Source organism: Hephaestia caeni, from assembly GCF_003550065.1.
GTDB classification, from domain to species: domain Bacteria; phylum Pseudomonadota; class Alphaproteobacteria; order Sphingomonadales; family Sphingomonadaceae; genus Sphingomonas; species Sphingomonas caeni_A.
The window spans coordinates 1-57,671 of record NZ_QXDC01000002.1 but is presented as its reverse complement, the minus strand read 5'-3'; the positions used below and the strand labels follow the sequence as shown (position 1 = coordinate 57,671).

Annotated in this window: 48 protein-coding genes (1 of these 48 running past the window's edge); 18 read left to right on the top strand and 30 right to left on the bottom strand. The window is 64.4% G+C overall.

The annotated features are described in order from the left end of the window. The 11 genes from DFR49_RS00250 to DFR49_RS00200 form a co-directional block, all read right to left on the bottom strand. Positions 1-746, bottom strand: the 5' portion of a protein-coding gene (locus tag DFR49_RS00250; protein WP_119034067.1) for an enolase C-terminal domain-like protein. 565 nt of this gene lie to the left of the window's left edge; 746 of the gene's 1,311 nt are visible here — the first part of the coding sequence; its start codon is at positions 744-746; its stop codon lies off the left edge, out of view. Beyond that, positions 743-1,435 (bottom strand): fumarylacetoacetate hydrolase family protein, encoded by a 693-nt coding sequence (locus DFR49_RS00245; protein ID WP_170150873.1) that lies wholly within the window; start codon positions 1,433-1,435, stop codon positions 743-745. Before DFR49_RS00245 ends, DFR49_RS00250 begins: the two co-directional genes overlap by 4 nt. Before the next feature lie 539 nt (positions 1,436-1,974). Then, positions 1,975-3,660, bottom strand: a complete 1,686-nt coding sequence (locus tag DFR49_RS00240; RefSeq protein ID WP_119034065.1) for a GMC oxidoreductase — start codon at positions 3,658-3,660, stop codon at positions 1,975-1,977. 24 nt (positions 3,661-3,684) lie between these two features. Continuing rightward, positions 3,685-4,521 carry a sugar phosphate isomerase/epimerase family protein gene (locus DFR49_RS00235; protein ID WP_245968171.1) on the bottom strand — a complete coding sequence of 279 codons (837 nt, stop codon included), beginning with the start codon at positions 4,519-4,521 and terminating at the stop codon, positions 3,685-3,687. A 2-nt stretch (positions 4,522-4,523) separates the two neighbouring features. Beyond that, positions 4,524-5,093 (bottom strand): gluconate 2-dehydrogenase subunit 3 family protein, encoded by a 570-nt coding sequence (locus DFR49_RS00230; RefSeq protein WP_119034063.1) that lies wholly within the window; start codon positions 5,091-5,093, stop codon positions 4,524-4,526. Between the two features lie 34 nt (positions 5,094-5,127). Beyond that, complete coding sequence (locus tag DFR49_RS00225) at positions 5,128-6,039, bottom strand: hydroxypyruvate isomerase family protein (RefSeq protein WP_119034062.1); 912 nt, start codon at positions 6,037-6,039, stop codon at positions 5,128-5,130. A 19-nt stretch (positions 6,040-6,058) separates the two neighbouring features. Beyond that, positions 6,059-6,445, bottom strand: a complete 387-nt coding sequence (locus tag DFR49_RS00220) for a c-type cytochrome (RefSeq protein ID WP_119034061.1) — start codon at positions 6,443-6,445, stop codon at positions 6,059-6,061. A 20-nt stretch (positions 6,446-6,465) separates the two neighbouring features. Further along, positions 6,466-7,536: a sugar phosphate isomerase/epimerase family protein gene (locus tag DFR49_RS00215; protein ID WP_119034060.1), complete on the bottom strand. Its 1,071-nt coding sequence runs from the start codon at positions 7,534-7,536 to the stop codon at positions 6,466-6,468. After that, positions 7,533-8,675 (bottom strand): Gfo/Idh/MocA family oxidoreductase, encoded by a 1,143-nt coding sequence (locus DFR49_RS00210; protein WP_119034059.1) that lies wholly within the window; start codon positions 8,673-8,675, stop codon positions 7,533-7,535. Before DFR49_RS00210 ends, DFR49_RS00215 begins: the two co-directional genes overlap by 4 nt. Positions 8,676-8,697: 22 nt before the next feature. Continuing rightward, positions 8,698-9,954 carry an MFS transporter gene (locus DFR49_RS00205; protein ID WP_119034058.1) on the bottom strand — a complete coding sequence of 419 codons (1,257 nt, stop codon included), beginning with the start codon at positions 9,952-9,954 and terminating at the stop codon, positions 8,698-8,700. A 175-nt stretch (positions 9,955-10,129) separates the two neighbouring features. Further along, on the bottom strand, positions 10,130-11,158 hold the full coding sequence (locus tag DFR49_RS00200) for a LacI family DNA-binding transcriptional regulator (protein WP_119034057.1): 1,029 nt from the start codon (positions 11,156-11,158) through the stop codon (positions 10,130-10,132). Positions 11,159-11,304: 146 nt separating this feature from the next. On the opposite strand from DFR49_RS00200, the gene DFR49_RS00195 reads away from it, so the two are divergent. Together DFR49_RS00195 and DFR49_RS00190 are read left to right on the top strand one after the other, a co-directional pair. Continuing rightward, positions 11,305-12,096, top strand: coding sequence for a 3-keto-disaccharide hydrolase (locus DFR49_RS00195; protein WP_119034056.1), 792 nt, complete (start codon positions 11,305-11,307; stop codon positions 12,094-12,096). Between the two features lie 227 nt (positions 12,097-12,323). Then, positions 12,324-15,107 carry a TonB-dependent receptor gene (locus tag DFR49_RS00190; RefSeq protein ID WP_119034055.1) on the top strand — a complete coding sequence of 928 codons (2,784 nt, stop codon included), beginning with the start codon at positions 12,324-12,326 and terminating at the stop codon, positions 15,105-15,107. Positions 15,108-15,136: 29 nt separating this feature from the next. Here the strand turns inward: DFR49_RS00190 and DFR49_RS00185 are convergent, their stop codons facing one another. Next, entirely contained in the window at positions 15,137-16,762 is a 1,626-nt protein-coding gene (locus tag DFR49_RS00185; RefSeq protein WP_119034054.1) for an FMN-binding glutamate synthase family protein, read from the bottom strand. Positions 16,763-16,807: 45 nt separating this feature from the next. Beyond that, entirely contained in the window at positions 16,808-17,422 is a 615-nt protein-coding gene (locus DFR49_RS00180; protein ID WP_119034053.1) for a TetR/AcrR family transcriptional regulator, read from the bottom strand. A 125-nt stretch (positions 17,423-17,547) separates the two neighbouring features. Between DFR49_RS00180 and DFR49_RS00175 the strand changes: the two genes are divergently transcribed. Genes DFR49_RS00175 through DFR49_RS00165 form a run of 3 tightly spaced genes read left to right on the top strand, consistent with a single transcriptional unit; the run spans position 17,548 to position 23,323 of the window. After that, the gene (locus DFR49_RS00175; RefSeq protein ID WP_119034052.1) at positions 17,548-18,723 is read left to right on the top strand and encodes an efflux RND transporter periplasmic adaptor subunit; all 1,176 of its coding nucleotides are present in this window, start codon (positions 17,548-17,550) and stop codon (positions 18,721-18,723) included. A 12-nt stretch (positions 18,724-18,735) separates the two neighbouring features. Next, positions 18,736-21,912: a multidrug efflux RND transporter permease subunit gene (locus DFR49_RS00170; protein ID WP_119034051.1), complete on the top strand. Its 3,177-nt coding sequence runs from the start codon at positions 18,736-18,738 to the stop codon at positions 21,910-21,912. Beyond that, positions 21,905-23,323: an efflux transporter outer membrane subunit gene (locus tag DFR49_RS00165; RefSeq protein WP_119034050.1), complete on the top strand. Its 1,419-nt coding sequence runs from the start codon at positions 21,905-21,907 to the stop codon at positions 23,321-23,323. Before DFR49_RS00170 ends, DFR49_RS00165 begins: the two co-directional genes overlap by 8 nt. Here DFR49_RS00165 and DFR49_RS00160 read toward each other — a convergent pair. Continuing rightward, a complete protein-coding gene (locus DFR49_RS00160) occupies positions 23,320-24,366 on the bottom strand; it encodes an endonuclease/exonuclease/phosphatase family protein (protein WP_245968170.1) in 1,047 nt (348 codons plus the stop codon). The genes DFR49_RS00165 and DFR49_RS00160 overlap by 4 nt on opposite strands. 124 nt (positions 24,367-24,490) lie before the next feature. Continuing rightward, a complete protein-coding gene (locus DFR49_RS21550; RefSeq protein WP_170150872.1) occupies positions 24,491-25,573 on the bottom strand; it encodes a LysR family transcriptional regulator in 1,083 nt (360 codons plus the stop codon). Here DFR49_RS21550 and DFR49_RS00150 point away from each other — a divergent pair. From DFR49_RS00150 to DFR49_RS00140, 3 genes are all read left to right on the top strand, one after another. Then, entirely contained in the window at positions 25,556-26,425 is an 870-nt protein-coding gene (locus tag DFR49_RS00150) for a hypothetical protein (protein ID WP_245968169.1), read from the top strand. The two genes, DFR49_RS21550 and DFR49_RS00150, sit on opposite strands and share 18 nt — an antisense overlap. A gap of 194 nt (positions 26,426-26,619) precedes the next feature. Continuing rightward, positions 26,620-27,903 (top strand): glycerate kinase type-2 family protein, encoded by a 1,284-nt coding sequence (locus DFR49_RS00145; protein WP_119034049.1) that lies wholly within the window; start codon positions 26,620-26,622, stop codon positions 27,901-27,903. A gap of 33 nt (positions 27,904-27,936) precedes the next feature. Beyond that, on the top strand, positions 27,937-29,610 hold the full coding sequence (locus tag DFR49_RS00140) for an L-lactate permease (protein ID WP_119034048.1): 1,674 nt from the start codon (positions 27,937-27,939) through the stop codon (positions 29,608-29,610). A 142-nt stretch (positions 29,611-29,752) separates the two neighbouring features. Here the strand turns inward: DFR49_RS00140 and DFR49_RS00135 are convergent, their stop codons facing one another. Then, positions 29,753-31,090, bottom strand: coding sequence for an MFS transporter (locus tag DFR49_RS00135; RefSeq protein ID WP_170150871.1), 1,338 nt, complete (start codon positions 31,088-31,090; stop codon positions 29,753-29,755). Between the two features lie 50 nt (positions 31,091-31,140). After that, positions 31,141-32,517: an MmgE/PrpD family protein gene (locus DFR49_RS00130; protein ID WP_119034046.1), complete on the bottom strand. Its 1,377-nt coding sequence runs from the start codon at positions 32,515-32,517 to the stop codon at positions 31,141-31,143. A 312-nt stretch (positions 32,518-32,829) separates the two neighbouring features. On the opposite strand from DFR49_RS00130, the gene DFR49_RS00125 reads away from it, so the two are divergent. After that, positions 32,830-34,446: an MFS transporter gene (locus DFR49_RS00125; protein ID WP_119034045.1), complete on the top strand. Its 1,617-nt coding sequence runs from the start codon at positions 32,830-32,832 to the stop codon at positions 34,444-34,446. A 63-nt stretch (positions 34,447-34,509) separates the two neighbouring features. Here DFR49_RS00125 and DFR49_RS00120 read toward each other — a convergent pair whose 3' ends face one another. The 3 genes from DFR49_RS00120 to DFR49_RS00110 form a co-directional block, all read right to left on the bottom strand. After that, positions 34,510-35,424 (bottom strand): acyl-CoA dehydrogenase family protein, encoded by a 915-nt coding sequence (locus DFR49_RS00120; RefSeq protein ID WP_119034044.1) that lies wholly within the window; start codon positions 35,422-35,424, stop codon positions 34,510-34,512. Between the two features lie 5 nt (positions 35,425-35,429). Beyond that, entirely contained in the window at positions 35,430-36,581 is a 1,152-nt protein-coding gene (locus tag DFR49_RS00115; protein ID WP_119035179.1) for an acyl-CoA dehydrogenase family protein, read from the bottom strand. Between the two features lie 74 nt (positions 36,582-36,655). Further along, positions 36,656-37,537, bottom strand: coding sequence for a LysR family transcriptional regulator (locus DFR49_RS00110; RefSeq protein WP_281271750.1), 882 nt, complete (start codon positions 37,535-37,537; stop codon positions 36,656-36,658). A gap of 111 nt (positions 37,538-37,648) precedes the next feature. On the opposite strand from DFR49_RS00110, the gene DFR49_RS00105 reads away from it, so the two are divergent. Continuing rightward, on the top strand, positions 37,649-38,437 hold the full coding sequence (locus DFR49_RS00105; RefSeq protein ID WP_119035178.1) for a crotonase/enoyl-CoA hydratase family protein: 789 nt from the start codon (positions 37,649-37,651) through the stop codon (positions 38,435-38,437). Positions 38,438-38,454: 17 nt separating this feature from the next. Here the strand turns inward: DFR49_RS00105 and DFR49_RS00100 are convergent, their stop codons facing one another. The 5 genes from DFR49_RS00100 to DFR49_RS00080 are packed head-to-tail and all read right to left on the bottom strand — an operon-like array spanning position 38,455 to position 42,410. After that, positions 38,455-39,141, bottom strand: coding sequence for a 3-oxoacid CoA-transferase subunit B (locus DFR49_RS00100; protein ID WP_211325774.1), 687 nt, complete (start codon positions 39,139-39,141; stop codon positions 38,455-38,457). Positions 39,142-39,143: 2 nt separating this feature from the next. After that, complete coding sequence (locus DFR49_RS00095; protein ID WP_119034041.1) at positions 39,144-39,851, bottom strand: 3-oxoacid CoA-transferase subunit A; 708 nt, start codon at positions 39,849-39,851, stop codon at positions 39,144-39,146. Beyond that, a complete protein-coding gene (locus DFR49_RS00090) occupies positions 39,848-40,873 on the bottom strand; it encodes an amidohydrolase family protein (protein WP_119034040.1) in 1,026 nt (341 codons plus the stop codon). Before DFR49_RS00090 ends, DFR49_RS00095 begins: the two co-directional genes overlap by 4 nt. Continuing rightward, positions 40,870-41,298, bottom strand: a complete 429-nt coding sequence (locus DFR49_RS00085; protein WP_119034039.1) for a Rieske (2Fe-2S) protein — start codon at positions 41,296-41,298, stop codon at positions 40,870-40,872. The genes DFR49_RS00090 and DFR49_RS00085 overlap by 4 nt, the downstream gene beginning before the upstream one ends. After that, entirely contained in the window at positions 41,289-42,410 is a 1,122-nt protein-coding gene (locus DFR49_RS00080) for an amidohydrolase family protein (protein WP_119034038.1), read from the bottom strand. Before DFR49_RS00080 ends, DFR49_RS00085 begins: the two co-directional genes overlap by 10 nt. Before the next feature lie 211 nt (positions 42,411-42,621). Between DFR49_RS00080 and DFR49_RS00075 the strand changes: the two genes are divergently transcribed. Then, positions 42,622-43,836 carry a CaiB/BaiF CoA transferase family protein gene (locus DFR49_RS00075; protein WP_170150870.1) on the top strand — a complete coding sequence of 405 codons (1,215 nt, stop codon included), beginning with the start codon at positions 42,622-42,624 and terminating at the stop codon, positions 43,834-43,836. Between the two features lie 36 nt (positions 43,837-43,872). After that, positions 43,873-45,126 carry an acetyl-CoA hydrolase/transferase family protein gene (locus DFR49_RS00070; RefSeq protein ID WP_170150869.1) on the top strand — a complete coding sequence of 418 codons (1,254 nt, stop codon included), beginning with the start codon at positions 43,873-43,875 and terminating at the stop codon, positions 45,124-45,126. A gap of 13 nt (positions 45,127-45,139) precedes the next feature. On the opposite strand, the gene DFR49_RS00065 is transcribed toward DFR49_RS00070, so the two are convergent. Both DFR49_RS00065 and DFR49_RS00060 read right to left on the bottom strand, forming a co-directional pair. Then, positions 45,140-46,012 carry an alpha/beta fold hydrolase gene (locus DFR49_RS00065; RefSeq protein WP_119034035.1) on the bottom strand — a complete coding sequence of 291 codons (873 nt, stop codon included), beginning with the start codon at positions 46,010-46,012 and terminating at the stop codon, positions 45,140-45,142. Between the two features lie 87 nt (positions 46,013-46,099). Then, positions 46,100-46,885 (bottom strand): FadR/GntR family transcriptional regulator, encoded by a 786-nt coding sequence (locus tag DFR49_RS00060; RefSeq protein WP_119034034.1) that lies wholly within the window; start codon positions 46,883-46,885, stop codon positions 46,100-46,102. Between the two features lie 172 nt (positions 46,886-47,057). Here DFR49_RS00060 and DFR49_RS00055 point away from each other — a divergent pair, with 172 nt between their 5' ends. The 6 genes from DFR49_RS00055 to DFR49_RS00030 all read left to right on the top strand — a co-directional run bounded on the left by DFR49_RS00055 (position 47,058) and on the right by DFR49_RS00030 (position 53,366). Further along, the gene (locus DFR49_RS00055) at positions 47,058-48,029 is read left to right on the top strand and encodes an alpha/beta fold hydrolase (protein ID WP_170150868.1); all 972 of its coding nucleotides are present in this window, start codon (positions 47,058-47,060) and stop codon (positions 48,027-48,029) included. A 68-nt stretch (positions 48,030-48,097) separates the two neighbouring features. Next, a complete protein-coding gene (locus tag DFR49_RS00050; RefSeq protein WP_119035177.1) occupies positions 48,098-49,273 on the top strand; it encodes an acyl-CoA dehydrogenase family protein in 1,176 nt (391 codons plus the stop codon). Beyond that, positions 49,270-50,796 (top strand): class I adenylate-forming enzyme family protein, encoded by a 1,527-nt coding sequence (locus DFR49_RS00045; RefSeq protein ID WP_119034032.1) that lies wholly within the window; start codon positions 49,270-49,272, stop codon positions 50,794-50,796. Before DFR49_RS00050 ends, DFR49_RS00045 begins: the two co-directional genes overlap by 4 nt. Before the next feature lie 48 nt (positions 50,797-50,844). Further along, a complete protein-coding gene (locus DFR49_RS00040) occupies positions 50,845-52,032 on the top strand; it encodes a CaiB/BaiF CoA transferase family protein (RefSeq protein WP_170150867.1) in 1,188 nt (395 codons plus the stop codon). 123 nt (positions 52,033-52,155) lie between these two features. Further along, positions 52,156-52,983, top strand: coding sequence for a sugar phosphate isomerase/epimerase family protein (locus tag DFR49_RS00035; protein ID WP_170150866.1), 828 nt, complete (start codon positions 52,156-52,158; stop codon positions 52,981-52,983). Then, entirely contained in the window at positions 52,980-53,366 is a 387-nt protein-coding gene (locus DFR49_RS00030; RefSeq protein ID WP_119034029.1) for a nuclear transport factor 2 family protein, read from the top strand. Before DFR49_RS00035 ends, DFR49_RS00030 begins: the two co-directional genes overlap by 4 nt. Before the next feature lie 41 nt (positions 53,367-53,407). Here DFR49_RS00030 and DFR49_RS00025 read toward each other — a convergent pair whose 3' ends face one another. From DFR49_RS00025 to DFR49_RS00015, 3 genes are all read right to left on the bottom strand, one after another. Then, on the bottom strand, positions 53,408-54,334 hold the full coding sequence (locus tag DFR49_RS00025; RefSeq protein WP_170150865.1) for an MDR family NADP-dependent oxidoreductase: 927 nt from the start codon (positions 54,332-54,334) through the stop codon (positions 53,408-53,410). Positions 54,335-54,434: 100 nt separating this feature from the next. Continuing rightward, a complete protein-coding gene (locus DFR49_RS00020; RefSeq protein WP_170150864.1) occupies positions 54,435-54,923 on the bottom strand; it encodes a nuclear transport factor 2 family protein in 489 nt (162 codons plus the stop codon). 82 nt (positions 54,924-55,005) lie between these two features. Then, complete coding sequence (locus tag DFR49_RS00015) at positions 55,006-57,249, bottom strand: TonB-dependent receptor (RefSeq protein WP_119034026.1); 2,244 nt, start codon at positions 57,247-57,249, stop codon at positions 55,006-55,008. Between the last annotated feature and the right edge of the window lie 422 nt (positions 57,250-57,671).

Here is a 57,671-nt window from a genome sequence, read left to right as displayed (position 1 = left end):
GGCGTGGGCTTGCCATGCGCCTCGACGATGATGTCGAAATCGGGCCCGACCACCTCGCGCACCTTGGCCAGATGCTCGACGCCCTTGCGGATCGATTCGCGGTGATTGATGGGATGGCCGCCGGGATAGAAGCCGCCTTTCACGCAGGTCCAGCCTTCTTCCTTGCGCTGGCGCCATTGATCGAGTTCTTCCTGCTCGGATCTGGGCTTGCGCTTCTTGCGATGGCTGATCCGCCGCAGATAGCCCTCGTGGCAATAGAGCCGCACCTTGTCGCGCGCCTTGCCGCCCAGAAGCTGCCAGATGGGGCGGCCCAGCACTTGTCCCAGAATGTCCCAGAGCGCGATGTCGATCGCCGCGATCGCCGACATCAGGATCGGCCCGCCGCGATAGCGCGGGCCGATGAACATGCCCCGCCAATGGCGTTCGATCTCGGTCGGATCCTTGCCGACGAGATAGCGCTTATGCTCCTCGATCGCCGCGGCGATGGTCGCGCCCTTCGCCGCCAGCGTCGCTTCGCCCAGGCCGGTAATACCCTGATTGGTATAGACTTTGACGAACGCGAAGTTCTCATCCCCGCCGCCATCGACCAGAAAGGTCTTCACGTCGGTGATCTTGAGGTTGAGCGGCTTTGCATCGGCATGCGTGCGCTCGATCGGGCCCGCCGCGGCATCCGCGCGGCCGCCCGTCACCAGCGGCGCGGTGCCGGCTGCGCCCAGCGCGCCGGCCAGGAAATCCCGCCTGTTCATTCCCGATTTCCTCCCGTCTGCGGACGAACGATCGCATTGCTGAGCGTCCCGAGTCCCGTGATGGAGGTCACCACCGTCTCCCCGGGGTGGACGACGAACGCCTCGGTAGTGCCGGTGAAGATCACGTCGCCCGGCTCCAGCGTCATGATCTTCGACAGGTCGGCGACGATCTGCGCCGGGGAACGGCGCAGGCCGTCGGTGCTGTTGCGATATTGCACGCGCACCTTGCCCGATGCGTCGCGAATGACGAGCGAGCGATCGCGGCGCCGCCAATCCACCCCGGCGTGGATGCACGGGCCGAACGGGGCGAACTTGTCGCCGAGCTTCAGGCCCGCCGCCAGCATCTGTTCCTCGCGCCCCGGATTGTCGCCGGTGATTTCCCGATAATCTTCCGCCGAACCAAAGATTTCGGTGCCCACGGCATAGCCGAAAATGGCGGCACCCGATTCAGCCACGTCGGCTTCCTTCACGCGTTTGCCGATCACCAGCACGAGTTCGGCTTCGACCTTGAGGCTGGAAAGGACCGAAGGAATCGCGACCTCGTCGCCGTCCGTGGCGGCGGCGGAGGCGGATTTGGCGAACCAGCGGATCGTCGGCGGCAGATCGCCGGCCGGATCGACATAGGCACCGGCCAACCCCAGAATCGTGCGGGGTTCTGCCGGCGGCAGCAGCACGGCATTGGACGCCATCAATACGCCCGTTTCCTGCCCTCCTGCCCAGGGCGCCTTGTCGAGCAGATGAAAGCCGCCGAGCGATTGCCGCGCATATCGGGCGCCGTCAGCCGTCGAAATGCGGCAAAAGACCGCCCCTTTTTCAGACGATTGAGGGGATGCCGCGGTTCCGCAGAACAGCAATGCCAGACTGCAAACGATTGCATGACTGCGCTTCATAAGATCCCCTCCCCCGTTCCGAGCTTCTGCTGCTCACGCACCTGTCGTCGGCCGGGAACTCGCGTTGTCTTCGCCATAACCCGCAACAATGGGAGCGCTTGCACGCTCAGGCGTCCTCAAATGCTTCTTCCGCGGCTGACATCGTCTTCGTACGACGGCCCACGAATCCGCAATGATAACGTTTTCTTTTCAGGTCAATCCCGGATCAGCTTTCGGGTGATCGATGCGACGGAGACAAAAGGGCAACGCCAGGCTCGAATGCGCCGGGCGTTGCCCTGTATCGCCTTAAACCCGGGACCGCGACCCTTGCGGCGCCGAACCAGCGCGATCGGCTTCGTTCAGATCGCGCCCGCTTTCTTGGCGGTGACGGCGTGATCCACCGCGCGCGCCGTCATCGCCATGAAGGTGAGCGACGGGTTCACGCACGAGATCGAATTCATCTGCGCGCCGTCGGTGACGAACAGGTTCGCCGCCTCATGCGCCTGGTTCCATTTGTTGAGCACCGACGCGCGCGGATCGGCGCCCATGCGCGCGCCGCCCATCTCGTGGATCGCATCGCCGGGCACGTGCTTCTGCTCGTAGCTCGTCACGTTGCGGAGGCCGGCCTTGCGCAGCATCGCCTCACCCTCACGGCGCGCATCCGCCATCATGCGCAATTCGTTGTCCCGGAAGGTGACGTTGAACACCAGTTGCGGGATGCCGAAGCGATCGACCTTGGTCGGGTGAAGCGACACATGGTTGTCTTCATAGGGCAGGCATTCGCCGAACGCGCCCATCGAGAAATACCACGGGCCGTATTTGCGCATGCCGTGCTTCATCGACGCACCGAAGCCTTCCGGCCAGGCGGCTGAGCGGCCAGCGCCGCCCTGAAAGCCGTAGCCGCGCTTGAAACCGACGCCGTCGTCCTTGCTGTCGATATTGCGGAAGCGCGGAACATAGACCGCGCCGGGGCGGCGGCCATATTCGATATAGTCGGTCATGCCGGGGATTTCCCCGGAAACCCCGGTGCGGAAGATATGGTCCATGACGTAATGGCCGAGCGTGCCGCTGGTGTCGAACCAGCTACGATCGGAGCCGGGCGCGCGGCTGTTCATGAGGATCTGGACCGACGCCATCGCCGACGCGCACAGAAAGACGAGATCGGCCTTCACCACCTCCGCCTGCCCGGTCTTGGCATCGACATAGCGGACGCCGGTGACACGCTTGCGGGCGGGATCGTATTCGAGGTTCGAGACCACGGCATCGGTCTTGATCGTGAGCCGGCCCGTCGCCCGCGCCGCCGGCAACGTCACCGCCTGCGTCGAGAAATAGGCGCCGAACGAGCAGCCGTTCGAACATTGGTCGCGGAACTGGCATTTGGTGCGGCCCTGTTCGGGCTTGTCCTCGGTCATGTTCGATAAGCGCGCGGGGATCAGCTTGCGCCCGGGGAAGCCCGATTCGAACCGCTCCTTAAGCCATTTCTCCGCGATGTTCATCGGCATCGGCGGCTGGAATTCGCTGTCCGGCAGATAGGAAAGATTCTCGCGTGAGCCCGAGACGCCGATATATTTCTCGACATAGGTGTACCACGGCACCACGTCTTCATAGCGGATCGGCCAATCGCCGGCGATGCCCTCACGCTTGTTGGCTTCGAAGTCGCCGGGGCTCCAGCGAAAACTCCAGCGGCCCCAGATCAGCGATTTCCCGCCGAACGCGCCCGGCCTGATCCAGCGGAACTCCTCGCCGTCCTCGAACGCATAGGGGTTGAGGCGGTCGTCATTGTAGAACTGGAGGTTGCTCGTCGAGAGATAGCCGTATTTGGCGATGAAATAGTCGCTCTCGACGATCGCCGGGGGCACCGTGCCACGCGCGGGAAGCTGGAAATCCGGCGTGCCGTCATATGGATAGCCGGAGCCGTGCTCGACCATGAAGCCGCGATCGAGCATCAGGACGCGCAGGCCCTTTTCGGTCAGTTCCTTGGCGGCCCAGCCGCCGCTGATCCCGGAACCGATGACGATCGCGTCGAAGCTGTTGGTCGATGCCATTCCTGATGCCTTTTCGAATTGCCGTCAGAAGCGCAGCGCGCTCAGATTCCTGAAGCTGGTGGTGATGTCGGGGATATAGGGCGCGGGCGCCTCGTCATTCTCGACATAGAAATGCGCGACCTGCGACGCGCCGGGGCGTTTGAACAGCGCGGCGAAGTCGATCGTCCCGGCGCCGACCGCGGTCATCGACTTGTCCTTCTTCATGTCCTTGACGTGGAAGGCGTAGAGGCGCGTCGACAGGCGGTCGATCAGTTGGGCGGCGTCCGCCCCGGCGTGGATGGCCCAATACAGGTCGAGTTCCATCTTCACCAGCGCGGGATCGGTCTCGTCGAGCAGGCGGTCATAGAGCGACCTTCCGCCCGATGTGGTGAGGAACTCGAAATCGTGGTTGTGATAGGCGAAGCCGAGCCCCGCGTCGCGCGCCTGGGCCGCGAAGCGGTTCAGCCCGGCGATGACCGTGCCGAACGCCGCGTCGGTGCGCTGTTCCTCGGCCAGCCACGGGAGCACGATCGTATCGGCGCCGAGCGTCTTCACCATCTTGACCACGGCGGCGAAATCCTTCGCCATCGCCTCGTACGCGACGTGCGTGGAGGGCGCGCGGAGCTGCAGGCGATCCATCGCCGCGCGCAGCATCGCCGCATCCATCGTGTCATAATTGCCGCCGCCGAACTCCACCTCGCGATAGCCGATGCGCGCGACCTTCTCGAGTGTGCCCACCGGATCGCTCGCGAACAACTCGCGCACCGTGTAGAGTTGCAGGCCGACCGCCTTGACGCGCGCGGCGCGGGCAATGCCTGTCACTCCTATTCCGCTCATGGCCATCACCCCACCGGTGCCGGCGAGGAAAGCGCGTCTGTTCATCGTCATGCCGAAAAGACCTTGTTGACGTTGGAATAGAGGTAATCGCCGTGATATTCGCCGGGCACGGGCAGATATTCCCGCTCCTGCGTCATGCCGATCTCGGACGTGAAATAGCCGGTGAGGACGAGCTGCCGGAATTTCTCGAAGAAGGAGGCGCCGTTGGGGATTTCCCCGTTCATGGCCGCCGTCAGCAGCGCGTCTTGCTGCTCGGGCGTCGCCTTGGCGCCCGGCACCTTGTTGTCCTCCAGGCTCTTCGCGTCGAGCAAGTCGAGGCCGGCGATGATCGGTTTGCGCTCGTCGGGCCACGCCCAGTCGGCGAGGAGCTTCTCGATATACTCGGGCACGCCCGCCGCGATCGCGCCGGGCGTATCGGTGGTGGGCATCACGCGCTCGCTGAGCGCGGTCATCAACTCGTGCTGCGCCGGCGTGAAGACCTGGACGCTGGGCGGGCCGTCGCTGATGACGGGGCGCGTGGTCTTGCCCGCGAGGCCCGCGGCGCGGGCGATCGGGGCGAACAACGGGACGGCGAATGTCGCGGCCATGCCGGCAAGCGCGCGTCGTCGATCGATCATCTTCTGTCTCCCGAAATAGCGGCGGAGGGCGCGGTCATACCGCGTCGATCGCGCGATAAGCGGCGATCAGCCGCTCCTCGCCCGCGCGCCCTTCCAGCGAATTGCCATGTTCCATGCCAATGACGCCGTCGTACCGGCGCTTGCGCAGCCACTGGACGATCGTCTTGTAGTTGATCTCGCCCGTCCCCGGCTCGAGCCGGCCCGGATTGTCCCCGACCTGGATGTAGGGGATCTCGCTCCAGCAGCTATCGAGCGTCGGGATCAGGTTCCCGGCCTGGATCTGGGCGTGATAGAGATCGGCGAGCACCTTCACGGCGGGGCTGTCGGCGCCCCTGGCAATCAGATAGCCTTGCGTGATCGTCCGCATGAAGATGTTGGGGTGATTGGTGATGGTGTTGAGCGGCTCCATCACCAGAACCTTGTTCGCGCGCGCCGCAAGGTCGCCGGCGCGGCGCATCACCTCGATGATCCGAGCGGTCTGCAAGTCGACCGGCACCTTCGGGTCCATGAACCCCGTCACCACGGTGAGCCAGGTGGCGTTCAGGCGCTTGGCGACCTCGATCGCGGCGGGAAGATCGGCCAGGAACGCTTCGCGGTCGGCCCCGTCGTCGGCGCCGAGGAGAGGCCTGAACTGCGACCATTTGGGCATGCTCGCGACCAGCACGCCCATTGTCATGCCGCGCTGCTGAAACGCCTTCGCCATCGCGTCGAGCTGGGCAACGGGCCGGCCGACCGCTTCGTTGTCCTCCCACGCCATGAAGCCCTGATCGGCGGCAAAGGCGATCTGCTCGATCAGCCCCCCACGGCTGGCGAAGCTGCCTTCGTGCGGCGCGTATTTCATCGAGAAGCGCGCCGCGTTGCCGATCGGCATGCCCGCGCGCGCGACCGTTGCGGCGCCGAGGCCGAGGGCGGAGGCGGCGATGACGGTGCGGCGCGAGGGTTTCATGTGCGGGCCTTTCCCGAGGTCACTTCGCCGTGGCGGATTTCAGATAAGCGATCAGCGCCGCACGCTTTGCCGGATCGGCGACACCGATCGGCATCTTGGTGCCCGGCACCTTCTTGGTCGGCGCGGCGAGGAATTCGCTCAGCGTCTTCTCGTCCCAGCGCAGCCCGGATTTCTTCAGGGCCTCCGAATATGTGTAATCCGGCACTGATCCGACCGCGCGGCCGAACAGGCCGGAGAGGTTCGGGCCGATGCCATTGCGGCCGCCTTTCTCGGTGGTGTGACAGGCCTTGCACATGACGAAGGCGCGCTCGCCGGCGGTGGGGCTCTGCGCGGCAGACGGAACCGCGATAGCTGCCGCCGCGATGATCAGCGAGGAGATGCCCGCCATCCCATAGATCAACTTCATTTCCGACCTCTTTTCACTCGTTACTCTGCGGCCGACATCGGGCTTAGCCCAAGGAGCCGCCGGTTTGCAGCCTGATCGACTCCGCTTGCCGCGAAATCGTCGAAGGCGTGCGGCGTCACCCGGATGATGTGATCGCGGATAAAGGGCGCGCCCTCGCGCGCGCCATCCTCGGGATGCTTGAGGGCACATTCCCATTCGAGCACGGCCCAGCCAGCATAATCATAGGCCGCCATCTTCGAGAAGATCGCGCCGAAATCGACCTGCCCGTCGCCAAGCGAGCGGAAGCGCCCCGGCCGGTCGACCCATCCCTGATAGCCGCCGTAGACCCCCGAGCGGCCGGTGGGCCTGAATTCGGCATCCTTGACGTGAAAACAACTTATCCGCTCGTGATAAATGTCGAGGAACGCCAGGTAATCGAGCTGCTGGAGCACGAAATGGCTCGGATCGAACAGCAGCCGGGCGCGCGGATGTTCGTCCACCACGTCCAGAAAACGCTCGTAGGTCGCGCCGTCGTGCAGATCCTCGCCGGGGTGGACTTCATAGGCGAGATCGATCCCGTTTTCCTCGAACACATCGAGGATCGGGCGCCAGCGCCGGCCGAGCTCGGCGAAAGCCTCCTCGATAAGCCCCGCGGGCCGCTGCGGCCAGGGATAGACATAGGGCCAGGCGAGCGCGCCGGAAAAGGTCGCGTGTGCCGACAGGCCCAGGCGCCGGCTCGCCTGCGCCGCCAGCTTGACCTGCTCGACCGCCCACGCCTGCCGCTCGGCGGGCTTGCCGCGGACATGCTCCGCCGCGAAGCCGTCGAACAGGCTGTCATACGCCGGATGCACCGCGACGAGTTGTCCTTGCAAATGCGTCGAGAGTTCGCTGACGACGATCCCGTGGCGGTCGAGACGCCCCCGTAAATCGTCGCAATAGGCCTGGCTCTCGGCCGCCGTGTCGAGATCGATCAGGCGCGGCGTGCAGGGAATCTGGAGCGCCTTGTATCCCAGCCCCGCCGCCCATTCGGCGAGATGATCGAGCGTGTCGAACGGGGGCTCGTCGCCGAGGAATTGCGCCAGGAAAATGCCTGGCCCCTTGATCGTCTTCATCGTCCATCTCCCGGAAAAGGCAGCCAGGCACGTGCCTCGTTCGAGCGTACCGCCAGATCGATGAACCGTATCGATCGCAACCCGTCGCCGATACCCGGCACCAGGCCGTCGATATCGTCGCCCTTGCCAGCCACCGCGTCCGCGAAACCGGCATAGAGCGTCGCGAACGCCTCGATGAAGCCTTCGGGATGGCCGCTCGGCAGGCGCGTCGCCCGCTGCGCGGTCGGATGCAGCGCTGGGCCGCCGCTGTGCAGAATCTCGGTGCGCGCATCGGGCCAGCGCAGGATCAGATTGCCCGGCGCGTCATGATCCCATTCGATGCCGCCGGTCTCGCCGTAGATCCTGAGCCGCAAACCGTTGCGCTCGCCGGTGGCGATCTGCGACGCGGTCAGCACGCCGGGCACCTTGCCTTCGAAGTGCAGCAGGATGTTGCAATCGTCGTCCAGCGTGCGCCCCGGAACGACGCGAGGCAGATCGGCGACCAGTTCCTCGACGCGCAACCCGCTGACATATTCGGCGAGCTGAAAGGCGTGGACGCCGATATCGCCGATCGCACCGCCCCCGCCCGCGCGCGCGGGATCGGTTCGCCAGCCGGCCTGCGTGTTGCTGTCTTCGATCGCGGCGGCAAGCCATCCTTGCGGATAATCGACCATGATCTTGCGCACGCGGCCGATCGCGCCCGCGGCGATCCGGGCGCGCGCCTCGCGGACCATCGCATAGCCCGTATAGGTATAGGTCAGCGCGAACGGGCGGCCGCTTGCCGCCACGATTCCGGCCAGCGCCTCGGCCTCGTCCAGCGTCGCCGTCATCGGCTTGTCGCAGATCACCGGGAGGCCGGCCTCGAGCGCCGCTTTGGCGATCGCGAAATGGCTGTCGTTGGGGGTCGCGATCGCGACCGCCTGGATGCCGTCGTCGCGCCCGCGCTCGCCGTCGAGCATGGCCTCGATGCCGTCATAGGCCCGCTCGGGCGCAAGGCTCCAGATCGCCGCCTGGCTGCGCGATTTGGCGATATCGCGGCTGAACGCGCCGGCCACGAGAGCGAAGCGCGCATCAAGGCATGCCGCCATCCGGTGGACCGGCCCGATGAAGCTGCCCGGGCCGCCACCGACCAGGCCGAGCCTGAGAATGGGTTGCGTCATATCGCCGACCCCCGCCGCATTGTCACGAACCCGCGGGCGCGGAAGCGTCGCCGTCCTCCGCGGGCGCCGCGGCCAGTTTCTCGCGGAACGAGAGCGCGAACAGCACCATCGTGACGAAGGCGATCACCGCGGGCACCATCCAGATCGCCCGCCAGTCATGCGCGCCGCCGGCATCGGTATGGAGGCCGTAGACATAGCCGGCAATGTTCGATCCGATCACGATCCCGATCCCCTGCGTAATCAGCGTGAGGAACGCCTGCGCCCGCGCGCGCGATTCGGGATCGAACTTGCGATCGACGTAGATCTGCCCCGACACGATCAGGAAATCGTAGCAGATGCCGTGGATGATGATGCCGAGCAGCAGCATCGGCATGATCGCGGTGTCGTCGTGATAGCCGAAGCCGAACAGCACGAACCGCACCGCCCACGCGCCCATGCCGATCACGAGCACACGCTTGATCCCCATCCGCGCCAGCAGGAACGGCAGGCTGATCAGGAAGAAGGTTTCGAAAATCTGCCCCAGCGTCTGGATGCCCGTCGCCTCCAGACGCCCGCCGAACAGGTTCATATGCAGATCCTTCTCGGCGAAGAAGGCGTTGGCATAGGTATCGTAGAAGCTCTTGGGCACCATCAGCGCCAGCGTGCAGGCGATGAAGATCCAGAACGCGGTCTCGCGGTGGCGCAGGATCACGTCGAGCCCGAAGATCGCCGCAACGCTGACAACCTTGTGGCGCGCGCGCGGCGGCGTATCGGGCAGCGTGAAGGAATAGAGCCCCAGCAGGATGTAGACGCCGGACGCCATCTGCATGGGCAGCGCGGTTTCCGCCGCGCCGCTGATGATGCCGACGAGCAGCCCGGCGACGATCCAGCCGATCGTGCCCCAGACGCGGATCGCGGGGAATTCCTTGCTGGTATCCTCGATCGCGTTGAAGGCGATCGCCGTCGCGAGCGGGATCGTCGAGGCGTAGAACAGGAAATGGAGCAGGCAGCCGAACAGGAACAGCGACGGCGAACTCTGGATGGTCGATACCCAGAACAGCGCCCCGCCCGCGCCGAGCGAGAGGATGCCGAGCAGCTTCTGCGCGGCGATGAAGCGGTCCGCGACCATGCCGATGAACAGCGTCGACAGGATCGTCGCGATCCCGATCAGGCCGAAGGTCGTGCCGATGATCGTATCGAAATGCAGCCCCTGGCTCATATAGGTGCTGAGCGGAACGAGCCACACGCCCCACGCAAAATACTGCGCGAACATCATCACCGAGAGGCGCAGTTTCACCATGCCCAGGCTACCTCATCCATGCGGCCGAAGCATGGCGCCGGCCGTTCGATCCCTGAATGGACGCCGGGCGATCTGAAATTGCCCTTACCGTGCCCCATCCCGCTGCCCGATCTTCGTCGAGTTGACGCGAACCAACCATGAGATCGATCTCATTGCAAGCCCATTTTTCGCTGCGTCAGGCGGGCGCCCCTGGGCGGCCGAACGGGCCAAGGCCGACGCTCTGCCGGATGATCAGCCGATGCGGCAGCGTCGCGGAAACCGGGCCGGCCTGGCGCCCGTGCAGGATATCGAGCAGCAGTTCGACGGTCTTGCGTCCGATATCCGCCATCGGCTGACGAACGGTGGTGAGCGGCGGATCGACATAGCGCGCCATCTGGATATCGTCGAAGCCGACGACCGAGAGCGCCTCGGGGCAGGATATCTGTGCCGATCGCGCCGCCGCCAGCGTGCCGATCGCCATTTCGTCGCTGAAGCAGAAGATCGCGGTAGGCGGGCGATCGAGCGACAGCAGGACGTTCGCGGCGCGGCGGCCCGATTCGACCGAAAAGTCACCACTTTCGGCGATCAGCCGGCCGATCAGGCCGTGATCTTCGGCCGCGCGTTGCGCGCCGATCAGGCGGTCGCGCGTCAGCGGGCTGTCCGGCGGCCCCAGCACGAGCGCGATATCGCGGTGCCCCATCGTGTAGAGCGATTCCATGACCTCGCGCGCCGCGCCGGCATTGTCGATATGCGCGCTCGACACCCCGAGCGACGGCGTGAACTCGCAGCCGTTGACGATCGGCGCGCGGCTGCCGTCGCGATCGAGGATCCGCGCCAGCGTGGTCGGCAGCCGATGGCCCAGGAAGATGATGCCGTCGGCCTCGCGCCGGTTCAGCATCTCGGCATATTGCTCTTCGCGGTCGCGGTCGTTGCGGGTATCCCCCAGCAGCACGGCATAACCTGCCTCCTGCGCCGCCTCTTCGACCCCGCGAATAACCCGCGAAAAGAACGGGTTGGAGATATCGGGAACGGTGACGACGATACGGCCCGTGCGCGTCGTACGCAGGCTGGCGGCGACCGAGTTGCGGCTGTAGCCGAGCCGTTCGACGACCTCCAGCACGCGCGCACGCGTCTTCTCGGCCACCAGTTCCGGGCTCGACAGCACCCGCGCGGCGGTGGCGCGCGATACGCCGGCGGCCGTCGCCACATCTCTGATGGTCGTCATCGTCTCACCCTATGGAGCACCCGCGGCCTAGACAAGCCGCCACACGCCACCTAGCATGAGATCGATATCATTTTTCCCGGCATCTCGCGGATCGGGGGCACCGATATGAACCACTGTCAACCGCATGTATCGACAGGGATTGAACGATGAACTCTTCTGCTTTGGGCGCGGCGTCCCTGTTGCTTCTTATCCCGGCGATCGCGGCGGCACAGGATACCAAGCCCAGGCCGGAAGATACCGAGCAATGGTCCCCGGCGGTGCAGGTGGTACTGCCCGGCAAGTTCGAAGCCTCGCCACCGCCGTCCGATGCGATCGTCCTGTTCGACGGCACGGCGCTTGATCATTGGCAATCGGTCGAGGACGACTCGCCCGCACGCTGGACGGTGGCCGACGGCGCGATGACGGTGGTCAAGCAAGCCGGCAACATCCAGACCCGCCAGTCGTTCGGCAGCTATCAGCTCCACCTTGAATATCGCATTCCCGCCGGCATCACCGGCACGGGCCAGGCGCGCGGGAACAGCGGTCTGTTCCTCGCTTCCACGGGCAAGGGGGACAAGGGATACGAGCTTCAGATCGTCGACAGCTATCAGAACAACACGTACGTCAACGGTCAGGCGGGCAGCATCTACAAGCAATATCCGCCGCTCGCCAATCCGGTGCGCAAGCCGGGCGAATGGCAAAGCATCGACGTGGTCTGGAACAAGCCGGCCTTCGCCGCCGACGGCACGGTTGAACGCCCGGCTTCGGTCACCGCGTTCATCAACGGCGTGCTCGTCCAGGATCAGGCCGTGCTGCGCGGCGAGACGGTCTATATCGGGCAACCGAGCTATACGGTCTATGACCGCGCGCCGATCAAGCTCCAGGCGCACGGCGATCCGAGCACGCCGATCAGCTTCCGCAACATCTGGGTCCGCGAAATCCCCGATCTCGACCACTGATCGTCGATTTGGGGCAGCGGCGACCGACGCCGCGCGGACACAAGCCACCGGTCCGCTAGCCGCCCGGTGGCGCGGCCGGGATGGTGAGGCGACGCACAAATACCACAGGTGAGGCAAGAAGGTTCGGCGCGGACCTTGATTCGTTGCCAGCGGAACTTGTCCGATTTATTCCTTGATGCCTAACAACTCCTGGGGTTCCGCAACCCTCGGAAAATGGGGAGGACATCATGAAGTGGAAGCCGTTGCTGTGCGCGTCGGTATCGACGGTAGTGGGGTTGGCAGGCGTGGTGCCCTCGGCGGCGGTGGCGCAATCCACCGGCACGGCGGGTAACCCGCAAGACACGCCCGCCGCCGCGACAAACAACCCCACGGACATCGGACCCACGGCGCAGGACGGCACCGATTCGAGTGGTGCCATCATCGTCACCGGCCTCCGCCGCAGCCTCGCGACGGCGCAAGAGATCAAACGCGAGTCGGACGGCATCGTCGACGCCATCGTCGCCGAGGATATCGGCAAGCTGCCCGACACCTTCGCTTCCTCCGCGCTCCAACGCGTCTCGGGCGTCACGGTCACGCGGGGTGGTGGCGAATCGGCGGGCGTCACCGTCCGCGGCCTGCCCGATCTGACCACCACGTATAACGGTCGGCAGATCTTCACTGCCGAGGGCCGCTACGTCCAGATTCAGGATTTTCCCGCGGGCACGGTCGCCGCGCTGGAGGTCTACAAGTCCGGCACCGCCAACATGATCGAGGGCGGGATTGCCGGCGAGATCAACGTGCGCGGCCGCAAGCCCTTCGATTTCAGCGGCTTCGAATTGTCGGGCTCGCTGAACGGCGTGCTGTCGCAGCAGTCGGAGAAGATCGCCCCGAACGGCAACCTCTTGATCAGCGATCGCTGGACCACCGGCATCGGCGAGATCGGCGCGCTGCTCAACGTCAGCTATGTCGGGATCAACTTCCTCGATTCGACGCGCGAACAATCGCTGGTGATCGCCACCACCGACGCGAACAACGCGCCCACCGCCGAACCCGGCCTGCGCTTCCCCGACGCGCAGGGCAACTTCCTGGGCTATGGCGAGCGCTGGCGCCCATCGGCCAATGCCGCCGTCCAGTGGAAACCCACGCCCGAGCTTGAGATTTACGCCGACGGCCTGTTCCAGGGCTTCCGGTCGAAGGATTACAATCGCTGGATGTTCATCCCGATCTTCGGGGACATCAAGCTGTCGAACGTGACGACCCTCCCCGGCACCAACCAGATCGATACGGCGACCGTCACCGGCGCCGTGCGGCCCGACGGCTATACCGGATCGTTCAACGGCAAGACCGACACGTACCAGGTGGGCGGCGGCGTCATCTGGAAACGCGATCGGCTCCAGATTTCGGCCGACCTGGCCTATACCGACAGCCAGTATACCGCGAACCTCGTCAACGTCGATTATGCGTTCGCCAGTTCGCCGGTACGCAACGTCGAGTTCGAGACCACCCCCGATGGCGGGCCGACGCAGACCTTCGTCGATTTCGACATCACCAATCCCGCCAATTTCATCAGCCGCGGCCTCTATCAGGAGTTGCTGATCGTGAACGGCAAGGATTGGCAGGCACGTACCGACCTGTCCTACGATCTCGACCTCGGCTTCCTGAAACGGCTGCAAGTCGGTGTGCGCTACGGAGATCGCGACGCCGGACGGGATTTCGGTAACTTCTATGTCAACAACGAAGGCGCGGGTATCCCGATGACCGCACTCCCGGGTGCGGATGTGAGAACCAGCCTCCCCGGCTTCACCTACAACACTGCACAGCCGAACGTCGCCTATGCCGCGATCACCCGCGACAGCATCCGCGACAATCTGGTCGCGCTGCGATCCTTCTTCGGAACGCCCGAAGGTCTGCCGGCATTCAATCCGACCGACAATTTCCGCGCCAACGAGAAATCGTACGCTGCCTACGCACAGGTAAAATACGGCTTCGATCTCGGATCCGTCGTCGTCGACGGCCTCATCGGGCTGCGCGCCGTCAAGACCAAGACCCGGATCAGCGGTTTCTCACGCATCGAGGATACCGGCGGCGTGGTCACTTTCCCGCCGATCACCGCCGAGAACGATTATACCGACTATCTGCCGAACGTCAGCGCACGGATTGGCTTCACCGACGAACTGCAACTGCGCCTCGCCTATACCCAGACGCGCACCCGGCCGAACTTCTTCGATCTCCGGCCCAATCTGTCGCTGGGCCAGCCGGTGATCCTTGCACCGGGCGATCCTTGCCTTGACGACCCGACGACCGAGGAATGCGTAGAGCGCCTGCGCCGTGGCGGCTCGGCCGGCAACCCGGATCTGAAACCGCTCACGTCGAACAATTACGACGCGAGCCTGGAATATTATTTCTCGCCGACGGGCTCCGTCACCGCCGCGATCTTCCGGCACGACGCCCAGGGCTTCCTCTCGACGGTGGACGATCGTTCCACCGGCGGGCTTCGCATCGCCCGACCCGTGAATCTCGGCAAGACGCGGTTGCAGGGGGCGGAGGTGTCGTTCACCAGCTTCCTCGACATCGACGGCCTGCCCGATTGGGCGAAGGGCTTCGGTCTCCAGGCCAACGGCACCTATATCGACGCCAAGGGCGATCTTCAGTCGAACTTCGCGGCGACGCTGAACAACGAGCCGCAGCGGTTTCCGGGCGTGTCGAAATGGGCGTACAATGTCATCGCGATGTACGAGAAGCCGATGTTCTCGGCCCGGCTCGCTTATAATTACCGGTCAAAGTTCGTGACCTATTACAGCCTCGAGGCGCTCGATCCGATCGCGCACGGCATCATCGAGAAGGGCCGCGGCCAGCTTGACTTCTCGACCTCGGTCACGCCGGTTCCGAACATCACGCTCGCGTTCGACATCGTGAACCTGCTCGGGAATCCGCTGCAACGCTATCGCCAGTATAATACGGGGGACAGCTATACCCGGCAGGTGCTGTATCTCGAGCGCGCCTATTCGCTCGGCATCCGGTTCCGCTTTTGATTCGCGATCGGATGGGCTCTCAGCAAATCTCAGCCGCTTTGGAGGCTTGGCGCTGGCGCGGCGGCGAAGCTGTCGGCGCGCGCCGTGCGCCACGCATAGCTGTAGAAATCATGATCGCTGGCCCCGGATAGAAGCTCACCCGGCTCCAACAGCACATGGAGTTGCGAAAACAGCCGAATCTCGGTCTGGTTGACGCGGCGCACCAGATGATGCGGACCAATATCACGCGGGTGTTCCAACCCCGCGGCCGCAAGCATCTCGGAAAGCGCGGCCAGCGTGTTGCGATGGAAATTGCGGACCCGCTCCGCCTTGTCGGGCACCACGAGCGCGCGCTGGCGCCAGGCATCCTGCGTCGCCACCCCCGTCGGGCAGCGGTTGGTGTTGCAGCTCAGCGACTGGATACAGCCGAGCGCGAACATGAAACCGCGCGCCGCATTGGCCCAGTCGGCGCCGATCGCGAGCAGGCTGGCGATGTCGAACGCGCTGACCACCTTGCCCGCGGCGCCGATCTTGATGTCCTGCCTGAGCCCCGCGCCAACCAGCGTATTATGTACGAACAGCAGCCCTTCGCGCATCGGGACGCCGAGATGATCGGTAAATTCCAGCGGCGCCGCACCGGTGCCGCCTTCCGCACCATCGACGACGATGAAATCGGGGCGGATGCCGGTCTCGATCATCGCCTTGGCGATCCCCATGAATTCCCACGGATGTCCGATGCACAGCTTGAAGCCAACGGGCTTGCCGCCGGACAATTGCCGCAGCCGCGCGATGAAGTGCATCATCTCGATCGGGGTCGTGAACGCGGTGTGATGCGACGGAGAGACGCAATCCACGCCCACGGGAACGTCGCGGGTCGCAGCGATCTCGGCGGTCACCTTGGCGCCGGGCAGGATGCCGCCATGCCCGGGCTTCGCGCCCTGGCTGAGCTTGATCTCGATCATTCGGACTTGCGGCACCACGGCTTGCGCGGCGAACCGTTCGGGATCGAAATCCCCCGCGGCGGTACGGCATCCGAAATATCCGCTGCCCAATTCCCAGATCAGGTCGCCGCCATGCTCGCGATGATAGGCGCTGATCCCGCCTTCACCGGTATCGTGCGCAAAGCCGCCCATTTTGGCACCCCGGTTCAGCGCCCGAATGGCGTTCGCGCTCAACGAGCCGAAGCTCATCGCGGAGATGTTCAGGATCGACGCCGAATAGGGTGCGGTGCATTGGCTCCCACCGATCTCGATCCGGAAACTTTCCGGGTCGGCCGCTGAGATCGCCCCGATCGACGGGCTGATGAACTCATACCCGTTGCCGTACACATCGAGTTGGGTGCCGAACGCGCGTTCGCTGCTTTCGTTCTTGGCGCGCGCGTAGACGAGTGATCGCTGGCTGCGCGAAAATGGGGTTCGGTCGTGATCGCTTTCGAGGAGATATTGACGAATTTCGGGGCGCATCCATTCGATCAGCCAGCGCGTGTTGCCGATGATGGGGTAATTGCGGCGAACCGAATGGCGGCGCTGGATCAGGTCGTAACCGCCCAGCAGCGATAGTGCCGCGGCGATCAGGAACAGCGGCCACAACCCCGGACGGGCGACAAGGGACAATCCCGATACGGCGGCAACGACAATGCAAAGCACAAGAACGGTAAAACGGTTGATCCGCAACATATCTCTCCCGAAGCGGGGCGGTGGGGCCGGCGTTCGCCGGGCGCTTCACTCGGCTATGCGATAATATTCGAGGAACGGCGCAAGGCGCCAGTTCAGGGCATCGCCATTGGTTTCTTCCGGCGGGAGGCCGAGCAGCGCCCGTATCGGCCCATCGCACAAGACGATCGCGAAATAGAGATCGGCCGCCTCCTGCGGGCGATCGATCCGGGCTTTCCCCGCCGCCGTCCACCGGCGAAATGCCTCGGCCAGCCGCGCCACGAACTGCAAATGCACCTCATGGTTGAACCGCTGCCCGAATTCGGGGTCGGTCAGGCTCTGGGCGATCACGAGGCGCATCAGCGCAAGCGATCGCGGCGCGGTGGTGAAGGCGTGATAGCGCAGCGCCAGTTCACGAAGGACGGCGCCGGGGCGTGCATCCTCGGCATATATATCCTCAACGTCCTTCAGCCCTTCATCACGCGCCCGATCGACCACGGCGTAAAGCAGACCGTGCTTGTTGCCGAACAAATCGTACACCGTCGCGAGCGAGCCGCCCGATCGCTGGACGATCGCATTGACGCTGACCCGCTCGTATCCCTGTTCGAGGAACAGTGATTCGGCGGCGTCCAGGATGGCCTGCCGCCTGTCTTCGCGTCGCGTCGTGTCTCGTCTGTCGTTCATGTCGGTCCCGTTCCGCTCGTCATCCTACTTGGCTGTTGACGAGTAATGTACGTTACACTACTGGCACCGCGCAAGCCAGAGCGCGGATCTCGGGGCCGCTATCGCTAACATGGGATAAGACAGATATGCGTCGTTTTGCCACATTGAGAAATGCGGCGTGCGCCCTGGCCGGTGCAGCAATGCTGGCACTGGCGGGCTGTGCAGGCGAAGCGCCGCCGCCCCCGCCCCCGCCCGAGGTTGGGATCGTGACGATTCGCGCGCAGCCGGTGACCAACGTCATCACGCTGCCCGGTCGCGTACAGGCGGTTCGCACCGCCGAGGTCCGCGCTCGCGTCGACGGCATCGTCCAGCGCCGGCTCTACGAGGAAGGCACTGACGTTCGCGCAGGCCAAGCGCTGTTTGCGATCGATCCGCGCGAATTGCGCGCGAGCTACAACGCCGTGCAGGCGTCGCTCGCACGCGCGCAGGCGAATGCCGCCAACGCCCAGCAGGATGTCGATCGCTATCGCCCGCTGCTGGTCGATAACGCGATCAGCAAGCAGGAATATGATACCGCGGTCGCGCGGCTGCGCTCGGCCCAGGCCGATGTCGCGCAGGCGCGTGCGCAGGTGGAAAGCGCGCGGCTGAGCCTCAGCTACACCACGGTTACCGCGCCGATCTCGGGCCGTGCGGGCCGTGCACAGGTTACCGAAGGCGCGTTGGTGAGCGCTGCCGGCGGCACCTCGCTGACGACGATCGAGCAGATCGACCCGATCTACGTCAATTTCTCGCAATCGAGTTCGGATCTGATGGCGATCCGGCGCGACATCGCCAGTGGTCGGCTCGACCTTCCCGGGCTGAACCGGATCGCGGTTCAACTCGAGCTGGAAAACGGCGACAGCTACGGCATCGAAGGCCATATCGATTTCCTCGATCTCGCGATCGACGAAGCCACCGGCACCGCCGCGCTGCGCGCCGAATTCCCCAATCCGGCGCGGCTGCTGCTGCCCGGTCAGTTCGTCCGTGCCCATCTTCAGGCCGGCATCAAGGCCGACGGCATCGTCGTGCCCCAGCGCGCGGTGACGATGGGGCCGCAGGGTGGTTCGGTGATGGTCGTCGGCGCGAAGGACATCGTCGAGGTCCGCCAGATCCGGCTTGGCGACCTTCAGGGCAGCAATTGGGTCGTGCTCAATGGGTTGAAGCCGGGTGACCGGGTGATCGTCTCAGGGCTACAGAAAGTGCAGCCGGGCCAGCCGGTCCGCATCGCCGCCCCCAAGGCCGAATCCAAGGCCGCGCCTAAGCAACAGCCCGCCGCGCGCTGAGGATATCCGATCATGAGCCCCCGCTTCTTCATCGACCGGCCGATCTTCGCCTGGGTCGTCGCCTTGTGCATCACGCTGGCCGGCGTGCTGACGCTGCAAGCGCTGCCGATCGAGCAATATCCGACGGTCGCGCCGCCGTCGCTCACCCTTCGCGCTACCTATCCGGGCGCGGACGCGGCGACGCTCGAACAGAATGTCACGCAGGTGATCGAGCAGGAACTGAACGGCATCGAAGGCCTGCTCTACATGTCGTCGACGAGCAATTCGAACGGCTCGGCGGAAATCACGGTCACCTTCAAGACCGGGACCGACATCGACAAGGCCCAGATGGACGTCCAGAATCGCCTGACGCTGGTCGAGCAGCGCTTGCCCGAGGAAGTCCGGCGTCAAGGTATCCCCGTGCAGGAGGCCAATGCCGGCTTCCTGATGCTGGTCGCGATCGAATCGAAATCCGGCGCAACCGGCCAGTTCGAACTCGGCAACTTCGCCAATGCGCGCATCGTCGACGAATTGCGGCGCGTCGAGGGTGTCGGCAACGTTCAGGTCTTTGCCTCGCCCTATGCGATGCGCGTGTGGCTCGATCCGCAGAAACTCGCCAATTATCGGCTGTCCGCGGCCGAGGCGCTCGCCGCCGTGCAGGAACAGAACAGCCAAAGCCCGGGTGGCCAACTCGGCGATCTGCCGATCGCGGGCGGCACCGAGCTTAACGCGACGATCCTGACGCAGAGCCGGTTCACGACCCCTGAGCAGTTCGCCAAGATCATCCTGCGCGCCAACCCCGACGGTTCCGCGGTCACGTTGGGCGATGTCGCACGCGTGGAACTGGGCGCGCAAACCTACCTGTTCGATTCCGAGCTCAACGGAAAGCCGGTCGCCGGTGTCGCCGTCCAGATGACGCCGGGCGCCAACGCGCTCGCCACCGCAGAGGGCGTCAAGGCGCGGCTGACGCAGCTCGCGACGACATTCCCGCAGGACGTGACCTGGTCGGTCCCCTACGATACGACGCTGTTCATCGACGCCTCGATCTCGGCGGTCGTCAAGACGCTGGTCGAGGCGATGGTGCTCGTCTTCCTCGTCATGTTCCTGTTCCTCCAGAACTGGCGCGCGACGCTGATCCCGTCCATCGTCGTTCCGATCGCGCTTGCCGGCGCGTGCCTGGGCCTGTGGCTGTTCGGCTTCTCGATCAACGTGCTGACACTGTTCGCGATGGTGCTCGCGATCGGCATCTTGGTCGACGACGCGATCGTCGTGATCGAGAATGTCGAGCGGATCATGGTGGAGGAACGACTCTCGCCCTATCACGCGACCGTGAAGGCGATGCGCCAGATCACCTCCGCGATCGTCGGCATCACCCTCGTCCTGATGGCGGTGTTCGTGCCGATGGCGTTCTTTCCGGGATCGACCGGGGCGATCTACAAGCAATTCTCGGTCACGCTGATCGTATCGATCGGCTTCTCGGCGCTGCTCGCGCTGACGCTGACGCCGGCGCTCTGCGCGACCTTCCTCAAGCCGCATGTGCCTGGGGATGAGCGCCAGCCGAACTGGTTCACGCGCCACACCGGGCGCTTCTTCGGCGGCTTCAACAATTGGTTCGGGCGGACAACCAACCGCTATCAGGGGCTGGTCGGCGGGATGCTTTCGGCGCCGCTGCGCTGGCTCGGCGTGTTTGCGGCGATGCTCGTGCTGACGATGGTCCTCTTCACCCGCCTCCCCGGCGGCTTCCTTCCTGTCGAAGATCAGGGCACCGTCATCACTGCGATCCAGGCGCCCCCGGGGGCGACCCGCGCGCGAACCGAAGAAGCGATCGCGCAGGTGAAGGCCTTCTACCACGAGGAGAACGTCGTCGAGAACGTGTTCGTCGTGCGCGGCTTCAGCTTCTTCGGTCAGGGGCAAGCCAACGCGATCTCGTTCACGACGCTCACCCCCTGGAAACAGCGCCCCGGCGCCGAAAACAGCTCGACCACCCTTGTCGGCAAGGCGATGGGCGCCTTCAGCCAGATCAAGGAGGCGATGGTCTTTGCGCTCAATCCTCCCGCGATCCAGGAACTCGGCACCGCCAGCGGCTTCACCTTCAAGCTCGAAGATGTCGGCGGCAACGGGACCGCGGCCCTGCTCGCTGCCCGCAATCAATTGCTCGGCGCGGCCGCACAGAGCCCGTTGCTCGCCGGGGTGCGCCCCGAGGCACAGGAGGATGCGCCGCAGCTTCGCGTCATGATCGATCGGATCAAGGCGCGCGCGCTCGGTCTCTCGATCGGCGATGTCAACGGCACGCTCGCGATCGCCTTCGGCAGTGCCTATGCCAACGACTTCACCCATGACGGCCGCGTCCTGCGCGTCATGCTCCAGGCCGACGCGCCCCATCGCATGACCCCAGAGGACGTGCTGGCGCTCAAGGTCCGCAACGCGGCCGGTGAGATGGTGCCGTTCGGCTCGTTCACGCAGGTCGAATGGACCTCGGGCCCGCAGCAGCTCCAGCGCTACAACGGCTATCCGGCCACCACGATCTCGGGCATGGCCGCCCCCGGCCGATCGACCGGAGAAGCGATGGCCGAGATGGAGCGGCTCGCCACCGATCTGCCCGCGGGCTTCGCCTATGAATGGACCGGCATCTCGTTCGAGGAGAAGCAGTCGGGCGGCCAGATCGGCATGTTGCTCGGCCTGTCGTTCCTTGTCGTGTTCCTGCTGCTGGCGGCGCTTTACGAAAGCTGGGCGATCCCGGTCTCGGTGCTGCTCGTCGTCCCGTTGGGCGTGCTCGGATCGATCCTGTTCACGATGATGCGCGGGCTCTCGGCAGACGTGTATTTCAACGTCGGGCTGATCACGATCATCGGGTTGGCGGCCAAGAACGCGATTCTGATCGTCGAATTCGCGATCGAGCAGGAAGCCGAAGGCAAGTCACCGCTCGACGCGACGCTCGAGGCGGTGAAGCTGCGGTTGCGCCCGATCATCATGACGTCGCTGGCCTTCATCGGCGGCATGGTGCCGTTGTTCGCCGCCAGCGGCGCGGGCGCGGCCAGCCGGATCGCGGTCGGCACCGGTGTCGTCGGCGGCATGCTCGCCGCGACGCTGCTCGGCATCTTCTTCATCCCCGTCTTCTACCTCTCGGTGCGGCGCTGGCTCAGCAAGAAGCGCCCGCCCGCGCCCGGCGAAGAGCCGCACCACGACGATCCGGAGCCTGTCCATGCGTAAGGCGTTCGTTCTCACCCTCGCCGGTCTGCTCGCGGGCTGCCAGATGGCGCCGCCGCATGTGCGGCCCGATCTCCCGACCGCAACGGGTTATCCCGCCGCTTTTGCCGGCGACGTGACGCTCGGCACGCGTGCGGTGGAGATCGGCTGGCGCGATTTCTTCGCCGACCCCCAGCTCCAGCAACTCGTCGCGACCGCGCTGGAGCATAACCGCGATCTCGCCATCGCGGTCGCCCGGATCGAGGAAGCGCGCGGGCTCAATCGGATTACCGACGCCGATCGCTTTCCCACGCTGGGCGCGACCGGCGACGTGACGCGTAGCCGCACCCCCGGCGCCGCCACCGGTATCCCGGGTGCAGGCGCGGTCACCGACAACCGCTATTCGATCGGCGTCGGCGTCACCGGGTTCGAACTCGATTTCTGGGGACGAGTGAAGAATTTGTCGGACGCCGCACGGGCACAATATCTGGAAACGATCCAGGCCCAGCGCGCCTTCCGCCTCGTCCTGATCCGCGATGTCGCCTCGGCCTATTTCGCAGCGCGCGAGGCCGATGAACGCATCGCGCTGGCCGAAGCGACCGTGCGCAGCCGGCAGGAAGGCTTGCGCATCGCGCAGCGGCGGCTCGACGCAGGGGTCACCTCGGCGCTCGATTTCCGCCAGTCGGAATCGCTGCTGACGCAGGCCGAAACCGAATTGGCAGGGCTCCGGCTCGCCAAGGCGCAAAGCGAAAACAGCCTTGCGGTGCTGACGGGCGGGTCGCTGCCGGCAGCGCTGCCACCCGCGCTGCCGCTCGCCAAACAGAAAAACGGCGCCGTGATCGCTGCCGGTCTGCCGTCCGAACTGATGGTCACCCGCCCCGACATCCTCGCTGCCGAGGAACGGCTGCGTGCCGCACGCGCCAATATCGGGGCGGCGCGTGCCGCCTTCTTCCCGAGCATTTCGCTGACCGGCAATCTCGGCTTCGCTTCCACTGCGCTGGATAATCTGCTCGGCAACGACGGATTGAGCTGGAGTTTCGGCCCGACCATCAACCTGCCGATCTTCGACGGGGGCCGCCGCAGCGGCAATCTCACCGTCGCCGAAGCGCGCGAAGATATCGCAATCGCCGATTATGAAGGGACGCTGCAACAGGCGTTCCGCGATGTCGCCAACGCGCTCGCCGGGCGGCGCTGGCTTGCCGATCAGGTGGCGTCGCAGATGCGCGAGACCGAGGCCCAGCGCCAGATCGCCTTCCTCGCCCGCACGCGATACCGCGAGGGGGTGGTCAATTATCTCGAAGTGCTCGATGCCGAGCGCAACCTGTTCGCCGCCGAACAGGCGCTGATCCGCGTGCGCCGAAGCGAACTCGACAATCTCGTCGCGCTCTACGTCGCTTTGGGCGGCGGGGCACTGGAGAACAGCGCGACCGGTTAGCGCCAGTTCAACCGGTAGGTAACCAGAAACCCGTCATGGTCGGACAAGCGTGGACTGTCCGGTGATCCGTCGAACAGCGATTCAACCCTTATCGGGGTGATCGACACCGCTGCGCCCGAATCGAACAATTGCAGATCCTGCGTGTCCATCCACGGCTCGTCGCCGTCCCACGACATCCGCACGTCGCACCTTGCCGGCTGCTCGACACAATATTGATGGACGAGTGCCAGCGGCTGGCTCTGGCGGAACCGCAGGAAGCGCAACTGATCGTGGCGCATGTTGAAATCACCGCCCAGAATCAGCGGCATATCGCGGTGTGCCACCCGGTCGATAAAATCGCTCAGCACAGCGGTTTGCAAATGATGGGCCGCGCGATGGCGCTGCGGCGAAACGCCCGAGGCGCCTTGCGAATTCATGTGGGTATTGAACAGATCGACCGGCTGCGGAACGCCGGGGATGTGGATCCGGGCGTGCAAAACCCCCTTGTTGCTCAGGCAATCGATCCCGGCGCAGCGGCGACTGCCGAAGGGTTCCGACCGACTGGCAACGATCGGATAGCGGCTGAGGATGGCAAGACCGCTGGGTACCAGATGAATGCCGATCTCCCCCTTGCCCCGGACAAAGGGGCCGCCCATCCGGCCGGCGACGGACAACGCCGGCTTCTGCGTTCGCGACGGCCCGAAAACGGCATTGGCATAAGGCATGGTTTCAACCGCGCGCACCGCCGCCGGGCTGAACATTTCCTGGATCAGGATGATATCGGGCGCATGGCCCTGCGCCGCCATCTCGCCAAGCACCGCACTGATCCGCTGTAGCGATGGCCCCCGGCCCTTGCGTGCCGGCCAGCCCAACCCTTCGATGTTAAAGGTCAGCACCGTCAGCGTGGTGCGGTGCTCGCCGTCCGCCGCCGTGACGATCACCGGCCCGGCCGCGCCGGCCACCGGCGCCAGCCTAGGCGGCGGCAGCGACGCACAACCGGCGAGCAACACCGCCAGCCCGACGACCATCGTCTTGAACGCCCACCGCGGGAAGCCTGCCGTCATCCCGCCGGCATTACCGGCTTGCTGTCCGTCGCGCTATGCCGTCTGTCGGCGTGAACGCTGTGGAAGGCGGAAAGCTCGCTCGGCCATCCCGCGTCGCTTCCGAACTGCTATCACCGCGCGGCGCTCAGTCGACTTCCCACGATAAGGTGGGCCGCAGCCGCTCCACCAGGAAATCGATGAAGGTGCGCACCCTCGCCGGCATCGTCTGCTGAAGCGGAAAAACCGCGAAGAAGCTGCTTCCCGGCGGGCGCCACCCGGTCAGTACCTCCACCATCCGCCCTTCGGCCAGATCGTGTTTGCAAATGAAGGCCGGCAGCGCCGCGATCCCCAATCCCGACAGCACCGATTGGCGCAGCAGCACAAGATCGTTGCACGCCAGGCGCGGCCGGAATTCGACCGTGACGTCGTAGCTTCCGTGGGTAAGTTGCCACTGCGCCTTGGCATCGACGGTGCCCCACGCCAGCAGGTCGAAGCGCGGCAGATCGACGTGGCTTTGCGGAAAGCCATGCTGCTCGAGATATTCCGGTGCCGCGTACAGGCCGTATTCTGTGGTGCCCAGCTTGGTGGTCATCAGCGATGCCTCGGCCAGCGGCAGCGTGTCCGCGACGATCGCGAGATCGAACCCGTCGCGGAAATGATCGGTGGTTTCATTCGACAGAACGGTCACCAACCGCACATCGGGATAGGTTTTGAGATATGCGCTCAGCATCGGCGCGAGCAGGCTGCGGTCCAGTTCATGCGGCACGGAGATGCGCAGCAATCCCTGGGGACGCGTCATCGCCGCCTGCACGGCGTTGGTCCCATCGCGCAGCACGCCCAGGCAGCGCGCGGCATAGTCGAAGAAGACCACACCTTGCTCGGTGGTGATGATCCCGTGCGTGGTACGGTGGAGAAGCCGCACGCCAAGCTTTTCTTCAAGCCGCGTCAGCCGCCGGCTGATCGTCGATTTGGGAACGCCCATGATCTGCGCCGCCCGGGTCAGGCTTTCCAGTTCGACCACGCGGGTGAAGACCAGAAGATCAGCGGTTTCGATCACAGCGTACCTTACGAATATACAAGGTTCGCCGCCACTCTCGATCGTTGCACGATCGAGAACACCAAGTTGCGGAGCGATCGCTTCTCGCGCCGGGCGCTTGCAGCGCACAATCGGACTGGCCGGTGTGGATACCCGCCCGATGGGAGGATGCAGATGAACCGGACGACACACGCGATACTGGCCTTCGCGCTGCTGGCCGGGGCATCGATAATGGCACTGCCCGCCAGCGCGCAGGAAGCCCGCGCGCCCGATCCCGCGGCCACCGCCGTGCCGTCGGTCACGGCGGTCGAACTGGTGCGTTGGCCGGCGGCCGAGGCGCGTCAGGGCGTGGCCGCGGACAAGGAGTATTTTTACCCCAACGCCAACAACCGCATCGGCAAATATGATCGGAAGACCGGGCGACGCGTGGCGCAGTGGGAAGGCCCGCGCGCGCTGTTCCCACACATGAATTCGTGCGTCGTGGAGGATCGCGAACTGATCTGCGCGGCCTCCAACCATCCGTCGGTGCCGATGGCGAGCGTGATCGAGGTTTTCGACACCGCCACGCTGCGGCACGTCCGCAGCATCGCCCTGCCCCCGATACCCGGCTCGCTCACCTGGATCGAGCGCAAGGGCGATGATTGGTACGGCGGCTTCGCCAACTATCCCGTCGAACGCGGCGGCGAACCGGGCCACGACAATCGCTGGACCCGCCTGGTGCGCTTCGATTCCCACTTCCGCGCCACGGGTTCGTGGCTGTTTCCCGATGCCGTGCTCGCCCGGTTCGCGCCGATGAGCAATTCGGGCGGGTCATGGGGCGACGACGGGCTGCTTTACGTGACCGGGCACGATCGGCCCGAAGCCTATGTGATGCGCCTGCCCAAAGCCGGATCGGTGCTCGAACACGTCGCCACCGTCGCCCTGCCCACGGCCGGGCAGGCGATCGCCTGGGATCGAACCCAGCCGCGCGTGCTCTGGTCGCTCGATCGCGCGACCAACACCGTTGTCGCCAGCCGGGTGCCGCCGGTGCCCGTCACCCCTTGATCAGCGCGTCGGCCGAACACGGCAACACGGAGTTGCACCGGATCGCTCTGTTCGCTCGGCGATCAATCGTGGGAAGACATTGCCAGGGCCGAACGGGCCGCTTGGCGAGGGGACGAACGTGATAGCGCGGACACGATTGGGATCGACCGTCCGCCGTTCCTCCAGGCGCACCAAACGGTAATATCGATAACTGCATGACGCATCCCGACGAGTCCGTTCGCGCATTCGCACGCAGCCTGTTCGACGAGGCGGTCGCGGCCGTATCGGCAGAGCGTTGCGTGCCCCCGGCGATCGGCGACGGCCCAATCAATGGTCGCACTCTGATGATCGCGCTCGGCAAGGCGGGCGCGGCGATGGCGTCGGAGGCGGCAAAGCGGCTGCAAGGCCCGGTGACGGGGCTCGTCATCACGCGCCACGGCCATTCGGGCCCACCACACGACCTGCCGGCAGATTTCGAGGTGATCGAAGCCGGGCATCCGGTGCCCGACGATGAGAGCCTTTATGCGGCGCGGCGCGCGCTCGCACTGGCGAGCGCGCTGGGGCATTCGGATCGGTTGCTGATGCTGGTGTCGGGCGGCGGATCGGCGCTGCTGGCGTTACCGGTGCCGGGAATTTCGCTCGCGGACAAGCAAATCGTCACCCAGGCGCTGCTGCGGTCGGGTGCGACGATCGGAGAGATGAACAGCGTGCGCAAGCACCTGTCGCTGATCAAGGGCGGCCGGCTGGCGGTGGCTGCAGCGCCTGCGCAGGTAGAAACACTCATCATTTCCGACGTTCCGGGCGACGACCCATCGTTTGTCGCCAGCGGCCCCACCGTTGCCGACACCACGACGCTGGCAATGGCCCGCGAGATCGTCGCGCGGTACGCCTTCGACATTCCATCCAACGTTATCGCCGCGCTCGACGATCCCGCGAACGAGACGCCGCCTTACGACGCCCTCGGTCTTGCCGGGGGCACCGTGCGTGTCATCGCCGTGGCGCGCGATGCCCTCAACGCCGCGCGCAGGCTGGCCGAGGGCCGCGGCTACAAGGTCATGGATCTGGGCGACCATTTGCAGGCGGAGGCGCGCCATCTCGGCGCCGGTCATGCCGCGCTTGCGCGCCGCGTCGCCGCCGACGGGCAGAAGCGCGTCATCCTCTCGGGCGGCGAAACGACGGTGCGCGTCACCAATCGTGACGGACGCGGCGGCCGCAACCTGGAATATCTGCTGGGCCTTGCCCTTGCGCTGGAAGGCGCGCCGCGAATCTACGCGATCGCCGGCGACACCGACGGTATCGACGGCACCGAAGACAATGCCGGTGCGATCGTCACGCCCGATACGCTGGCACGGGCCGGCGCGGCGGGCCTCGACGCGCGGGCCATGCTCGATTCGAACAACGCCTACGGCTTTTTCGATGCCTTGGGCGATCTCGTGGTGACAGGCCCGACACGCACCAACGTCAACGACCTGCGCGCCATCGTGATCGAGGGCGCATAACGACACGCAGATACCGCGAACCAGGGGGATATCATGGAGTGGGCACAAACCTATCATCCCGTGGGACCGTGGCTTTCGGTGATCCTGGCGGCCGCGCCGATCGTGGTCCTGCTGGGGTGCATCGGCATTTTTCAGCTCCGCGCGCCGATCGCGGCCCTGCTCGGCTTGCTGACGGCGGGCGCGATCGCCGTGCTGGCGTTCGGGATGCCGGCCGGGCTGGCGATGCGCGCCGCCGCCTTCGGCGCGGCTTACGGCCTGCTGCCGATCGGCTGGATCGTGCTCAACATCATCTTCCTCTACCGGCTCACCGACGAATGCGGCCAGTTCACGATCCTGCGCGATTCGATCGCGCGGATCAGCGAAGACAGCCGCATCCAGCTCCTTGTCATCGCATTCTGCCTCGGCGCGTTTTTCGAGGGCGCGGCGGGATTCGGCACTCCCGTCGCCGTAACGGGCGCCATGTTGATCGGGCTCGGCTTTTCCCGGCTTCAGGCATCGGGCCTGTCGCTCATCGCGAACACCGCACCGGTCGCCTTCGGCGCGCTGGGGGTGCAGACGCTCGCGCTCGCCTCGGTCACCGGCCTGCCGCTGCTCGAACTGTCGGCGACGGTCGGGCGGATCATGACGCCCTTCTGCATGCTCATCCCCTTCTGGCTGATGGTCGCCTATTGCGGCTGGCGCCGTGCTTTCGCGGTATGGCCGGCGGCGCTCGTGGCAGGGGGCACCTATGCGGTCGCGCAGCTTTTGATCTCCAACCTCCACGGCCCGTGGCTCGCCTCGATCGGCCCCGCCATCATCTCGCTGGTGGTGCTGGTCGGGTTCCTGCGGGTCTGGCGCCCCACAACGACCATGCCGGTTAACGAAGCGCGGCGCGCGCGCGACGGCGAACCGATCCCCGTTACCGACGCGGCAACCTCCACCGAAGCGGCCACCACCTTGGACCGCAAAGCCGTACGCAAAGCGTGGATGCCTTGGCTGGTACTGACGGCGCTGGTCTTCATCTGGGGCGTGCCGGCGATGAAGACGCTGCTCGACGGCATCTTCCGGCTGGCGCTGCCCGTGCCCGGTCTGGACGGGGCAATCACCAGGATGCCCCCCGTGGTCGCCGCCGCGACGCCCGAGGCGGCGGTCTATATCTTCAATCCGCTGTCGGCGACGGGATCGGCGATCCTGCTTTCGGCGGTGATCGGCGGCTTGCTGTTGGGCGCCAGCCCGATGCGGATCGCGCGCACCTATGCGCGCGCGTTGCGCACCGTCACGCCTTCGCTGCTCACGATCGCAGCGATGCTGGCGCTCGGTTATCTCACGCGGTTCTCGGGGCTCGATACGACGATGGGGCTCGCGTTCGCGACGACGGGAATCCTCTATCCCTATTTCGGTACGATGCTCGGCTGGCTCGGCACGGCGGTAACCGGATCGGATACCGCATCGAACGTGCTATTCGGCAATCTTCAGCGCGTGACATCGGAGCAACTTGGCCTTGCCCCCGTGCTGATGGCCAGCGCCAACAGTTCGGGCGGCGTGATGGGCAAGATGATCGATGCGCAAAGCATCGTCGTCGCCTCTACCGCGACCCAGTGGTTCGGGCAGGAGGGGCGCATCTTGCGCTATGTCTTCGTCCATTCGGTGGCCCTCGGCTCGTTGATCGGGCTCTTCGTGATGGCGCTGGCGTATGTGCCGTACTTCGCGCGCTTCGTCGCCGGTTGAACACGGAGACCCGCCGGGTTCATGCCATGAGGCTGCAAGCCGGCCGCGTCACGCCCTATGACGGCGCCTACCGGGCCGCGATGCGATAACGTCAGCCTGAATCCCGATGCTACTCAGGATAGCTGAATAATCGGCTCAAGCGTTATTGTCCGGCTCCGTACATGACGCGCGCTTCTTCGATTGCGATTACGCGCTCACGAAGTGGTCGGAGAGTTTTCCGCAGGCAGAAATAAGCGGCCGGAATAGTGATAAAGATCATAGAGGCCAGCGAATATCCTAATTTTGCTTCATCCTGAAAGACGTAGTCCGTTAGTGCACCAGCGATGAATGGCCCGGTCCCGCTGCCGATGCCGGTCGTACAGAACAGGAAGACCGCGATCACCTGCCCCTTGACTTCCTGCGGTGCGACCACCTGGACGGTCGCCGAGACGAATACGAAAAATGGTACGGCTACGACTTGTACCATGCCGTACATTATCATGAATACGATCGGGTTTTCGATGAAGAACATCGAGGCGGCGATCGGCGCGATCCCGAGTACGAGCCAGGTGTAGAACCGAATGTGCGCGTCCTTGATCCCACGCGCGAACAGCCAATCGACGATGCCGCCCTTGAAGATGAGGCTGGCCGCGGCGACCAAGCTGATCACGCTCAACATCGGTGCGAACTGGATCGGCGTCCACCCGAAGTGGCGCGTGATATAGCTGGGCGTCCATGCCAGCAGCGTGCCACCGACCATTCCCATCAGTATAAAGCCGACGACCATCGGCAGCAGCAGATCGCTGTTGGTTCGAAAATATGGCACGATCGAAATCGTATTACGCTGCTTGCGCTTGGCGCGATGGCTCTCCTCACCGAAGGTGAACACAAGCGCGGCCATCACCGCGACCGGAATACCGACGACGAAGAAGGTGAAGCGCCACGGCGCCAGCATCGGGAGGTGCCCGGCGGCATATGCCAGTGCCACGCCGCTCAAGGCATAAGCGCCAGCGGTCCCCAGCTTCGCTCCGGTATTGAAGATCGAGCTTGCCGTCGTCAGAAGGTGGCGGGGGAATTTCTCGGCCAGCAGCGAATAAGCGGCGGGAGACAGCGCGGCCTCGCCGATCCCGACGAACGCTCGCACGACAAATACCGCGATGAAGGAATTTGCCAGTCCCGTCGAAGCCGTCGCTATCCCGAAGACCCCGACCCCCAGGAAGATCACCCACCGTCGAGAGAAACGATCTGCGGCCCACCCGAGCGGCAAGCCGAAGATGGCGTAGCAGATTGAGAAGGCCGCGCCGAGGATCAGCCCCATTTCCGTATCGGAGAGATTCAAATCGTCTTTGATCGACGGCGCCAGCATCGTCAGGATGTAGCGGTCGAGGAACGAGAAAGTGTAGAACAGGAACAGCACCGCGAGCGCCCACCAGGCGCTCGGCCGCGCTCGCTCCACCGCCAGGGGCATCGCCTGCATTTCAATTCGCCCGGGCTGTTCCATCTGGACCTCTTCGCTTGTTTTCGGCTGATGCGCTTGATGAATTCCGCCCGCTATCGCGGCGTTGCGAAGAGAACGCCTATATCCGCTACCTCGGCGATGCCGGCCCATGCCGCATGAAGCGCCCGCGCGCTGGTTTCATTCGTGACCATCACCGCAAGATTAACGAATTTTTGCGCCAATGCGTCTTCGCTGAGCGGAAGGCTGGGCGAGCCGAGCGCGTCATTCACGTCGCGCTCGAAGGAGCGGCCATCCTTCAGTGTAATCTTCACCCGCGACGGGCGGCCGGCAGGGTAGCGCGCGTTCATCGCGTCGCTCGAATGGAAGGAGAAGCGCTGTGCCATCGCCTCGACATCGGTGTTCGCACGCGCCGCCCCGCTGAAATGATCCAGGCGGATGGTGCCGAAAAGGAGCGCCGTGGCCAGTAGATATGGGAAGGACAATTGGGCCGAGGCCGCTGTCGTCCAGGGAGTCGCGGCGCGGTCCGCAGCCGCGCGATAGGTATCGACCTCGAGCGTCGCCACATCCTCGCCTGAGAAGCCGTGCTCACGACGCAGGCGCAGCGTCGCGTCGATCGAGGAGAGTAGATTGCCGCAACACGGCCAGGGCTTGATGTAGCATTGGGTGATGCCCCAGGTTTGATCGATCGCCGTGCCGGTAACGTCCGTTCGGTCGACGAAGGCGGCAAAGAATCCCTTCGGCCCCTCGATGGCATAGGGCGGCGCGGCGGCGCCCTGCTTCGCGAGCAGCGCCGCAAACACGCCTTCGCGGGCAGCGTGGCCGACGTGGAGTCGCTTCAAGTCGTCGCCACCCTGGACGAACGCGGCGAGACCGCCCGCGGAACTCGCCGCCAGGCCGAAGGCGTTCCGCTGCTCGTCCGCGTCCAGGTTCAGCAGACGCCCGGCCGCCGCCGCAGCGGCGAACACGCCGGCAGTCGCGGTTGGGTGAAAACCACGCCCGCGCAGCATCGGATGCGCGGTTCTGGCAATACTGGTGATCGTCTCGTAACCGGCGACGATCGCCTCGAGCACCGCCTCACCGCTGGCATGGACGAGGTTCCCTACCGCAAGCGCGGCCGGAACGGTGACCACGCCGGGGTGGGCCGCACCCGGGCTAAACCCGTCGTCGAACTCCAGGCTATGCCCCGCGACCGCCATGATGAAGGTCGCATCCAGAACATCCGCCCGGCGTTCTCGACCAAGCACCGGCAGGCCGCCGGGGGGACGGGCTGCGGCTAGCGTCGCTTCCGCGATCCCGGTCGTTTCCTCTCGACTACCGCCGTAGATGAGCGCGACCGTATCGAGCAGGTGGTGGCGCGCGGCCTGCTGCGTTCGCTGGTCGAGATCCGCCAAGCGAATATGGTGCAGTTTATCGAGCAGGCGCGTGGTGAAGCCGTCGTCGGAAAGAGGCGCACCCATCAACCGCTCCATTATCCTCCACGCGTCGCTTTGCCCGAAAACCGAGCGACTGGCGCGTGTTTTTGCCTTCCGTCACGCGGTCGGTGACAATATAATGCACATCATCTTTATCAATAGCAACATCACGGTTAGTGATTATACGGCGCGGAGATCATGGGGGCGGATAGTCACTCCGTTCCCGCGTGCGAAAGGGTGGCCAAGACGTTGGCCGCGCACGTCCGTCAACTCGGCCGGCCGACGCTCGGAGGGAGGTTGCATACAAATGCCGTCATGTTCTTGGTCAGGTGGTTCGAACCCGCGGGATGATTTGCGCGTGTCCGCGGGGTGATCGTCGCCCAGTCCCCCTTCGCGCACCCGCGGTTCCGCGCCGCGTGGATCGCGACGCTGTGTTCCAACATCGGCGGATTGATCCAACTGGTCGGCGCGTCATGGATGATGGTGAGCTTGGGCGCATCGGCCCAGATGGTCGCGCTCGTGCAGACGTCGGCAAGCCTGCCGGTAATGCTTCTCTCGCTGTGGGCCGGAGCCGTCGCCGACAATCTCGATCGCCGCCGTGTGCTCCTGGCCGCGCAGGTATTCATGCTATCGGTCTCCGCGCTTCTCGCGATTGCTGCCTGGCTGGGATGGGTGACCCCTTTGCTGTTGCTGGCGTGCACCTTCCTGATCGGCTGCGGCACCGCTGTTAACGCGCCTGCTTGGCACGCTTTCGTCGGTGACGCTCTCCCGCGTGAGGTTCTGCGCAGCGCGGTCGCCGTCAACAGCATGAGCTTCAACATCGCTCGCAGCACCGGGCCGGCGATCGGCGGGCTCCTCATCGCGATGGCCGGGGCGGCCGCCGCGTTTACTACGAATGCCGCCAGCTACATCGGTCTGATCGTCGTATTAAAGCGGTGGCGCGTTGCGCCCCTGCCGCACAAGCTGCCGCGCGAGCGCCTGCTCTTCGCAATGGGAGCAGGCATCCGCTACGCTTGGATGTCCCCCCCGATCAGGATCATCCTGGCGCGTACCGCGCTGTACAGCGTGGCGGCGACCGCGATCGCCGCGCTGATGCCTGTCGTCGCCCGGGACCTGATTGGCGGGGGACCGCTGATGTACGGACTCTTGTTCGGTATGTTCGGGGTGGGCGGAGTATGCGGTGCGGTTTCCGCGCACCGGATAGGACAGCAGTTCTCGACTGAGCGGATAATCCAGTGGAGCGCCGTCACAGTGGCCAGTGGGGCCGCTGCGACCGCAGTCGGAACGCTTACGCTCGTGCTGCCCGCACTCGTCCTTGCGGGCGGCGGCTGGGTGCTCGCACTTTCGACATTCAACGCCAGCGTGCAACTCGCCGCGCCGCGCTGGGTCGCGGCACGGGCCGTGGCTCTGTTCCAGATGGCGACGTTCGGGGGCGTGGCGGCCGGCAGCTCGCTGTTCGGGGCGATCGCGAGCGCGCATAACATCACGGTCGCGCTTCTGTGCGCCGCGGGCGCGCTGCTGCTGAGTATCGTGGCTGGATTGCTATTCCCGATACCGGAGGTCGGCCAGCTCAACCTCGATCCGCAGAACACCTGGATCGAGCCGGAGATGGCCCATCCGCTCGCGACCCGAAGTGGACCGATCGTGATCGCGGTCGAGCATCAGATTGCGGACGCCGACGTTCCGGCATTCCTGAACGTCATGAGCGAACGTCGCCGAATCCGCATCAGAGACGGTGCACGCAACTGGACATTATGGCATGACCTCGCGGAATCGACGTTGTGGGTTGAACGCTTCGATTTCGCGACTTGGCTCGATTATGTGCGTCACAATCGGCGACGCACCTGGGCGGATGGTGATAATACCGACGCCCTTCGTCGCCTTTGGATTGATGGCAGAATCCCGACAATACGCCGGTTTGTTGAGCTGCGGACGGAGCAGCAGGTGCGACGGCATGCACCGGATTCGACGATAGCGACCCTGTGAAGCTGGATCGCGATCCGGCGTAATGGACGGACGCGAAGTCGTGGCGCAAGCTAGGGTCAGGATCTACTCTGCCAAGGCAAATGACAGCGCACTGACCGGCCGGTCATCCAGCACGAGCTTGCCCAATTGACCCGCCCAATATCCCTCCGAACCATCGGCGAGCCGCCATGCGTACAGGCGCCTGGTAAGAAGCTGGAGGTCGAATTCCTCACTTATGCCGATCGCGCCGTGAATGGCATGCGCGATCGAGGCGACGCGTTCCGCCGCTATGCCCGTTCCGATCTTGGCAGTCGCCGCGGCGCGAAGCGACGGCGCCAGCCCGGCCCGCATCCCAATGGCGGCACAAATGCGCGCGGAGACGGCCAGTTCTGCCAATACTGCCAGTTGCTGCTGCACGGCCTGTTGCCGGCCGATCGGCTTGCCGAATTGCTGGCGATCATTGGCGTAGGCGATCGAGAGATCGAGCACGCGACTGACAGCACCGGCGATCAACTGCGACCGAAGTGTCGCGGCAATTCCCCGCAAGCCGGTATTGGGGCAGGCGAGCATCCGGTCGAGCGTGCCGGGGATGGCGGACGCGGCTTCAGTCATCGGAATGAGCTGGAGGTTGCCGGGATCCCCGGTCAAAAAATGGTCCGCAACGACGGCAAACAGCGTTGGAAAGCTGCCTGTGGAGAGCACGACCGGTCCATCGGGCACCGTCTGGCCTGCTCGCGCAAGCAGGGCTCGGGCGATCATTGTATCAGCGACCGGCAATGGCATGGCGCTCGCGCCAACTGCCTCGATCAATGGGGCCACGTCCGTCAGCGACAGGCCGAACCCGCTCATCTCCTCGGGCACCAGCGCGTCGAGAAAACCCGATTCCGCGATTGCCGACCAGGCAGGGCGCCAGTCGGCCCCACGCTCGATCTCACGCACCATGACGGGTGGACAATGTTCGTCCAGCAGCCGTTTGAAGGGATCGATCAATTCCCGCATGGCGCTCACCGTATCCCGAGCCCGCGGGCGATAATGCCGCGCAGGATTTCCCGCGTCCCCCCTCGTAGCGAGAAGCTAGGGGCGACATGCGTCGTATAGAGCAGCGTGCGGTAGAGATCGGCCGACAGCGCCTCGTCTGGGTGACCCGCCAGATCGTCACCGATCAGTGCCGGCACATCCTGTTCGAAGCTCGTGCCGAGATCCTTGATGAGCGCCGCCTCGACCAGCGGGGTCTCCCCGGCCACGAGTCTGGCGGTCACCGCGATCGAAAATTCGCGAAGCGCCATGAACCGGGCCAGCAGCGACCCCGCAAGACCCGCCGTCGCCTCGTCATTGCGGCCCACCGCGCCAAGATGGGCCAGCCAGGTGTCGAGGAGCACTATGCTCGAATAGATGCGTTCAGGCCCGCTCCGCTCGAACGCCAGTTCGGCGTTCACCTGCGCCCATCCTTGGCCTTCCTCGCCCACCAGTGCATCCGATCCCAACAAGACGTCGTCGAAGAAAACCTCGGCGAAATGCTGGTCGCCGGTCAGGTCCGCGATCGGCCGTATCGTCACGCCCCGCGCGTTCAGATCGATGATGAACTGTGAGAGCCCAGCGCTGCGATCGGCGGGCGTGCCCGATGTCCTGACAAGCGCGATCATATAATCGCTGTGCAACGCGTTGGTGGTCCAGATTTTCTGTCCGTTGACGCGCCAGCCCTCGCCCTCACGCTCGGCTCGAGTACGGACGCTCGCAAGGTCCGATCCGGAGCCCGGCTCGCTCATGCCAATGCAGAACAGCGCCTCGCCGTTGCAGATCGCCGGCAGAAACGTCTCGCGCTGTGCCTCCGTGCCAAATCGCAGGATCAATGGTGCGCTCTGCCGATCCGCGATCCAATGCGCCGCGACCGGAGCCCCCGCCGCGAGCAGTTCCTCGACGACGACGAAGCGCGCGAAGGGGCTACGTCCGCCTCCCCCATATCGTGGCGGGATCGTAAGGCCGAGATAGCCATTGGCGCCGAGCTTGCGACTAAATGCAGCATCAAATCCCTGCCATGAACGCGCACGACGATCGGGAGCCAGACCGACGACCGTTTCGGCAATCAGCGCACGCAACGGTGCGCGCAGAGACTCGTCTTCCGCGGGAAGCGTCGACAGTTCCAACGTATCGAACACGATTTGCGCCTTCGCTTTCACTCAGAACCTGGCTGCACGCAGTGCGCGCCGTTTGATTTGCCGTCCAATATTGATTAGCCCCGCTGTGATATCCACTCGATATCAGCAATCGACGCGAAGTTCTCAGCGGCAAGGATGGCGCCGCTTTTGGGCAGCAGAAGCCCCGTATACACCGCCACCTTCTGTTCGAGGGCGATCAATCGGACTCCTTTGGGCAGCGCGCTCGCGGAACGCCCAGGCACCAGCGCCACGCCGAGGCCGCTGCGTACCAGGCTGAGTATCGCGTTGATCTGCTCTGCATCCTGAGAAATCCGGGGCGCGAACCCCGCCTCCTGGCACGCGAGAAGAGCGGTTCCCCGTAGCACACTGATCGGCCCGCTCATGATGAACGGCTCGTCACGCGCATCCGCGAGTTCGATCCTGGCGCTGGCGGCGAAGCGATGCATCGAAGGCACGGCCAGATACAGTTCGTCGCGATCCACCGGCCGCGAAACGACCGCGACGCTTTCTTGAAGAGGGAGCCGGACCAGACCGACATCCAGGTCGCCGGCCTCGATCCGCCGCGCGATATTGATGCTCGTGGCTTCCTCGAGCGTCATGTCGATCAGCGGGTAATGCTCGCGAAATGCCGGAATGATTCGCGGCATCAGCTCGTAGGTCGCCGAGCCCACAAACCCGACCCGCAGGCGTCCGCGCTGCCCCGCTGTCCCTTCGAGCACTGCGCTCCGGAAATTATCCGCCTGCGTCAAGGTCGCACGCGCAAAGCTGAGCGCCGCCTGCCCGGCCGGCGTCAGGGTTACGCCGCGTGGGCCGCGGACGAACAGCTTGGTGCCCAGTTCCTGCTCGAGCTTCCGGATCGCGACTGTGAGAGGCGGCTGAGACATATGGAGCCGCTCCGCCGCCCGGCGAAAATTTCGAATCTCTGCCAGAGCCACGAAATAGCGGAAATGCCTCAGTTCGATGATAGCCTCCCGATATCGCGATGACGCCAGTTAATATTGGTTCCGGTCGGCGATCGTGCCTAGGGTCCGTAAGCATGAGCGACAACGGCCGTGACGGAGGCGATGATGGACCCTTTCCTTCTCATTGAGCGAGAGGATGACATTGTCATCGCGACGCTCAATCGCGCCGAACAACGCAATGCGATTTCTTCCGGGGCGGACATCGCTGCGATCGAACAGATGTGCGCGGACGTGGCGCGCGATCCGACAATCAAGGTGGTCGTGCTGACAGGCGCGGGCCGGGCCTTCTGCGCCGGCGGCAACATCAAGGACATGGCCGCCCGCGAAGGCATGTTCGCCGGGACGCCATTCGAGATCCGCAACAACTATCGCGAAGGGATTCAACGCATCCCGGTCGCTTTGTACGAACTCGAGGTGCCGATAATCGCGGCAGTGAACGGCCCTGCGGTCGGTGCGGGCCTCGACCTCGCCTGCATGTGTGATATCCGTATCTGTTCGCCCAGAGCGATGTTTGCCGAAAGCTTCGTCAAGCTCGGCCTCGTTCCAGGCGACGGTGGTGCATGGCTGTTGCCGCGGGTCATCGGCATGGCGCGCGCCTCGATCATGACCCTGACCGGGGATCCGATCGATGCGGAGAAAGCGCTCGAATACGGCCTGACCAGCACCATCGTGCCGGAAGATGAGTTGCTTGCCGAAGCCCGCGCGCTCGCCCGGCGCATCGCCGCCAATCCGGGGCATGCCACGCGGCTCGCCAAGCGCCTGCTGCGAGAGGGGCAGGACATGAAGCTGGGCCCCCTGCTCGAGTTGTCCGCCGCCTATCAAGCGCTTGCCCATCATACGGCAGATCACCACAATGCTGTTGCGGCAATGCTCGCCGCCCCCCGGCAAAAATAGAATAGCCGGGATATCACCTATTCGGACGGCGACCGTACCGGCGTGCCCGTCCGCGATTGCAGCGCCTCCAGACTGAGCCCCGGCGCCATTTCCAGCGCGACGAACCCGTCGGGGGTCACATCCAGTGTGGCAAGATCGGTATAGACCCGAGTCACGACGGCGCTCGCGGTGAGCGGATATCGGCATGCCGCGACAAGGCGCGGTTCGCCCGCCCGCGTCACATGCTCCATCATCACCCAGAGCTTTCGGGCGCCCACCGCTAGGTCCATCGCTCCGCCGACGGCAGGCGCACGGTTCAGATCGGTCGCCCAGTTCGCCAGGTCGCCGTTGCTCGCCACTTCGAACGCGCCCATCACACTCAGATCGATATGACCGCCGCGGATGATCGCGAAACTGTCGGCGTGATGGATATAGGACGCGCCAGGCACGACCGTCACGACCTCCTTGCCGGCGTTGATGATCCAGGGATCGGGATCGCTTTCCGGTTTAGGGCCGACGCCCAGGATGCCGTTTTCGGAATGGAGCGTCACGCATCGCTCTGCGGGCAGATGATCCGCCACCAGCGTGGGAATACCGATCCCAAGATTGACCGTCCAGCCGCGTCCGATGTCCCGCGCGACGCGCCGCGCCATGTCGGCGCGCGTCCAGCCGATGCTTGTCGCATGCGACGCCGGAGCGGCCGCCCCAGAACCTGTAGTCGCCATCGTCAGGCTCCGATCTCGATGATACGATCCACGAACAGGCCCGGCGTCACCACCGCCTCCGGATTGAGGAACCCGTTGCGTTCGACATGATGCACCTGGGCGACGACCAACTCGGCCGCCGTCGCCATGACGGGATTGAAGTTGCGCCCGGAAGCGCGATAGGTGAGATTGCCAGCCGCATCGGCGTGCCACGCCTCGATCAACGCCAGATCCGCGTGCAGCGCGGTTTCCAGAATGCACTCGCGTCCGTTGAACCGACGCACTTCCTTCCCTTCGGCGATCGACGTGCCTGCGGCGGTCGGCGTAAAGAACGCGGGAATCCCCGCACCCGCAGCGCGCATCCGTTCGCTCAGCGTGCCCTGGGGAACGATCTCCAGTTCGATGTTGCCGGCTTCGTACAATTCTTCGAACACGACCGAGCCGGGGCTACGCGGATAGCTGCAAATCACGCGCCGCACCCGACCCAGTTCCAGCAGCCGTGCGAGGCCGATCCGCCCCGCCCCGGCGTTGTTGGCGATAATCGTCAGGTCCGTGACGCCAGTGTCGATCAGCCCCTCGATCAGGGCGTCGGGCTGACCGACGGCGCCGAAGCCGCCGATCATCACGCTCATCGCGTCACGAACGCCGGCGAGCGCCTCGCCGATGTCAGTGCAAAACCGCGCGCGCCCGATCGACGGGGGCAGATCTGTCGCACCCGCCGACACCGTCATGCAGCCAGCGCCGCGATACCCGAGCGGAACGTATCCGCCGCATTGCGCCAGCATAGCTGCTCACGCACCTCGGTCGGCAGCGTATCGAGCCATTTCCTGTCCTTGGCGAACGGTGAATTGCTGCCGAACAACAGGCTGGTCGCTGGCGCCAGGCTCACGAGTTTCGCCAGCGCGTCCTGCGGAATGCCCTCGGCGTCGCCGACGATGATACGGACGTTGCGCCCCAGATAGGTGGAGGGCGGTTCGACCACCCAGGGGATATCGATGCGCAGCGCACGCCATTCAGCATCGAGCCGCCACATGGTCGGCCCGACCCAATCCATCCCGAAGTCGGCAAAGGCGATTTTCAGATCCGGGAACTCGACGAACACCCCGTCATAGATGATGCTGGAGATGTTCACCGCGGCGACGTGCCAGATCAGGCATTCATATTCACCGTGATAACGGGGCCCGATCGCGCCGAGCGCGGGCGCGCCCAGGATCGTGCCCTCTTTCCCGCCGGGGTGAACGATCAGCGTCAGGTTGTGGCGCGCGGCTGCTTCGATGATGGGTCGATAGAATGGCGAGCCGAGATGCGGTGCGAGCATCGGCATAGTGGCCGCAACAACGCGCGGGTTACCGGCATGGCGCTCGATCTCCGCGGCGGCGAGTTCGGCCTCGTGCGGCGAGACCGCGATCGCCAGATGAAACCGGTCATCCTCGGCGAGCCAATGATCGACCATGTAGGCGTTGAGCGCGGCGACATAGACGGCGCACAACCGCGTATCTGTCCAATTGGCAGTCGACATCGCCTGGTGTGGAACGAGCACAACGCCACTCACCTCGTCGCCGAGCGACGCCGCGACCTCCGCAGGCGAGGCATAGCCCTTGCTCGACCCCCCGCCCGGGTGGCTCTCGGCAGGCGGCAGTTGAAACGCCGTGCGGATCACGCGCTCTGCATATCCCGCCTTCATGTAGGGCAGCAGCGCGTCGATCGATGGGGCGGCGCAATGCACTTGGCAGTCGATGATCTTGTGGTTCATGGCGCAACCTCTTGTGTTTCAGGGCGGCCATGACGGATCGCCGACCGGCCGACATAGACATTCTCGCCCTCCACCTTGACGGGATAGGTGCGAATCTTCGTTTTCGTGACATTGCCTGCATTGGTGCCGTCGACGATCGAATATTCCCAGCGATGCCAGGGGCAACGCACCAGCGGCACGCCCTCCAATGTCTCATATTCGAAAGGTTTCGACGAACACGTTGTCAGCTTCACGCCCCCGCCGACGCACAGCGGCCCCCCCATGTGGGGGCATCGATTCGACACGGCGTAATAGTCACCCTCGAAGCGGACGACTCCAACCGACCCCGAGGGGTGATCGATGACGATGAATTCATTGTCGGTGAAGGCGGCCACCGGACCGGCGAATATGAAGGCTTCGCTCTCGGCGGCGCGTTTCAGTTCCACAGGCGCTCTCCGAAGGCTTCATATGCCGTCTGATAGGCGACGCGTTCTCGATATTTCGACGGGAGCCGGTGGGTCAGAATATGACGGGGCTCGTCCGTATCCCAATGCGGATAATCCGAACTGAAGATGAGCGTCTCGTCGGCGTGCATCGCCTCGAGCAAAAATACCAGTTCCGACGACTTCTGCGGCTCGTCATAGGGCTGCGTGGTGAAGCGCACCTGTTCGCGCGCATAGTGGCTGGGCGGCCGCTGGAGCGAGACCGCCGCCCCGCCCCGCGCCCGCCAGGCATTGTCCATGCGCCACATCAGCGGTCCGACCCAGCTAAATCCGAACTCGGCGAACATCACCTTCAGGCCAGGTACGCGCTCGAGCGCGCCGCCCATGACCAGCGAGACGAACTGCCCCTGGCCCGATTGCGCAAGGTTGGCGTGGCGCTCGGCGAAGGTCCGGGTCAGGTATCCGGCGTGCGTTGGGGAATTGCGCGCCGTGCCTTCCGCACCATTCGGGTGGAGGCAGAAGGGCAAGCCGTAATGGGCGCAGGCCTCGAAGATCGGCGTAAGAATGTGATTGCCGAGGTTGAGTTCGGCGGTGGCCATATGAACGCCCACCACGCCGGGCGCGTCGCCGCGCCGCTCGATCTCACGGATGGCGGCCTGTGGATTGTGCGGCGAGACGTTCAGCAACAGCTTGTACCGGCTGTCCAGCCCACACCATTGTTCCAGGAACAGGTCGTTGATCGCCGCGAGATATTCGTTGACCGCCCCATCATCCGCCCAGGACACCACGGCATGCGACTGCGTCGAGCAGATCATGCCGGCGGAGATACCGTAGCGATCGAGGTAATCGATCACGGCATAAGCCGGATCGGATCCCGCCAGCCCACCGTTGGGCGGAACCGCGTCAAGCCGCAGCGGGCCGGTCGGATGAAGGAAACGGTTGTGCTCGCGCGAGGCCACGGCATCGCTTCCGATGCTCGAGTTGGCCCAGGCCCGGGCGCTCATCCGCTCCCTGACCTGCTTGAGCGGAACGAACGGATGAATATCTCCGTCGACAATCTTCAGATTCTGCCGGGCCCCGCTCGCCGCTGATTGCTCGGTGGTTAGAACAGTCATCGCATTTGGCTCCTCGAATCTTCCCGGCTTGCGGCTTCGCAGGCGGGATAACGCAGGGCGATTCCTGATGTCAATGAAATATGCTAATCATGCGCATAGTTTTATCCGATGCGCTATGGTGGTGCGGCGGCGGGCGGCATCGAAGACGCCCTTGCGCCTCGCAGTATCTATGACTATGATTCGTATTGATTAGCATCATTTGGAGATGGGGATGTCGGCGAAAGCGCCACCGCCGCTGCAAGGCGTCAAGGTCATCGATCTCACGCGGCACATGTCGGGGCCGTATGCGACGGTATCGCTGGGGGATTTCGGCGCCGACGTGATCAAGGTCGAGCCGAGCAAAGGCGGCGACGCGAGCCGATCGACCGGCGTGCGGGTTCAGGACAAGATCAGCGCGAGCTTCCTGATGTGGAACCGCTCGAAGCGGAGCATCGCGCTCGACCTCTATGACGAGGAAGCCAAGGCGCTTATCCGCCGGCTGGCGGCGGATGCAGATGTGTTCGTGGAGAACTTCCGCCCCGGCGTCATCAAAAAGATGGGCCTGGATTACGAAACTTTGTCTGCGATCAATCCCCGGCTGATCTACGTCTCGCTATCGGCGTTCGGCGAAGGGCCGCTGGGCCCCTTCCCCGGCACCGATCCGGTCGTTCAGGCGATGTCGGGCGTGATGTCGGTCACCGGCGAGGCCGACGGCGGCCCGCTGCTCGTCGGGATACCGATCGCCGACTTCACGGCGGCGATGGTCACGTTCCAGGGCGTCTTGCTCGGGCTGTTGTCGCGCGCGACGACGGGGCGCGGGCAGAAAATCGAAATCTCGATGCTGCATGCCTTGCTTTCGGCGCTGACCACCCGGCTCGCGAGCCACTGGGCAACGGGGCGCGAGCCTGTCCGCAACGGCGGCGCGCACAGCGTCGTGATGCCGTACCAGGCATGGAAGACCGCCGACGGCTATGCCGTCGCGGGCGTCTGGAACGGCGGGAACGTGATGTGGCCGCGCTTCTGCAAGGCGCTGGGCGTGGCCGGACTCTCCGACGAGGCGGCCTATGCGACCAATGAATTGCGCCTTCAGAACAAGGCGCAACTGGAGCCAATCCTCGCCGACGAATTTCGCAAGCGCACGACGGCGGAATGGGAGCGCCGTTTCAATCAGGAGGGCGTGCTGTTCAGCCCGGTGAACACCTTCTCTCAGATATTGAGCCATCCCCATGTCGCGCAAGCCGACATACTCGCCTCGCTCGATCACCCCGACTTGGGCGAACTACCGCAGATCAATCCGCCGATCCGCCTTTGCGACACGCCGGGGCGCCTGGATCGGTATCCGCCGCGCCTGGGCGAACATTCGCGCGAGATTCTGGCCGAAGCTGGCTTGAGCGACACCGAGATCGACACGCTCATCGACACTGGGGTCGTCACGACGGCGTCGTGAGCATCGATCATGGTCGGCACACGTTCGGAGGTTTGCATGGCGCAGATCGACTATCGATCGTTCCTGCGGCGCGGCGACCGCATCGTCGTGAGCCAGATGTCCGGCGAGCCGCTCGCTTTGACGCGACAGCTCGTCGCCCAGCGGCACGAACTGGAAGACATCGAAGTCTTCATCGGCGTCCTCAATGATACCGGGTTCACGCCCATGTCGGCCGACCGGCTGCGCTTTCGCAGCTTCGGGGCGATGGGCAACGCGCGGCCGCTGCACGCGGCCGGCGCCCTTGGCATCGTCCCCATCTCGCTGGGCCGGATCGGCACCGCGATTCTCGATGGCGCCGTCGGCTGTGACGTGGCGCTGGTCCAACTGACCCCGACGAGCGACCCGGATCTGTTCGGATTCGGCGTCACCTGTGATTATATGCGCGCCGCGATCGATCGCGCGCGCGTGGTCGTCGCCGAAATCAATTCCGCCGTCCCCCGGATGGCCGGGACCGAGTTTGTCCGGCGGGATGAAATCGATATCCTGATCGACAGCGACCGACCTCCACCCCAGCTTCCCGCCCGCGCGCCGCGCGAACTGGATCGCCTCATCGCCGCCAATGTGACCGACCTGATCGAGGACGGCGCTACGCTACAGGTCGGCATCGGCGGCGTGCCCGATGCCTTGCTGGGCGCGATCGGGGACCGCCGGAACCTGGGCTATCACGGCGGCATGTTGAGTGACGGGATAGCGGCGCTCATGCAAAGCGGCGCTTTGATGAATTCCCGCAAGGCGATCGATCCGGGCGAAAGCGTGACCGCGATGATCTCGGGAAGCCGGGAGTTGTTCCGGTTCGTCGACGGCAACCCGCGGATAAGCCTGCGCAGTTCGACATATACGAACGATGTTGCGACGATCGCGGCACAATCCCGGTTCGTCGCGATCAACAGCGCGCTCGAGGTCGATCTGACCGGCGCCGTCAATGCCGAATCGATCGGCGGCAAGCACATCGGCGGCACCGGCGGCCTGCCCGATTTCGCGATGGGTGCAGCCGCCGCACAGGGCGGCCGGAGCGTCATCGCGCTTTCGTCGACCGCAGCGGGCGGGACCGGTACCCGGATCGTCGCGCGGCTCAATGGACCGGTGACCGTTCCCGCTTATCTGGCGGACGTCATCGCGACCGAATTCGGCCGCGCCGAACTGCGCGGCAAATCGTTACGCGAGCGCGCCCTTGCGCTGATCGCGATCGCCGCGCCGCACGCGCGCGACGCATTGCGCGCCGAAGCGAGGCATGCCGGATTTCTCTGCTAGGGCCGTACTCTGATCAGCCTGACTGTTCGGCCAGAAAGTCGCGGATCAGCCGGGTGAATTCCTGCGACATCTCTCGCGGAATATAATGGCCCGCGTCACATCGCCTGTCGCTGAACACACCCCCGAAGCGCCGGTGATAATTGGCGACGACGTCTTCGTCGAAATAGGCGCTGCGCTCACCCCACAGCAAAAGCGTGCGACAGTCCAGCCTCTCTGCGCATTCCCACAGATAGATCGTATCGCGCTTGCCGGCTCCGCGGGTCAGCCAGACCAGTTCGGGATCCGAACGCTCGACAAGCTTGCCGGCCCAATTCTTCTTCAACTGGTGGGCGATGTGCAGCGAAATGAATTCCGCCTCCCATTCGGGATGAGCCTCCTGGTAAAAGACGAGCGCCTCGTCCGGCGATGAGAAGCCCTGGCGCGATCGGCGCGCAGACCCGGCATTGGCCCCGCGATGCAAGCCGGGCGTGGCGACTTCGGGGCCGCCGTCGGACAAGATAAGGTGGTGGGTCTTGCCCGGCCATTGAGCGGCGAACGCTACCGCGACGCGGGCGCCGAGCGAATGACCCACGACGTCGCATTCATCTATGCCGAGATGACGCATGAGGTGAACAAGATCGTCCGCCATCGCGCTGGCCCAATAACCGGCCTCGGTCCAACTGCTGCGGCCGTGTCCACGCAGGTCGGGACAGATCACGCGATAGTCCTTCGCCAACTCGCGGGCGATCGGATCCCAGGTGTGACCCTGCACGTTGATCCCGTGGATCAGCAGGACGGTCCTGCCTGCCGACCCGTTCCAGTCGGTGAAATAGAGATCGATCTCGCCGAGTGCGACGGTGCTTGCCGTACATTGCGCGGCATCGAGTGCTGTCGCGGTGCTCGTCATCTGGGTCGCCGTCCTGGTTAGGCGCCCATCATTAGGGCGTGCGCATCGGACCGGCAACAAAAATGATTATTATGTGCAGAGTTTAAATCAGCCCCAGCCGACCGGCGTTTCGAGCGAATCGCCGTGATGCTTGTCGCTGGCCTTGGCGTAATATCTCATGTGCTCCCGCATCAGCCGCTCGGCGGTGACGCCGTCCTTCGCAAATATGGCATCCGCGATGGCACGATGGACCTCTCGTACGTCGGATCGCATTTCGGTGGGCGTGATCGGCGCACGCGGTTTGGAAATATAGACCGCGCGGAGAAACATGCCGAGCAGATCCAGCACCGAATTACCCGACATGCTGGCGATCGTAGCGTGAAACAGATCCGATACCTGCTGCCATCCGAGCTGATCGGTAGGGTCGATCGCGTCCGCCTCGTCGATCGCCGCCCGCAGTTGTTCGAGCCCGCCCGAATTCTGCGCTTCGGCCGCCATGCGCGCCATCAGCGGTTCGATCGCCAGCCGCGCTTCCAATATTTCCCGATAGGTCGTGCCGCGCAGACGCAAATGGACCTTGGCGTTGCGGGCGAAGTCCGCGACGCTCAACTGCATCAGCATCGGCCCGCCGCGCGGGCCCGGCTTCATCGTCAACAGCCCCTGCACTTCCAGAAGTCGGAGAGCCTCGCGCAATGTCGAGCGCCCTACCGAATAGACTTTCATCATCTCCGCTTCGGCAGGCAACATGCGCCCTGCCTCCAGCCCTTGAGCGAGAATGTCGTCGACGATCTGCCTGGCAAGTTTTTCGGAAATCTTGTCGGAGCGTCTGTTTTGATTCCATTGACCCGCCGCTACGGCGGTCACGGATTCAGCGTCCGATGCATCTGCGTCCATATTCGACCTCTATCAAACCTCACGCCGTACACAAGGGCGCAGCAAAACTCTTATCGCACGAACGCGACGGCGAAGGCGACTGCGCCAATCGCCGGTCACAGGCATTTTCCGCGAGCACCAATTCAATATTGATGTTTATGATTGGCACAGTTCTTGACGTATGCGTCGCACGATGGCTATGAACCTGGACGACAAGAGCCTTCGCGCGCAGGCACCGGCCGGGCGGGGCAACCTTCGGGTTTGGACGAACCTGACAAGGGAGACGGCGATGCCCGATGAGCGATCCGACTGGCAGGCGACGAGATCGTTCGCAAACGCCTTTCGCGAGGATCAGGTCCAGCTTGGCGAGGTGTCGCTGTACCTGACTGACTGGGGGCCTCGCGATACTCGCCCGATCGTTCTGATCCACGGATTCAATGTCCAATCGCACACCTGGGATCCCATCGCACAGACGCTGTCGGCCAGACGACGGGTGATCTGCCCCGATCTGCGTGGTCATGGGCGCAGCGACTGGGCGAAGAGCGGCTATTACATGAACTCCTTCGCCAGAGACCTCATCGCGCTGTTCGATCACCTTGGGATCGTCGAGTGCGATCTGGTGGGCCACTCGCTCGGCGCGCGCGTGGCAGTGGCCATCGCCGCGGAGTGGACCGGGCGCGTGCACAGGCTCGTCATGTCCGACGGCGGCCCTGAAATGGCGCGGAAGGGGATGGCGCGAGGCAGTCGCAAGGCGAAAGAGCGGCTGGCTCGAACGAATTTTGCATCCCGGGAAGCCGCGCTGGCGTTCTACGAACAGGCCCACCCAGAATGGCAAGCGATTTTCCGGACGCTGCACGCGGAGCATCAGCTCAGGCACAATTGGGCCGGCCAACTGGTGGAACGCGCGGATCCCGAACTGCTTTGGGCGGCGCTCGCGGCAGGCCTGCGTGATAACGAATATCTATGGGAATGCGTCAATCGATTGCAATGCCCGGCGCTGCTGCTGTGGGGTAAGACAAGCCCCTATTTCAACGAGACGCTGATCGCCGAATATCACGAGCGGTTCGGCGACGCACTCTCCGACATATGCTGCGAAACGGGCCATTACATCCCACGCGAGCAGCCCGACCTCTTCTGCCGCCTGGTGGAAGATTTTCTTCGATAGCGGCGGCGGACCTTGTCTCCCCTCAATCCATGCAGGCGGCTTGCCGCAGCCTTCCGAAAGGACCGCTGATGCCGCACAACCCCAGCCTGTTCCCCAACGATCAGCTCTGGCCCCCGATCGCCGATCGCGATTTCACGCTGACCGTCCGTCGCTACGTTGAAGAGCATGTCGTACCGGAAGCGGATCGGATCGACGCCGAAGACATCTATCCGGCCGCGCTGGCCAGGCAGATGGCGCGCGCGGGCTACAGTTCAATCACCCTTCCCGCCGAATATGGCGGCGGCGACAGGCCGTTCGCTTTCGCGCTCGCGCTGTTCGAGGAAGTGGCGGTCGGCTCGGCCGCGCTCGCCGTCTCGCTGCTGACGACGTTCCAGGCACAGGCGATCATCCGACTGTTCGGAAGCGATACGCTGAAACGGCGCTACCTTCCTCAATTCGCCAACGGTCTGCTCGCCTCATACGCGCTGACCGAAGCGTCGCACGGAAGCGACATACGAACACTCGACACCAAGGCGATACGTTGCGGAGAGCGCTGGATTCTGACGGGCGAGAAGCATTTCATCACCTCCGCGTCCGGCGTGGACTTCTTCGTGATCCTTGCCGAAACGGACGTCGGCGTATCGGCCTTCGCCGTCCCGCGCGACACCCCTCGCCTGAACGTCTACGAAGGCCGCAATTCGGCGACCTTCGGGTTGCGCAACGGCCCGCACATGAATCTGGCGCTCGATGAGGTAGAGCTGCCGGCGGATCATCTGATCGGCACCGAAGGAAAAGGCGTTCGCCAGGCGGTGACCACGCTGGATTACTCGCGGACACTCGCTGCCGCGATCTCGGTCGGGATCGCGCGGGCCGCCTTCGACACCGCCTATGAGTATACCCGGAATCGCCGTGCGTTCGGCCAGTCGGTTTTCGAATTCCAGGGCATCCAATGGTATTTCGCTGAAGCGCTTGCGGATATTGATGCGTCGCGGCTGCAAGTGTTTCACGCCGGCAAAATGCTCGACACCGGCGAAGATATCGACCGCTACGGCAGCGAGGCGAAGCTGCGCGCCGCTCAGGTGGCGACCCGCACGGCATCGATGGCGGTGCAGGTGTGCGGGGCACATGGCACGATGGTCAACGCGCCCTACAGCCGTTTCTTTCGCGACGCGAAGACTTATGAGATCGCCGGCGGATCGACCGAGATTCTGAAAAACACGATCGGCAAATATCTCGCCCGCGGCGGCGGAACGCTGCATAAATGATCACGGATCTCCTTCGTACCCGCGCCCAAGAGCGTGCCGACGCGCCGTTCGTGGTGACGCATGAGCAGGAATACAGTTATTCCGCGATACTCGACGCCTCGGAGCGCCTGGCCGGACTGATCGAGACACTGGGCATTGGCGAGGGCGACAATGTCGGCCTGATCGCGGGAAATTCGGCCGCATTCCTGATCAGTTGGTTCGGCATTAACCTGCGCGGGGCGGTCGCGGTCACCCTGAACAACGCGCTGATCGCCGATGGGCTCAATTACTCGATCGAGCAGGCCAACGCCCGCGTCCTGATCGTCGACCGCGCCTGGGAAGACAGCCGCGCGGGCCAGCTAAACGAGTGCCAGCGGGCCTTGCCACGGATTGTCATCGATGACGATCCGTCGTTCTTCGCCATGCTTCAGGCGCACACCAGAGGACAAGTCGTCCGCGTGCCGCCCCACGCGCCGTGTACGATCCTCTATACGTCGGGGACGACCGGGCTGCCCAAGGGCGTCGTCAATTGTCACAACGCTTATGACGCAGCCGGCCGCGCGACGATCGCGGCGCTGGATATTTCCGCGTCGGACCGGATCATGGTCTTCCTGCCGTTATTCCATGTGAACCCGCAAATGTACGCGGTCATGTCGGCACTGCACGTCGGCGCGGCGGTCATCGTCCTGCCGAAGTTTTCAGCGACGCAATTCTTCGACGACGCCGTCCGGTTCGGCGCCACCGGCTGTACGTTCGTCGGCACCGTGCTCGCAATCCTCGTAAAGCGGCATCCGGGCGTCCAGCGCGCCCACGGATTGCGCTTCTTCTTCGGCGGGGGCGCGAGCCGCACGGTATGGCAACAGGTGGAAGAGCGCTTCGGCATTGCGGTTCGCGAAGTCTACGGCATGACTGAGGCGGGCGGCTGGACCACCGCGAACACCGTCGCGCATTCGCGTTTCGGCTCGTGCGGCAAGCCGCGGCGCGACCTGGAGGTCAAGGTCGTCGGCCCAGACGATCGCCCTCTGCCACCGAACGAAATCGGCGAGATCGTCATACGCCCGGTCGAGCCGGACACGATCCTGACAGGCTATTACGACAAGCCTGAGCAGACCGTCGCGTCGCTGCGCAACCTGTGGTTCCATAGCGGCGACCTCGGCTCATACGACGACGACGGCTATCTTTACTACCACGGCCGATCGAAAGAGTTGATCCGCAAGAGCGGCGAAATGATATCCCCCGTCGAGATCGAGACCGCGCTGCGCGCTATCGCCGCGATCGAGGATTGCGCGGTGGTCGCGGTACCCGACGAGATCACCGGGGACGAGATCAAGGCGATCGTCGTTTCGCATTCGCTCGTCGACCCGCGCGCGATCCTAGCGTCACTCGAGGGCGTCCTGCCGGCTTATATGCACCCGCGTTATGTAGAGTTCCGCACGAGCATTCCGCGCACGGAAACCGAGAAAATCCAGCGCGCCAAACTGCAATATCTCGACGAGCGGGTCTGGGATGCGCTGCGCGATCGCATCACCCGCGCAGCGCCGTAGCGCGACACCGCGATGCCGGGAAATACGAAACGACCGATTGGAGACGATATGGCCACGACATCTGCCAACCACGAAACCCCACCGGAACAGGCATTCCGCGTTGTCGATTTTTCAGGACATATCCCAGGTCCGCTGGCGAGCTACCTGCTTCGCGACCTGGGCGCCGAGGTGATCAAGGTGGAGGCGCCGGTGCATGGCGACGGACTTCGCCCCTTGAAGCCCGATATCGCCGGAGCGGGCAAGTATCACGCCGGTCTGAACGCCGGCACGCGAAGCGTGGTGATGGACTTCCGCTCGCCCGATTGGGCACCGATGGTCGCGGCGCTCGCCCGCAGCGCCGATGTCGTTCTGGTCAGCGGGCGTCCGTCGGTCATGCGCCAGCGCGGGATCGATTTCGAGACGATCCGCGCGGCGGCGCCGGACATCGTCTATTGCATGATTACAGGTTACGGCGTCGAGGGTTCCTGGGCGGACAACGCCGCGCACGGCCTTAATCCGGATGCCTGGGCCGGGCTCGTCCCGATCCAGTCGGAAGGCGGCCGCCCCGCGCCGCCGCCGGAGTATCTATCGCACGGCACACCGCTGGCGGGCGTATTCGCGGCACTCGGCATCATGACCGCGCTGTTTCGGCGGCAGCCGGGCGGCGGCGCCCAGTTCGTCTCGACCTCGATGTGGCAGACCGCCGTCTGGTGGAACTGGCGCGAACTCAATCTTCAACTCAACCTCGGCGAGCGGCGGCTGACCTATGATGAGCTTGGCCCGCGCTATGCAACCTATTGGACACGCGACGGGCGCGCGCTGATCATCTGTCCGATCGAGCGCAAGTTCTGGGTGGCGTTCTGCGAGGTCGCCGGCCTGGGAGCGGAGATTGCGCAGCGCGGCCGCTGGGACGTCGACCATGTCGACTACGGCTACGACGGCGAGCGCGAGATGCTTGCCGCGCTGATCGCCAAGCGCGATCTCGCCGAATGGACCGACATGCTCGCCGCGATCAAAATCCCCTTTGCGCCGGTTCTGACCCCCGCCGAGGCGATCGGTGGTGATCATGCGGCGGCTCTCGAACCGACGCGCCGGTTCAAGATGGATGGCCAAGAGGTCGCGGTCGTCGCGGCGCCCGTCCGGATCAGCCGCGAGGCAAAGGCGGTGCCGCCACCGGTGCTCGGCCCGCCGCCGCTACTGGGGGCCGACACCGACGCGGTCCTCGCCGAACTCGGTCTCTCCGCCGCCGCCGTCTGATCCGCGCGAAACGATATCGACAACGAGGTGGCGATGGCGAGTTCGACAGCAGGTGGTATAACCAGAACACGCTTTCGCCTTCGCTATGCCGGATCGCTCGGGCTTCGGTCCCCTGATCGTCCGATGCTGGCCGACTATGTCGGGTCGAGCGATCCGGTCGAACAGATCGCGGCGATGGCGGACTTGGGTTTCGCAGGGGTGTTCGATAATTTCCTGACCCTGCGGGACGTGCAGACCCAGCACGCGATGGGCACCGCGTGCGAACGCCGCGGATTGGCTTTCGGAAGCATTACGCTTCGCACATCGCACGCGAACAGACCCGACTGGCACCGAAGCGACTCGGAATCGCGCGCCGCCATCGCCCATGCACTGAACAACGCGATCGACGCGGCCGGGCGCGTCGGATCGACGAACATCACGGTCGTCTCGAACGCAGACTGGTCGCTTCCGCGCGAACCGCAGATCAGCGCCTTCGCCGAAAATCTGCGCCAGGTCGCGGATCGTGCCGCGTTGAGGGGTGTCAAGCTCAACCTCGAACCGACGGCGGGCCTCGAACCCGCGCTGCTGATCGGGCGAATGGCGCAGGCACGCGACCTGGCAGTCGCGATCGATCACCCGGCCGTCCAACTCGTCTACGATGTCGGCCATGTGACGTCCGCCGGGGATGATCCGTTCGCGGCGCTGTCTATGGCTCGCGACCGGCTCGGCGCGGTTCAGTTGGCCGGCGCGGGGCGTACCGAGATCGGTACGGGAGCGATCGATTGGCCTCGGCTTCTTCGCGCGATCCGCGATACGGGATATTGCGGGCTGTACGAACTTGAGCATCGCCCACCTAACGACGGGATCGACGGCGAGACGGCACTGCTGAGCCGGCTGCGGGAAGTCGATGACCAGATCAACGACGGCCGCGATCCGCCCCGACACCCCGCCGGTGCGGCAGAAAAGCGATGACCGCCGGCGACGCGCGCGCGGCGGTGCTGGCCGCCGATCGGGCATGGCTGGACGCGTTGCTGGCGGGCGACGCTTTCGCGGCTGAGCGGCTTATGTCTCCGGATTGCAGCTACGTTCACAACTCGGGCAGAACGGAGGGACGTGCGGCCTATCTGACCCGGATTCGCGCGGGGCAGGTTCGATACCTGATGCTCGAACGACACGATGTAGACGTTCGGATTTACGGTTCCGCCGCGGTCATGACCGGATATGTCCTCGGCAAGTCCATGACGCTGCCCGATCAGCGCATGCACGAACGAGATGCCCATTTCCTCGCTATCTGGGTGCATTCGGATTGCGGATGGACATTGGTTGCCTATGCGTCGACCAGGCGCGCGAAATAGCGAGGCGCGGCCTGAGCAATCACGAGAGAAGAGAGCAAAGCCTATACGCGAACGACGGTCTTTCCGGCATGGGCGCCTTCCAACAGCTTGAACAGCGTCTCGGCCGCATTCTCCAGCCCGTCGACGAAATTCGTCCGCGCAGCTATCCGGCCGTGCTTGAGCCATGTCTTCAGGTCAGAGCGCGCGGCCGCCTGCCGCGCACCGATCTGGCTTACGCCGAAGCCGATGATTTGCAGCCGCCGCTCCAGGACATAGTGAAAGTTCGTGATCGGCGGCGGGCTATTCGGCGAATATTGCTCGATCTGTCCGCAGATGAGGATCTTCGCATCGGTAGCCATCCTGGCGAGGATCCGATCCAATGTCCGGCCCCCGACATTGTCGAAATAGATGTCCACAGGACGCAGTCCGTCGAGTTGTGCAAGAAAGTCCGGGTCGTGCCGGTCGAGGCATGCGTCAAGGCCCAGGGTCTGCGTCACATATCCCACCTTCTCCGCACCGCCTGCGATGCCGGTGACATGGGCACCGGAGAGCTTCGCGATCTGGCCGGCCAAACCGCCGACCGCCCCGGCAGCGGAGGAGACGAGCACGGTCTTATCTGCCAGCGGTCGCGCCAGGTGACGCATGCCTAGCCACGCCGTAATCCCCGGGGTTCCAAGCACGCCGAGATGCGCGGCAATTTCGTGCTCGTCCTCGCCGGTTATGATTTGGAGACCGGCCGGATCGAGTACCGAACGGGTCTGCCAGGGCGCTTCGCCCAGCACGAGGCTCCCGATCGGAAATTGCTCGACCGACGACTGTATCACTTGGCCGATCACCCGGCCCCGCATAGGCGCCCCCACTGCGAAGCGCCGGCGTCCCTGGCCAGACAGCGCGCGAAGCATATAGGGGTCGAGCGACAGGTAGCGCGTCTCGACGAGAAGCTGGTGCGGCCCGCAATCGCTTTGGGGAAGGGCTCCGGGCCGCAGCATCTTGGGTCCGAATGTATCGCCATCAGGATGAAAGAAGATCGCCCGATCCCGTCTGGATCGACACCGCACGTCCATGAGGCCCCCGCTTGCCTATAGGCTTCTAGGATGACGCCGCCGACGGCCCCTCGTCGAGGCGGCCGAGGAGTGCCGGGGCGGCCGGATCGCCGTCGAGCAGATAGTTCTGGCGGTGAGCAATCCGCCATTTTGCGCCCTCGTCCCGCGCAAGCTCGAGGCGGGACGCGCTGAGCCTCGCGATGTAAAAACCGTCGCCGCGGTGCCGAGCGACCATTGTATGACACGTCGCGACCGCACGATCGCCCTCGACGACGATATAGGGAACGGTGGAGATATGGGCACAGCCCCCCGCCACATAACCCAGATGTTGCTCCTCGCCCGTGATGCCGGCGATATGGTCGCGGCCCCGATAGGCGCGGTCGTCCCCCAGAGCGTAGACGCCATCCCCCATATAGCAGTTGCCGACAGCTTCTGCGTTCAGGCCGTCCACCGCATAGCCGTAACCCGTGACCAGTTGGTAGATCTCCAGGCGATCCTCGATGCTGCGCAGTCGTTTTTCCAGATCGGTTTGCATCGAGCGCCCTTCCTTCTCCTTTCGCGGCCACCGCTGCTGCCGTGTGACCTTCGGCATGGCGTTCGGCGACCGCGTCCGCGTTCTATTTGAACGCGGTCTGGAGCCTGATCCCGATCAGCCGCGGCCGGTTGTAGGCCTGCGAGGTTCCGATAGTTCCGAATGCCCGATAGACAGCATAGCGTGCATCAAACATGTTCTCGGCAAAGACCGAGGCCGTCAGAACTTCGTCGGCGGTTCGCCATCCGAGGCTTGCATTAACGATCGTGTACGACTTCTGGAACCCGAGGTTGGCCGGCTGGAAGTAATAGCCGCTGTTGTAGGCGACGTTCCCCGACGCGAGGAGCGTCCCGCCCGCGAAGTCATGCTTCGCCGTCGCGCCGAAGTTGGCCGTCAGCCGCGGCGCCCTGATCATCCGGCTTCCCGACGAATCATAAGGCGAAACGACGAGGTTTCCGAAGCCGCTCGCGAGCGGAATGGAGACCTGCGAACCGGGGAAGGACGTGTATTTCGCTGTCGGCAGCCAACCAACGCCCAGGTTGATGTTCAACCCCGGCAGGATCGGGCCCGATGCGGAGAAGTCGAGACCCTTCACATTCGCTTTGGCAGCATTGAAGTTCGCGATGATCTTGACGCCGTTCACCAGATCGCTCGCCTGGACCTGAATGTCCCGGTAGTCGTAGTAAAACGCCGCCGCCGAAAGGTTGAAGCTGCCGAGCTTGGCCTTGGTCCCGATCTCATAGGCCGTGATCTTCTCGGGATCGACCACGTTCGTCGGGAACGTGAGCGACGCGAACACGCCGCTCTTGAACCCGGTGTTCACTGACGCGTAGATATTGAAGTCGGGGTTGAACTGATATTGGGCGATCGCGCGATAGGTAAGGCTGTTCCATCGTTTGCCTTCGTCGACGATCTGACGCAGCCCGGCAGCGCGCACGATATCCCGGAGATTGAAGACCTTCTTTTCAGATGTATAGCGCAGGCCGCCTACAAGCTTGAGCGCGTCTGTCACCTTGAAGGTTACCTCGCCAAAGCCGGCGAGGCTGGTCGTGACGACGTTCGAATACAGGCTGGTTCTGATTGTTCCGACCGGCATCGACATCGAACCCGGGTCGAATCGCAAGTCGCCGTTGAAACCGGTGCTGATGTAAGTCGCATCGGTGTCGGAGTAATAGACGCCCGCGGTTCCTGAAACGACCCCATCGCCAGTCGTCGATGCGGTCAGTTCCTGGCTGAATTGTTCGGTTGAGATGTTCGAAAAGCTGCTGGTATTCTTCAGTATCGTCCGATCGGTATCGAATGCGTCTTTCGCATTGGAGTCGCGGTAACCGGTGATCGATCGGATCTCGATGGCATCGAGATCGAGGGTCGTGTTGGCCTGTGCGCCATAGACATGGAAGAAGAGCACCGGGTCCACCCCGGCCATCTCCTTCGGGTTGTTCGGCTTCACAAGCGTCGGATTCGCATAATTGGTGTTGTTGCCGTCGATCGGGACCAGCGCGAAGACGGCATTGTCGTTGCCCTTGGCGAAGTTTCCCGTGATGATGGTCCGCAATCTTGGCGTAATATCGATGAGCAGACGGCCGCGAACGCTCACCGTATCGCGACTAGCGACGTTGTGGCGGGATTGCAGATTGTAAACATATCCCTCGTTCGACGAATGATTGACGGCCAATGACGCGGCGATCGAATCCGAGACCGGCCCCGTCACGAAGCCGCCCAGCTTGATTTCCTTGAAATCGAACCCGTAGCTGGCGGTGAAGTTCGCTTCCGGCGTAAACTGCGGCGTCCGAGTGATGATCTTGATCGCGCCGCCCGTGGCGTTGCGGCCGAAGAGCGTGCCCTGCGGGCCCTTCAGCACCTCGATGCGCTCGACGTCGGCCAGATCGATCGTGCTCTCATAGGCGGAAGCGAGATAGAAATCGTCGATGTAGGTCGCGACGTTGGGTTCGTCGCCGGCGCTGGATCCCTGCGAGGTGATGCCACGGATCGCCGGTTGAACGGCAACGCCCTGGCTGGGAATCACGACGCCGGGGACCAGTTGGGAAATGTCGCGGCTCGATTCCGCGCCCAGGTTACGGGACTGCGCACCATCGATCGCCGCGATCGAGATAGGCACATCGACCAACCGCTCGGATCGACGTTGCGCCGTGACAATGATGTCGCCGGTATCGATCGGAGCCCGATCGTTCGCGGTAGCATCCGCAACACGCGTTCCCGCCTGGGCTGCCGGCTCAGCCGTGGCGGCTTCCTGCGCCCAGGCCGGTGACGTGCCGCACAAGGAAATCCCAATGCACGCGGTCGCTATGACGATCGGCTTGTGTCCCATCTCTTTCCTCTCCCGAGCCTCGGATTGTCGATTTCTTCACAGAGTGAGCCGTTCAAGATCGAACGGTTCACTCCGCCGAACCGTTGGCGAATGGGTAACAACCATAATCATGATAGTCAATATATTGTCATGCGGCGTTTTCGATCGCTGCGGCCCGTGCTGGAACAGGGTATCGACCGAAGCGGAAGCCGGCCCGCATGCGCCACGAGTGTGGCGCTAAACAGCGTCATCGCGCCGCTCGCCACGGCCGGTGTGCTCGCCCATTGCCGCGGGATGCTTGCGCACATCACCGGTCAGCGGCACGCATTCCGATAGCCCCTCGATGTTAGAACGCGGCGATACCGGTGATGGCGCGGCCGAGGATGAGGGCGTGGACGTCGTGGGCGCCTTCGTAGGTGTTGACCGTCTCGAGGTTCATGACA

Bases quoted from the DNA above. Each gene is read 5' to 3' on its own strand.
- DFR49_RS00235 (WP_245968171.1), bottom strand. From the start codon at position 4,521: ATGAACAGACGCGCTTTCCTCGCCGGCACCGGTGGGGTGATGGCCATG.
- DFR49_RS00210 (WP_119034059.1), bottom strand. From the start codon at position 8,675: ATGACGCAACCCATTCTCAGGCTCGGCCTGGTCGGTGGCGGCCCGGGC.
- DFR49_RS00095 (WP_119034041.1), bottom strand. From the start codon at position 39,851: ATGACGGTGTCGGCGGGTGCGACAGATCTGCCCCCGTCGATCGGGCGC.
- DFR49_RS00075 (WP_170150870.1), top strand. From the start codon at position 42,622: ATGTCGGCGAAAGCGCCACCGCCGCTGCAAGGCGTCAAGGTCATCGAT.
- DFR49_RS00015 (WP_119034026.1), bottom strand. From the start codon at position 57,249: ATGGGACACAAGCCGATCGTCATAGCGACCGCGTGCATTGGGATTTCC.
- DFR49_RS00060 (WP_119034034.1), bottom strand. From the start codon at position 46,885: ATGGACGCAGATGCATCGGACGCTGAATCCGTGACCGCCGTAGCGGCG.
- DFR49_RS00175 (WP_119034052.1), top strand. From the start codon at position 17,548: ATGCGTCGTTTTGCCACATTGAGAAATGCGGCGTGCGCCCTGGCCGGT.
- DFR49_RS00090 (WP_119034040.1), bottom strand. From the start codon at position 40,873: ATGAACCACAAGATCATCGACTGCCAAGTGCATTGCGCCGCCCCATCG.
- DFR49_RS00040 (WP_170150867.1), top strand. From the start codon at position 50,845: ATGGCCACGACATCTGCCAACCACGAAACCCCACCGGAACAGGCATTC.
- DFR49_RS00035 (WP_170150866.1), top strand. From the start codon at position 52,156: ATGCTGGCCGACTATGTCGGGTCGAGCGATCCGGTCGAACAGATCGCG.
- DFR49_RS00055 (WP_170150868.1), top strand. From the start codon at position 47,058: ATGGCTATGAACCTGGACGACAAGAGCCTTCGCGCGCAGGCACCGGCC.
- DFR49_RS00020 (WP_170150864.1), bottom strand. From the start codon at position 54,923: ATGCAAACCGATCTGGAAAAACGACTGCGCAGCATCGAGGATCGCCTG.
- DFR49_RS00100 (WP_211325774.1), bottom strand. From the start codon at position 39,141: ATGGCGACTACAGGTTCTGGGGCGGCCGCTCCGGCGTCGCATGCGACA.
- DFR49_RS00135 (WP_170150871.1), bottom strand. From the start codon at position 31,090: ATGGAACAGCCCGGGCGAATTGAAATGCAGGCGATGCCCCTGGCGGTG.
- DFR49_RS00190 (WP_119034055.1), top strand. From the start codon at position 12,324: ATGAAGTGGAAGCCGTTGCTGTGCGCGTCGGTATCGACGGTAGTGGGG.
- DFR49_RS00140 (WP_119034048.1), top strand. From the start codon at position 27,937: ATGGAGTGGGCACAAACCTATCATCCCGTGGGACCGTGGCTTTCGGTG.
- DFR49_RS00185 (WP_119034054.1), bottom strand. From the start codon at position 16,762: ATGTTGCGGATCAACCGTTTTACCGTTCTTGTGCTTTGCATTGTCGTT.
- DFR49_RS00200 (WP_119034057.1), bottom strand. From the start codon at position 11,158: ATGACGACCATCAGAGATGTGGCGACGGCCGCCGGCGTATCGCGCGCC.
- DFR49_RS00105 (WP_119035178.1), top strand. From the start codon at position 37,649: ATGGACCCTTTCCTTCTCATTGAGCGAGAGGATGACATTGTCATCGCG.
- DFR49_RS00150 (WP_245968169.1), top strand. From the start codon at position 25,556: ATGAACCGGACGACACACGCGATACTGGCCTTCGCGCTGCTGGCCGGG.
- DFR49_RS00050 (WP_119035177.1), top strand. From the start codon at position 48,098: ATGCCGCACAACCCCAGCCTGTTCCCCAACGATCAGCTCTGGCCCCCG.
- DFR49_RS00220 (WP_119034061.1), bottom strand. From the start codon at position 6,445: ATGAAGTTGATCTATGGGATGGCGGGCATCTCCTCGCTGATCATCGCG.
- DFR49_RS00170 (WP_119034051.1), top strand. From the start codon at position 18,736: ATGAGCCCCCGCTTCTTCATCGACCGGCCGATCTTCGCCTGGGTCGTC.
- DFR49_RS00145 (WP_119034049.1), top strand. From the start codon at position 26,620: ATGACGCATCCCGACGAGTCCGTTCGCGCATTCGCACGCAGCCTGTTC.
- DFR49_RS00025 (WP_170150865.1), bottom strand. From the start codon at position 54,334: ATGCTGCGGCCCGGAGCCCTTCCCCAAAGCGATTGCGGGCCGCACCAG.
- DFR49_RS00080 (WP_119034038.1), bottom strand. From the start codon at position 42,410: ATGACTGTTCTAACCACCGAGCAATCAGCGGCGAGCGGGGCCCGGCAG.
- DFR49_RS00165 (WP_119034050.1), top strand. From the start codon at position 21,905: ATGCGTAAGGCGTTCGTTCTCACCCTCGCCGGTCTGCTCGCGGGCTGC.
- DFR49_RS00130 (WP_119034046.1), bottom strand. From the start codon at position 32,517: ATGGAGCGGTTGATGGGTGCGCCTCTTTCCGACGACGGCTTCACCACG.
- DFR49_RS00215 (WP_119034060.1), bottom strand. From the start codon at position 7,536: ATGAAGACGATCAAGGGGCCAGGCATTTTCCTGGCGCAATTCCTCGGC.
- DFR49_RS00070 (WP_170150869.1), top strand. From the start codon at position 43,873: ATGGCGCAGATCGACTATCGATCGTTCCTGCGGCGCGGCGACCGCATC.
- DFR49_RS00180 (WP_119034053.1), bottom strand. From the start codon at position 17,422: ATGAACGACAGACGAGACACGACGCGACGCGAAGACAGGCGGCAGGCC.
- DFR49_RS00225 (WP_119034062.1), bottom strand. From the start codon at position 6,039: ATGAAACCCTCGCGCCGCACCGTCATCGCCGCCTCCGCCCTCGGCCTC.
- DFR49_RS00240 (WP_119034065.1), bottom strand. From the start codon at position 3,660: ATGGCATCGACCAACAGCTTCGACGCGATCGTCATCGGTTCCGGGATC.
- DFR49_RS00205 (WP_119034058.1), bottom strand. From the start codon at position 9,954: ATGGTGAAACTGCGCCTCTCGGTGATGATGTTCGCGCAGTATTTTGCG.
- DFR49_RS00065 (WP_119034035.1), bottom strand. From the start codon at position 46,012: ATGACGAGCACCGCGACAGCACTCGATGCCGCGCAATGTACGGCAAGC.
- DFR49_RS00195 (WP_119034056.1), top strand. From the start codon at position 11,305: ATGAACTCTTCTGCTTTGGGCGCGGCGTCCCTGTTGCTTCTTATCCCG.
- DFR49_RS00245 (WP_170150873.1), bottom strand. From the start codon at position 1,435: ATGGCGTCCAATGCCGTGCTGCTGCCGCCGGCAGAACCCCGCACGATT.
- DFR49_RS00045 (WP_119034032.1), top strand. From the start codon at position 49,270: ATGATCACGGATCTCCTTCGTACCCGCGCCCAAGAGCGTGCCGACGCG.
- DFR49_RS00030 (WP_119034029.1), top strand. From the start codon at position 52,980: ATGACCGCCGGCGACGCGCGCGCGGCGGTGCTGGCCGCCGATCGGGCA.
- DFR49_RS00120 (WP_119034044.1), bottom strand. From the start codon at position 35,424: ATGCGGGAATTGATCGATCCCTTCAAACGGCTGCTGGACGAACATTGT.
- DFR49_RS00230 (WP_119034063.1), bottom strand. From the start codon at position 5,093: ATGATCGATCGACGACGCGCGCTTGCCGGCATGGCCGCGACATTCGCC.
- DFR49_RS00160 (WP_245968170.1), bottom strand. From the start codon at position 24,366: ATGACGGCAGGCTTCCCGCGGTGGGCGTTCAAGACGATGGTCGTCGGG.